The 50,222-nt window shown below is 38.0% G+C and carries 30 protein-coding genes (1 of these 30 only partly in view); 6 read left to right on the forward strand and 24 right to left on the reverse strand.

Features of this window, described 5'->3' with window-relative positions; translation table 11 throughout:
* On the forward strand, window positions 1-640 hold the 3' portion of the coding sequence (locus A3EM_RS0119645) for a GntR family transcriptional regulator (RefSeq protein ID WP_020529952.1). 65 nt of this gene lie to the left of the window's left edge; the window shows 640 of its 705 coding nt (coding positions 66-705); the start codon falls outside the window, past its left edge; it ends in the stop codon at window positions 638-640.
* A 95-nt stretch (window positions 641-735) separates the two neighbouring features.
* On the opposite strand, the gene A3EM_RS0119650 is transcribed toward A3EM_RS0119645, so the two are convergent.
* Window positions 736-1,095 carry a winged helix-turn-helix transcriptional regulator gene (locus tag A3EM_RS0119650; protein ID WP_020529953.1) on the reverse strand — a complete coding sequence of 120 codons (360 nt, stop codon included), beginning with the start codon at window positions 1,093-1,095 and terminating at the stop codon, window positions 736-738.
* Between the two features lie 108 nt (window positions 1,096-1,203).
* On the opposite strand from A3EM_RS0119650, the gene A3EM_RS0119655 reads away from it, so the two are divergent.
* The 4 genes from A3EM_RS0119655 to A3EM_RS0119670 all read left to right on the forward strand — a co-directional run bounded on the left by A3EM_RS0119655 (window position 1,204) and on the right by A3EM_RS0119670 (window position 4,458).
* A complete protein-coding gene (locus A3EM_RS0119655; protein WP_020529954.1) occupies window positions 1,204-1,797 on the forward strand; it encodes an NAD(P)H-dependent oxidoreductase in 594 nt (197 codons plus the stop codon).
* A gap of 3 nt (window positions 1,798-1,800) precedes the next feature.
* Entirely contained in the window at window positions 1,801-2,448 is a 648-nt protein-coding gene (locus A3EM_RS0119660) for a peroxiredoxin-like family protein (protein WP_020529955.1), read from the forward strand.
* A 4-nt stretch (window positions 2,449-2,452) separates the two neighbouring features.
* Window positions 2,453-3,535 carry a bestrophin family protein gene (locus A3EM_RS0119665; RefSeq protein WP_026210424.1) on the forward strand — a complete coding sequence of 361 codons (1,083 nt, stop codon included), beginning with the start codon at window positions 2,453-2,455 and terminating at the stop codon, window positions 3,533-3,535.
* Between the two features lie 164 nt (window positions 3,536-3,699).
* Window positions 3,700-4,458, forward strand: coding sequence for an MBL fold metallo-hydrolase (locus A3EM_RS0119670; RefSeq protein ID WP_169513391.1), 759 nt, complete (start codon window positions 3,700-3,702; stop codon window positions 4,456-4,458).
* A gap of 108 nt (window positions 4,459-4,566) precedes the next feature.
* On the opposite strand, the gene A3EM_RS0119675 is transcribed toward A3EM_RS0119670, so the two are convergent.
* The 14 genes from A3EM_RS0119675 to A3EM_RS0119740 all read right to left on the reverse strand — a co-directional run bounded on the left by A3EM_RS0119675 (window position 4,567) and on the right by A3EM_RS0119740 (window position 31,399).
* Window positions 4,567-6,399 carry a hypothetical protein gene (locus A3EM_RS0119675; RefSeq protein ID WP_020529959.1) on the reverse strand — a complete coding sequence of 611 codons (1,833 nt, stop codon included), beginning with the start codon at window positions 6,397-6,399 and terminating at the stop codon, window positions 4,567-4,569.
* Window positions 6,400-7,905 carry a glycoside hydrolase family 28 protein gene (locus tag A3EM_RS0119680; protein WP_083925270.1) on the reverse strand — a complete coding sequence of 502 codons (1,506 nt, stop codon included), beginning with the start codon at window positions 7,903-7,905 and terminating at the stop codon, window positions 6,400-6,402.
* Window positions 7,906-7,941: 36 nt separating this feature from the next.
* Window positions 7,942-9,366 (reverse strand): sulfatase family protein, encoded by a 1,425-nt coding sequence (locus A3EM_RS0119685; RefSeq protein WP_052323370.1) that lies wholly within the window; start codon window positions 9,364-9,366, stop codon window positions 7,942-7,944.
* Window positions 9,366-10,766, reverse strand: a complete 1,401-nt coding sequence (locus tag A3EM_RS43015; protein ID WP_044239112.1) for an arylsulfatase — start codon at window positions 10,764-10,766, stop codon at window positions 9,366-9,368. Before A3EM_RS43015 ends, A3EM_RS0119685 begins: the two co-directional genes overlap by 1 nt.
* Before the next feature lie 50 nt (window positions 10,767-10,816).
* On the reverse strand, window positions 10,817-12,319 hold the full coding sequence (locus A3EM_RS43020) for a sulfatase (RefSeq protein ID WP_020529963.1): 1,503 nt from the start codon (window positions 12,317-12,319) through the stop codon (window positions 10,817-10,819).
* Complete coding sequence (locus A3EM_RS43025) at window positions 12,316-14,343, reverse strand: sialate O-acetylesterase (RefSeq protein WP_020529964.1); 2,028 nt, start codon at window positions 14,341-14,343, stop codon at window positions 12,316-12,318. Before A3EM_RS43025 ends, A3EM_RS43020 begins: the two co-directional genes overlap by 4 nt.
* A 54-nt stretch (window positions 14,344-14,397) precedes the next feature.
* Entirely contained in the window at window positions 14,398-15,753 is a 1,356-nt protein-coding gene (locus A3EM_RS43030; protein WP_020529965.1) for an arylsulfatase, read from the reverse strand.
* A gap of 174 nt (window positions 15,754-15,927) precedes the next feature.
* A complete protein-coding gene (locus tag A3EM_RS0119710) occupies window positions 15,928-17,490 on the reverse strand; it encodes a hypothetical protein (RefSeq protein ID WP_020529966.1) in 1,563 nt (520 codons plus the stop codon).
* Complete coding sequence (locus A3EM_RS0119715) at window positions 17,490-18,539, reverse strand: hypothetical protein (RefSeq protein WP_026210427.1); 1,050 nt, start codon at window positions 18,537-18,539, stop codon at window positions 17,490-17,492. The genes A3EM_RS0119710 and A3EM_RS0119715 overlap by 1 nt, the downstream gene beginning before the upstream one ends.
* Window positions 18,540-18,584: 45 nt before the next feature.
* On the reverse strand, window positions 18,585-20,585 hold the full coding sequence (locus A3EM_RS0119720; RefSeq protein ID WP_026210428.1) for an FAD-dependent oxidoreductase: 2,001 nt from the start codon (window positions 20,583-20,585) through the stop codon (window positions 18,585-18,587).
* Window positions 20,586-21,031: 446 nt separating this feature from the next.
* On the reverse strand, window positions 21,032-23,161 hold the full coding sequence (locus A3EM_RS0119725; RefSeq protein ID WP_020529969.1) for a beta-galactosidase: 2,130 nt from the start codon (window positions 23,159-23,161) through the stop codon (window positions 21,032-21,034).
* 24 nt (window positions 23,162-23,185) lie between these two features.
* Entirely contained in the window at window positions 23,186-26,482 is a 3,297-nt protein-coding gene (locus A3EM_RS43035; RefSeq protein WP_020529970.1) for a VCBS repeat-containing protein, read from the reverse strand.
* A 91-nt stretch (window positions 26,483-26,573) separates the two neighbouring features.
* Window positions 26,574-28,133, reverse strand: a complete 1,560-nt coding sequence (locus tag A3EM_RS0119735) for a RagB/SusD family nutrient uptake outer membrane protein (RefSeq protein WP_020529971.1) — start codon at window positions 28,131-28,133, stop codon at window positions 26,574-26,576.
* Window positions 28,134-28,180: 47 nt separating this feature from the next.
* Window positions 28,181-31,399, reverse strand: coding sequence for a SusC/RagA family TonB-linked outer membrane protein (locus A3EM_RS0119740; protein WP_157637980.1), 3,219 nt, complete (start codon window positions 31,397-31,399; stop codon window positions 28,181-28,183).
* 460 nt (window positions 31,400-31,859) lie between these two features.
* On the opposite strand from A3EM_RS0119740, the gene A3EM_RS0119750 reads away from it, so the two are divergent.
* A complete protein-coding gene (locus tag A3EM_RS0119750) occupies window positions 31,860-35,921 on the forward strand; it encodes a two-component regulator propeller domain-containing protein (protein ID WP_157637981.1) in 4,062 nt (1,353 codons plus the stop codon).
* A 60-nt stretch (window positions 35,922-35,981) separates the two neighbouring features.
* Here A3EM_RS0119750 and A3EM_RS43040 read toward each other — a convergent pair whose 3' ends face one another.
* From A3EM_RS43040 to A3EM_RS0119800, 9 genes are all read right to left on the reverse strand, one after another.
* Entirely contained in the window at window positions 35,982-37,112 is a 1,131-nt protein-coding gene (locus A3EM_RS43040; protein ID WP_020529975.1) for an alpha-L-fucosidase, read from the reverse strand.
* 141 nt (window positions 37,113-37,253) lie between these two features.
* Entirely contained in the window at window positions 37,254-38,900 is a 1,647-nt protein-coding gene (locus A3EM_RS0119760) for a DUF4955 domain-containing protein (RefSeq protein ID WP_020529976.1), read from the reverse strand.
* Window positions 38,900-40,123, reverse strand: coding sequence for a glycoside hydrolase family 88 protein (locus A3EM_RS0119765; RefSeq protein ID WP_026210429.1), 1,224 nt, complete (start codon window positions 40,121-40,123; stop codon window positions 38,900-38,902). Before A3EM_RS0119765 ends, A3EM_RS0119760 begins: the two co-directional genes overlap by 1 nt.
* Window positions 40,124-40,256: 133 nt before the next feature.
* A complete protein-coding gene (locus A3EM_RS0119770) occupies window positions 40,257-42,476 on the reverse strand; it encodes a hypothetical protein (RefSeq protein WP_157637982.1) in 2,220 nt (739 codons plus the stop codon).
* A 201-nt stretch (window positions 42,477-42,677) separates the two neighbouring features.
* Window positions 42,678-44,864 carry a beta-galactosidase trimerization domain-containing protein gene (locus A3EM_RS0119780; RefSeq protein ID WP_044239140.1) on the reverse strand — a complete coding sequence of 729 codons (2,187 nt, stop codon included), beginning with the start codon at window positions 44,862-44,864 and terminating at the stop codon, window positions 42,678-42,680.
* Between the two features lie 424 nt (window positions 44,865-45,288).
* Window positions 45,289-45,657 (reverse strand): helix-turn-helix domain-containing protein, encoded by a 369-nt coding sequence (locus tag A3EM_RS0119785; protein WP_020529982.1) that lies wholly within the window; start codon window positions 45,655-45,657, stop codon window positions 45,289-45,291.
* A gap of 11 nt (window positions 45,658-45,668) precedes the next feature.
* Complete coding sequence (locus A3EM_RS0119790; RefSeq protein WP_020529983.1) at window positions 45,669-45,965, reverse strand: type II toxin-antitoxin system HigB family toxin; 297 nt, start codon at window positions 45,963-45,965, stop codon at window positions 45,669-45,671.
* 320 nt (window positions 45,966-46,285) lie between these two features.
* Window positions 46,286-46,729 carry a hypothetical protein gene (locus A3EM_RS0119795; protein ID WP_020529984.1) on the reverse strand — a complete coding sequence of 148 codons (444 nt, stop codon included), beginning with the start codon at window positions 46,727-46,729 and terminating at the stop codon, window positions 46,286-46,288.
* Between the two features lie 67 nt (window positions 46,730-46,796).
* Window positions 46,797-50,195: a chitobiase/beta-hexosaminidase C-terminal domain-containing protein gene (locus A3EM_RS0119800; protein ID WP_083925272.1), complete on the reverse strand. Its 3,399-nt coding sequence runs from the start codon at window positions 50,193-50,195 to the stop codon at window positions 46,797-46,799.
* Between the last annotated feature and the right edge of the window lie 27 nt (window positions 50,196-50,222).

The following is a 50,222-nucleotide window of genomic DNA, read 5'->3' on the forward strand; positions in this document are numbered from 1 at the left end:
TAAACCCGGAGATTACCTCCCTTCTGAAAACCAGCTTTGTCAATCTTTTGATACGGCCAGACCCACTGTAAGACAAGCTCTGCTTTCCTTGGAGAATGAAGGGCTTATTAAAAGGTATCAGGGAAAAGGAAGTATAGTACAATCCTTAAAAAAAGGAATTGGAATTTTATCTATAGAAGGAACCACTTTAGGATTTCAGGGAAAGGAACTAACCACGGAAATTATCATGAAGCCAACATGGCAACAATTTCCAAAACCATTTTGGTTTTCACTTTCCTCTACCGAAATAGATGCTGGCTGTATAGTACTTGAAAGGTTGAGAAAAGTGGAGGGAAAACCTATTTTATTTGAAACTACTTATCTCCCAAACATCAACCTGCCAGGCTTTACCAGAAGAAATTTGACAAACAAATCTCTTTTCAAGATTTTGACTGAAAATTACAATATTAAAATTTTAGGCGGTGTTCAAAAATTCTGGGCTCAACGTCCAGAACAAAAAACCAGAGATTTATTAGAAGTAAACAAAGAGGTTCCTCTTCTTCATTTAAAAAGGAAAATAGAAACCAACAGATTTGGTTTCTATATTTACTCTTCCCTTTATTGTAATACCCAGGAATTCTTTCTTGAAGGAAGATTTTAAGTAGAATAATTTATCAAGGGTTTAAGAAATAATGTTATTGAACAGCATTACTCCTTTTCACCTTTGGGAAACCTGGTAAACAATCAGGAAAGCCTTTACAAGGTAATTATTCTGCATTTTTCAAATTTAACTTCCTCAAATGACTCAAAAGTCCACTCACTCAGAGCTTTCAATACAGGAAGAAGTGCGATTCCTTTGTCTGACAATGAATATTCCACTCTTGGAGGAATTTCAGCATACTTTTTTCGAATAATTAATCCATCCGCTTCAAGCTCCTTTAACTGATCGGTAAGCACTTTTTTAGAAATTGTAGGCGTAAACATCAAAAGTTTTCCAAAGCGCATACTGCCATTTGCCAACAGGTAAATAATTATAGGTTTCCATTTCCCGCCAATGATGTTCATGGCATGTACTAAGGAACACATATTTGGATTATCAATGACTTTTCTTCCCATAAGTTACTTTTTGGTTACCACTTTTTTGAGTGTTTAAAAGAATAATAGTATCAAATTTAAACTATTATTAGTTTATTTGCTAAACAAATAGACAATAAAAAATAAAGCATGAAAAAAATATTCATTCTAAACGGACATCAGTATTACCCTTTTGCTGAAGGAAAACTAAATAAAGGGTTAGTTGAAAAAGCGACTCAGTTACTTGAAGAATCAGGTTTTGAAGTCAAAACCACTATCACCGAGCAAGATTATGAGGTGGAAGAAGAATTGGAAAAATTTCTATGGAGTGATGTGGTCTTTCTTCAAACACCATTGAACTGGATGGGAGTAACCTGGAGTTTTAAAAAATACCTGGATGAAGTCCTAACTGCCGGAATGATGGGCAAAATGTCGAATGGTGATGGAAGAAATGCTGAATCTCCTAAAAAAAATTATGGTTTGGGAGGATTGCTTAATGGAAATTATATGCTTTCTGTAACTGCTAATGCACCCAAGGAAGCTTTTAATAACCCGGATGAAAAATTCTTTAATGGCAAAAGCGAGGACGATTTATTACTTCCCATGCACATGAATTTTAAATGGTTTGGACTAAACCCTCTCAAAACTTTTTTTGCTTATGATGTGATGAAAAATCCTGAAGTGGAAAATGATTTTATCCGATTTGAAAAACATATTAAAGAAGAATTAATTCAAAAGGTTTAAATAATGAAATTACAACAAAGTCTTGATAAATTAAAAGAGAAGATTGAAGGAAAAATGCCTTCCGAATATGTGGAAATCATGCACCAGTCTACCAGAGATTTGGAAGCTTCGGGCATTGGAGATCAGATATTAAAGGAAGGTGAACCTGCTCCTGAATTTTCTCTGGTAAATCAAAAAGGGGAAGTTATTTCAAGTAAAAATTTATTGAAAGAAGGCTTATTGGTCATTACCTTTTACCGAGGGGTATGGTGTCCTTATTGTAATACAGATTTGGCCAATTTAAAACGCTATACCGCTCAGTTAAATAAGTTGGGGGCAACAATGGTAAGTATATCCCCGCAATTACCAAAATATAACCAGCAAATTGTCGAACAACAGGGATTAAATTTTGATTTACTAAGTGACAGAGGAAATGAAATTGCTTCGAGGTTTGGCTTGCAATGGAAAATGGTTGATCCCCTTAAATCCTTGTACAATGAAAAATTCACCATCAGCCTGCCAAATTATAATGGAGATGATTCATGGACTTTACCCGTTCCGGCTCGCTTTATAATAGGTAAAGATGGGATAATCAAATATGCAGAATATTCTGTTGACTATACTAAAAGACCGGATCCTGAAGTATTAATTGAAGCCATAAAATCACTATAAGCTAATGTATGCTAAGCGGAATTATTCATTAAAAATAATGTTGTTATGGACACGTAGAAACATTTATAAGTTCATCATCATTTCTACCATTCCAACGGTTTTATACGTAGTTTTCGATTGGAAATTCATCCATTTGCCCTGGTTTCCATTAGCCATGGTAGGTAGTGCATTGGCGTTTATTGTAGGCTTTAAAAATAATGCTTCATATGGGCGCTTATGGGAAGCACGAAAAGTTTGGGGAGGCATTGTAAATGCTTCCCGTTCTTTTACTATAATGGTTAATGATTTTATAACCCACGAACACACCATAGTAAGTCGAACTGACCTTGACCTTTCCAGGATCAGAAAAGAAATAATCATGCGCCACATTGCCTGGATGACAGCATTAAGACATGCCTTAAGAGCCCCGAGAGGATGGGAAATGTCTAATGTCAACAGCTCCGACATTGAATACATGAAAGATGTTAAAATTAACGAACGCATATATTCATTGGAAGATGAACTTCAAGGTTATTTGTCACCATCAGAACAAACCTACATTTTAAGCAAAAAAAACAAGCCTGCTGCCTGTTTAAATCTGCAATCCAAACAATTGAGAACCCTGAAAGAGAGTGGATATATTTGGGAATTTTCCTTTTTAGAAATGGAACGGTTAATTACGGAATTTTTCACCCTTCAGGGGAAATTGGAACGGATTAAAAATTTCCCATATCCGAGACAATTTGCCACTTTAAACCTGTTCTTTATTTGGATTTTTATTCTGCTTTTGCCTTTTGGAACTATAAATGTATTTGATGAGATTGGTATGAAAATATTGGAGAGTTATGATACCCCACCATGGTATATTGAAATTATCAGACAGGGATTTGTGTGGCTGGCAATCCCCTTTAGCGTGATCGTTTCATGGATTTTTCATACAATGGAACGTATTGGAGAAGTTTCAGAGAATCCTTTTGAAGGAATTGCCAATGATGTACCGATTACCACTATGTCAAGAGGAATAGAAATTGACATCCGTGAAATGATTGATGATGACCCAACAAAAATTCCACCTCCAATTCCAGAACAAAAAGGTATCCAGATGTAGATCTCTGATTATATATTTGGAGTTCAGAATTAAAGACAAACCGGAGTGGAAAAAGGGTTTGTTTTTCACCAATAAACAAAACACCATTGATCGTAACAGAAAATTTCAAGTATGAAGATATTACAGGTTTTAAATTTGGAAAACTTCCATTTGGTAAACCTAAAATGTTTTCACACATTTACTTTATTGATGGACTGTTGATAGACACCGGGCATAGCAGAATGAGAAAACAGATTGTCGCTAAAACGCAAAACCTGGGAATAGAACAGATATTTATCACTCATCATCACGAAGACCACTCTGGAAATATTCAGGTATTGCGTGAAAATTTCCAATGTGACATCTTTGCTTCAACACTATGCTGCTCAATAATGAAGTCTCCTCCAAAATTGAGCTTTGTGCAATACTTGCTTTGGGGAAACAGAGAATCTCAAAATGACTTGCTGCCCAAGGATGACTATATTGAGACCAATCATTTCAGGTTTAAAATAATTCCTATCCCCGGTCATGCTTCAGATATGGTTGCTCTATATGAAGAAAACAGACAATGGTTATTTTCGGCAGATTTATACGTAAATTCCTACATTGGCTACTTCCTTAAAGACGAAAGCATCGCAACCCAAATTAATTCTATAAAATCAATTCTGGAACTTGAATTTAAAGCGCTACTTTGCAGCCATAACCCGCAGCTAATTAATGGCAAACAAAAATTAAGGGACAAGCTTAGCTTTTTGGAAAATTTCTTTTCTCAGGTTTCCATCTTAAGTGAGAAGGGCTGTTCTGTTGACGAAATTTTTAAAAGACTAAAACTTAAAGAGTACCACATTATTAAATTCTTATCTAATGGAAACTTGTCAAAGACTAATATGATTAAATCTGTAATTAGAGATTTAAAAAATCAAAAACCGACATTTGTGAATTAGAAAAACCCCATTTTTTTACAAAAAAAGGGAAAAATAAAAAACGCCATTGCCTGAAATTTTTCAATACATCGGGGTAAATATTTTTCCCTCTTTTGAGAAAAAACCGGGTTAAGGCTTGGGTACAATTATACCTTCAAGCCCAAATTCTTTCCATCCAGTTTCGGCAATTGCCTTGTAATACACATCGAAAGATTCCCGGTCACGGGTCCAGCGCCATTGCCCCAATGGTGTGTGCACAGGATAATTGTCAATTCTATCCAACATTTCACTACCTAAAGTTAAGCCATCCCAAATGAGCTGCTGCAATGCTGGGGTTTGGTATTCTTTGCCACGGCTCCACAAACGATAACCATAAACGGCTTGTGCCATAGCCATTCTTTCCCTGGTGAAAATAACCGTTCTGTTAATGGTATGGTAAAGATTGTCAGCCACTTTTTTATCTTCAATAAATGGTTTGGCTTTTTCGAATTGCTGCATAGCCTCTTCTGCCAGATTTACTGCATATTGCTTTTCAGTGATAATATCATTTAGAAATTCCTCATTCATTTCTTCTCCCGGATTAAGCCAGCCTGCATCCAGCACCCAGCTAATGTCCTTTCGTAAACCAACAGTATCCGTTTTAAACTTTGGAAAAGCAAGACGGTTTATCACATCTTTATAATTATGAAGATCTTTGTTCACTCCGTGTTTGATAGTACTTATTTGCTGATTAACAGGATACCATTCTCCGGTGGTGTGGGTCTGATAAATATTATCCCTGTGATAATTTAAACGGGAATGATTGGCAGTATGTGTGCCCATGGTATACATAGAGGCCATAATGGTGTTCCATGCCGAGTCGAATAATGGTTTGATAGGTGTTAAAACTTGTTCCCCGTAAGTGTTCCTAATAAAATTACTGGTAATTTCATTGTGGGACATATCCGGATTTTCAGCTAGCTCTGAAAGCAAATAAAGATTTAACTCACCAGGGGTTCCTACCGCAGCTGTTTCTTCAAATCGATCGCTTCTGGCACAAAACCCAGTAACATTTTCGAATTGATGATAATATTTAAAGGCATCCGCAAAATACTCCGGAAAAGTATTTAGAATAACATTTTCACCCGCGTATTCCATACCACAATCGTATTCAATAACAACAGGGAAAGGAATATCTGCCAGATAATCCTGATAAGGGTAAGTCATAAACCAATCATGTGGAACCATCTTAATCATTACAGTAATATCATCCCTTTTAATTTTTTTGAGAGCCTCAATGATATTATCTTTCTCAAATTGGTTGTAAATAAAGGTACGAATGGTAAGTTTCAACCCTTTTTTATCAATGAAATAACCTCCCAGAGAATCTACTAGTGCAGCGATTTTTTCACCCCCTGTTTTCATTTTATCTGAATGCTGATAAAGTACATATGAACCCGTTTCTATAAAAGTCAATACCACCCCATCTAACTCAGGCGCATAAGACAGCAGAGTATCATAATCCTGATATACCCATTCCCAAAATTCAGGGTTATCAAGATCGAGCTGCTTGTTTATTCCCCCTTCGAAATGTTTGGTATGGTGGGTAAGATCCTGTTCCTGATCACTCTCAACCTTAAATCGGTCAGGGTAATAATCCAAATGGTAAAAAGCATGGTCCCATACAAACACATCTTCAATTCCACGTTTATGAGCCTCCTCAATAAAAAAGTTAACATCATTTCGCTTCTTTTCATTTTTCAAATCTTTCAGATCATGGCATAATTGATAATGACTTAATTCGATATGATTGATACCATATTTAGCCGCAGCATCCAAAGTTTTTAATCCATTCTCCCGATGATTAGAAAGGATATTCCAGCCGCGATAAGAATATTTTGAGTCTGGTTTTTCCTGTTTTTGTGATGCACAGCCCAACAAGATCAGACCAACAATAAGTATAAAGAAATTTCTTTGTAACATCTATTCGGTAATTTTAATTGAAGAGTTTTCCAATTTGTAATGCTGAAGGTGATCAGCCGAGGATTTAACCAATGGATTTGAGAGGATTCCCCCATCCATATTTTCGCCATAAACCACCATTAAATCCGTTTGTCTTGGTGATTCATAGTTGTGTCTGAATTTTAAATCAAAGTCTCCATTAATTAATCTCACCGGGATTTGCCAATCTTCCGGAACGTCCTCTTTTGGCCAGTCAATGGTCAGGTCTTTCAGCTGAAAATTGTGTAAGTTTTTCACTACTACAGCAGCCCTTTTCTGAATGAGATGCGGTTGGTTTAGTGGAAACTGTCCACTTTTTATATCTGCTCCCACAGCAACAGGATCTTCAATAAATTGAAAATCCAGATGCATTTTAGAAATGTTTAGATTATCGATACTTGAGCCATCGTCTGCAGTAATGAGTAGCCGACCATCTGTTTTGCAAATCACCTGGTCAATCATTACATTTCTAATATGCCCTAATTTGGAATTTTCATTCCGTTTGGTAATCATAATCTGAATAGGCCGATTAAGTACCAATGGTGCTTTTGTAGTTCCAACAATATTGGATACTACTACCCCGTCAACTGTACAACCATCACGGACATAAATGGCAAATAATCTGGAGGCAGCCTTAACCACACAATTGCTAAATGAAATCCGCCTGTAATCAGCATAAGATTCCGTTCCTAATTTTAAAGCTGCACAAAGGGTTTCTATTGTGCAGTTTGTTACAGTGATATCTTCACAGGGTTTGCCATTTTTCCAGGTTTTCAGTACAATACCATCATCACATGTGGTAATGTCACAATCTGAAACACGTACATCCTGACTTCCTGTAATATCAATTCCATCTGCATTGGGAGCATACAGGCTATTGATAATTCGAATACCCTGAATTAAGATATCCGAGCTATGTAAAACATGACACGTCCAGTTTGGTGAATTAGTCAGGGTAATATCCCTAATGATGATATTTTCTGAATCTGCTATCTCGAGCAAGGCATTTGGCCTTTCTGGTTTGGCCTTAATCCAATGTGGGAGTAAAGGCTGATTTTCCCAGTAATGCAATCCCTGTCCATTCACTGTTCCACTACCACAAATGGTAACTTTTTTGGTGTTTTTTACTGATATGAGGTATTGACGTTTGATGGAATTTCCATGCTGGTCAAATCCTTCGTGCGTTGCATAACTTGATAATTCCTTGCTTCCAAGAATGGTAGCTCCCCCATCTATGTAAAATGTTACATTTTCTTTCAACTCAATACCTCCGGTTAAATAATTCCCTGGAGGAACAACTACACGCCCACCTCCTGCTTTATACGCTTCATCAATAGCTGCCTGCATAGCTTCGCGATTATCCGTAACTCCATCTCCTACAGCATTATAATCCAGAATATTATATTCCATATTGCCAAAGGCAATTATTGGTGATGTAAATAGCAGGAAAATCAATATTACCCCTAAAACCTTACAAATTCTCATCATTCCTATTTTATACTTAAACTATTAACCTTATCTCGTTTATTTATTCTTTTTTATACGTTCGGCCAATTGATCTTTTACAGGAACCACCTTGGCTTTATGTTGTTTTACCATGAGATCAATCGCCTCCACTACTTCAGGAAACTCATCAGCAATATTGTACTTTTCTGAAGGATCAACCTCCACATTATACAGCAATGGTTTTTCATGGACAATTTTGTTATTATCCTTTGTATATTCTGTTTCGGTGATGTAATGTAATTTATATGGACCTTTTCTGGCTGCATAAATACTTGTCCCACGATAGTAGTACAATTCCTCACGTGGTGATTGTACCAAATCTAACAATACAGGGCTCAAATCGTACCCATCCATAATCCTGTCAACCGGCATTTCTATACCTGCCAGATTGCTACAAATGTTAAACAAATCCAAGGTTGAACCCATTTGATCCACAACTGCAGGTTTCACTTTTCCGGGCCACCAGAAAATGGCAGGCACTCTCATCCCCCCTTCCCAGGTAGTTCCTTTTCCATCATGTAACAAACCAGCAGATCCTCCATGATCTTCGTAAGAAAGCCAGGGACCATTGTCAGAAGTAAATACCACCAATGTATTTTCATCTAATCCGGTTTCTTTCAAAGCTTCCATAATTTGACCAACTCCATGATCTATTTCCTGAACCACATCTCCAAATAGCCCTCTTTTGGATTTACCAAGCATTTCCTTTGAGGCAAACAAAGGAACATGTGGGAGGTTATGAGCCAGATACAAAAAGAATGGCTTATCCTTATTTTCTTTTATAAAACTAACTGCAGCCTCATTATATCTTTTTGTTAAGGTTTCCTGGTTTGCCGGACGTTCATATTCTGCTTCATCTTTAAGAAGTGGCACATTAAAATACTCTGATTTTGCTTCCCAGAAAACCTCCTTGCGAGAAATTTCCTTGGGCTTCTTCCGGTCCATATCATTGCTGTATGGAATTCCAAAATAACTATCAAATCCATTGTTAGTGGGTAAAAACTCCTTCCGGTGGCCAAGATGCCATTTTCCAACCGCAGCCGTAGTGTAGCCTGCATTCTTTAGCTGTTCAGCAATAGTAATTTCATTTTGTGGTATTCCTCCTGTGGAGTTTGGAAACAATACCCGGCTTTTGTCACTACACATTCCGCTCCTTACAGGATAACGACCTGTTAACAGACCTGCACGACTGGGTGTACAAACAGAAGCGGCAACATAGAAATTTGTCCATTTTTGACCCTCATATGCCATTTTATCCAGCTGGGGAGTAATAATAGTTGGATGACCATAGCAAGAAAGATCCCCGTACCCAAGATCATCCGCAAATATAATGATGATATTTGGCTGAGATTTCTGACCTTTCACCGGATTTGTGCTGCTCATCAATAAGGTGATAAGTCCTGCAAAAGAGATGATTGATAATTGTAATAAATGTCTATTCATTATTTTAATTGTTTAGGATTCCAATAAGGTGATTTCGTTCTTGCAGTGAGTAAATAATTTTCTATTGTTTTAACAACCTCCGGGTTTTCCGCACTAATGTTGTTTTGTTCTGCTTCATCATTTGCCAAATCGTAGAGCTCTAGTTTGCCTTCCAAACCTTCTCTTACAGCTTTCCAGTTTTTCCATCTCACCGCCTGAAAAAATCCGCCTTCATGAAACTCCCAATACATAAACCTTTCTGTTTCAGGCAAATCCTGTCCTAAAATTTCAGGAAGTACATTGATGCCATCAATACCTTCAGGAGTTGATCCTCCAGTGAATGCAGCAAGTGTGGGCAAAACATCGGGAAAATACCATGGGTAATCGCTAACTACACCGGCAGGAACCTTACCCGGCATACGCACAATCATTGGAGTCCGGATACCACCTTCATACATATCGCGTTTCCTCCCTCTAAGTTTCCCCGAACTATCAAACCTCCCCTCCCATCTTCTGGCAGCACCATTATCGGAGCAAAAGAAAATCATAGTATTTTCATCCAAACCCAAATCTGCTATTTTGGTCATGATATGCCCCATATCACGGTCAATTTTTGCTACCATAGCGGCATATACCTTTTCATTTTCCGTCCAGTCCTTATCCTTAAAATTCACTAAATCTTCATCAGAAATATGGTAATGGTCATGTGGCAGACAATACGGCAGGTACAGGAAAAAGGAAGTATCTTTATTATTCTCAATAAAATCCAGGGCAAAATCAGTAAACAGGTTGTGACTGAAAGTGACATTAGATTTATTAAAAGCAGCATCATTTCCTTCCAGCCATAGGGTATCTTTGTTGTGCCAGAAATAATCTATAAAGTGATCGTGAGCACGTTTCTGATTCAGGTATCCCAACCACTGATCAAAGCCCTGTTCATTTGGCACACCTACAGAGCCTGGCTCTCCAAGTCCCCATTTACCCGTAATTCCGGTAACATATCCTGCATCTTTGAGCACTTCTGCTATGGTGATATCCTCAGGATTAAGCGGTACACGTCCAGGATTACCTGAAAGCTCTGCCGGAACAGGAACCTGTGATTTGTTTCCACGAACTGTTGTGTGTCCTGTATGCATACCAGTCATCAGGGTACTTCTGGCTGGGGCACAAACCGGTGATCCAGAGTAGCAGTTTGTGAAACGGATTCCTTCAGCGGCCATTTCATCGAGATTCGGAGTAGGAACAACCTGCTGGCCAAAACTCCCCAGATCACCATATCCAAGGTCATCTACCATCACAAAAATGACATTCGGTTTGGATACAATTTTTAGAGGCTGTTCTTTTGGAGAGGAACACGCGCTAAGCACTAAAAAAATCCCTGTAAAAAGGTTTAGTAGACTTGTTAGTTTGCTATACTTCATATTAACTAAATTTTATTTTTCTGAAATCTATATTTTACTTCATTTTACAGTCAGTATTGAATCCTTTTATACTTTCCAAATGTGTAGTGCTCATCAAAGATTGGGTTGGTTTCAGTACACACTTCTGCATTTGTTTCTTGAAGCCAGGATTTGAGCTCCTGAAAAAGTTCATCATATTTACCTGGATTTAATGCTTTGAGATTTTGCTTTTCTGAAATGTCATTTTGAAGATCATATAATTCAGCCTCATGCTTATCGAATCTCCATATCAGCTTGAAGGGGCCTTTACGAATTGCGGCTCCGGGTGTATTCCTAAAGGCATAGTCATGTTCACTTCCCGAAAGATATACCGGAGAATACCAGAATAGCGTCCGTTCTTTTGCTTGCTCTCCATTCAGAAGGGACACCACACTTTCTCCATCAAGTTTTTGTTTGGGGTTTGCTTTGACTTCGGCCCAATCCATAAATGTGGGCAATAAATCAGTGCTGAGCATTGGCGATTCAATTTTTCCGGGTTCAGGGTAAATTTGAGGAGAATAGATAAAGGCAGGCACCCTGATACCACCTTCATAAAGCATTCCTTTTGCTCCTTTTAAAGGTGTATTTACTGTTGCTCTGAACGAACCCCCATTGTCTGAATAAAACACGAGAATGGTATTTTCCATTAAATCACTATTATGGAGAAAGTCACTCAACCGCCCAATGTTGGTATCCAGTGTTTCAACCATTCCTGCATAAATGGCATTATCCTGCGTATCTTCTGCCTTCTTCGATTTGTATTTTTGAACCAGGCTGTCTTTTGCCTGAAAAGGAGCATGTACTGCGTAATACGAGAGGTAAAGAAAAAATGGCTGATCTTCCTTTTCCCGGGATTTTAAATAGCGGATTGCTTCAGTGGTTAATCGGTCCGTTAAATGCTCTCCTTCCGGGCCGTCTTTCAGTGCCGGGTTCTTATATGGAGCAAAATACGAAATAGGACTGCCCCTCTCCCAGCCTGCAAGGCTATAATCAAAGCCATGTGCTAAAGGGCTTGTCTCTTTATGATTCCCCAAATGCCATTTCCCAATAAAAGCATTGTGGTATCCGGCCGTTTTTAATACTTCAGCTATGGAAATTGTTCCGGTATTCAATACTTCTTCATTAGGAACTGGTATAAGTTTTTGTGCCTTTTTATCCCCTCTGTCTGATTCCCCTACAGTTAAAATACCATGTCGTTGTGGATACTGGCCTGTTAAAATACAGGCACGCGTTGGTGCACAATTGGGTGCATTGGCATAAGCATTGGTAAATTGAAAACCAACTCCTGCCAGTTTATCCAGATTTGGTGTTTCATAAAATTTGCTGCCATTATAACTCACATCCTTCCAACCCAGATCATCTGCAAGAATAAAAATGATATTGGGTTTTGATTTTGTTTCTGATTTTTCTGATGAACATGCACCAATCAGCAACAGAATTCCCACATACGTTAACAGGTGAATTGATTTTTTTGAAAAATTCACCTTTAATAATTTTTTTAATACTAAATAAAATGGATGGTTTTTCATTTTCATTCAATAGAAAGTTTCTTCACTTGATCAACATAGGAATTATTTTTGGTTTCCCATTCCCATTCATCCGTACGAAAGGGTATTACAGGAAGTCCCTTGTTACTATAAAAGTTGATATTATCAGGGTTATTCCGCCAGGCATAGCGTACATCTTTAGGTAACTTCACTTTGTCATTCCACACCTCAATTGTATTTTCACTTATGATTTTAGCTTTAGCTGGATAAAAAACTCCGGATTCATCAGCCACTTCAAAATGATTTAATAATGGTCCTTCATAATCTTCATTTGTATTGATCAAACTATCAGCTACATCATTGAATGTTAAATAAATTTTATTTCCCTGAATTTCTTTTGCTTGATAAGTAGGAGCTTTAAACTGGATATTTTGATGATACTGAATTCCCAAAGCTGCTAGTGCCAGTCGTTTTCCTACATCCTGTTTATTTTGAGGATGAATATTTTTTGCTTCTCCTAAATCAATTGCTACAGCCATTCCGGTGTTTGGTAATTCCAGTCCTTTGGACTGAGCAAACCGCAATTCCGGCCAGTTGGGAGCCTTGTCATCTAGACCCTGGCTTTTCTTTCCCTGATAATTAGGCAATTGTACAAAAAGGAAAGGCAAATCATCTTGCCTGAATGCCTTACGCCAGCCCTGAATCATGGCAGGAAAAAATTGACTATATTCAAAAGCACGGGATTCATTTGATTCTCCCTGGTACCAAATAACCCCGGTAATGGAAAGTTGAGTGATTGGATAAATCATTTTATTAAATAAACAGGAAGGAATCGTTTGTGTCAATCGAAATAGCCTATCAGGAATTTCTGGTAATATAAGTGGTTGTTGCAAGACCTTTCCCATTTTATACTTCCAGTCACCACTCAAGAGGTAATATCCCTTAGTATCCCCTATAGGATGCATGTTGATGTAAAACGGATTGGTAATCCATCCACCAGTATTACTATAATCAAAAATCCTGACGGTAATCTGGTTCTTCCCTGGTTTCAGGATTTCTTTTTTAACTGTATAATTTCTCCAGTCAGTATTTCTTATTGACTCTCCAACTTCATGTCCGTTTATCCAGACTTTATCATAGTCATTTATTTGTCCTAAATTGAACTTCAAGTCTCTGCCCCGAAATGGAGTAGGAATTTCAAATTCCTTTTTTAACCAAAGGGCACCATCTACAGCCTCGAAAACAGGATTTGTTTTTTCCATTGGAATTACCATCTCTTCCCAGCCTGAAATTTCGTGTTCGGGGAGATACCATTGCTCATCTATGCCAATTCCTGTTTTTGCAATTGTATCAATAAGTCGAGACCTTTCCGCTTCTTTTTCCTCAATATTTTGTGCCAGTAAATCCTTCTTTTTATTCTGAAAGACAGCGTTAAGGGTAGGAAATGCATTTAAAGAAAGCTGGGGCATCCAGGATTCTACATTCGTTCCTCCCCATGAACTAGCAATCAAACCAATAGGAATATCCAGGTTTTGATGCAGGTTCTTTCCAAAAAAATAAGCGGTAGCCGAAAAACCATAAATATCGGTTCCCACAGCTTCAATCCACTTTCCTGTGGTTAGTTCCTTTTCTTCAATTACTGAAAACTCCTTCTCTACCGTAATCATCCTGAGCAAAGGGAAATTGGCACTTTTTGCTTCCTTTTCAGCGTATGAGAAGCGCTCAATGATATAGTTCATATTAGATTGCCCACTACAAATCCATAGGTCACCAATCAAAATATTTTTGATGGTGATTTCATTTTTGCCTGAAACCTTCATTTCCAAAGGCTCGGAAGAGGCAGGCATGGCATTAAGGACCACCTGCCATTTCCCTTCTTTATCAGCTTTGGTTTTCCGCGTTTGACCGTTGAAAGAAACGGTAACCTTTTCATCCTTGTCGGCCCAACCCCATATTATCAGCTCCTGATTACGTTGGAGTACCATCTTATCCTGGAACAAATCTGGTAACTTGATTTCAGCCTGAATCTGAGAGGTGATCAAAACCAATAAAAGCAGAAGATTTATTTTCATAGTCTTTATTCTGTTTTAAATATGTATTTTCTCCAAGTTTATAGTTATGGGTTCTTACTCATTTCTCAGTGGCCAGTACTTCGATGGCTCATGTTCTTTTTTCATGATTGCCTCAAATTCTTCTACCAAATCCTGACGTTCATAATGCCAGTTATATAATTCTTCCGGATCTTCTTCCAGGTTATAGATTTGCAAAGGAGCACCCATCCACTCTTTTACACCCTTCCATTTCCCCTTTCTGACAGCAAATTTGCTATTGGGAGATGCTATATCCGGGAATTCCCAGTAAAGGTATTCCCTGTTCAGCTTGTTAGATATACCTGTAAATAATTTCACCAGGCTTTCACCATCCGTATTTTGAGGAATATTCCCAGCCAGTTCTCCCAAGGTCGACATAAGGTCGTAATAAGCAACAGGTTCATCAGAAATGCCTTTCTTGATTGTCCCTTCCCACTGAATAATGAACGGAACACGAATTCCGCCCTCAAACAGGTCACGTTTCATTCCACGGAAATTGGCATTGGATTTAAAAAACCGGACATCGTGATAATAAATCCGCTGTCCGTTTCCTCCGCCATTGTCACTTAAAAACAGGATTATGGTATTTTCAGAAATGCCCAGTGAGTCTATGAGCTCAACCAGCTCACCCATTTGTTGATCTATAGTCGAAATCATGGTTGCCCACCGTTTGTCCCCTTCAGGCCAGGGCTTATCCTTATAGCAATCCATGGGACGATAAGGCATGTACAAATGCGGGAGTTGAGTAGGGATATAGGCAAAGAATGGCCCGTCTTTTTCTTTTTTGATAAAATCCTTTGCTTTATCAAGGTACCAGTCGGCCGAACTGTATTGCTTTTCTTCTGATAATGGGACATCAATTAATTCTTCATTGTGCCAAAGCGAATCAGGATAGTAGTAATGAGCTTTTCGCTGATCAAGAAACCCATAAAATTCATCAAAGCCTTGTTTAGTAGGAATTCCATCCGTTCCGGCATCAGCCAAACCCCATTTTCCAAACAAACCTGTGCTATATCCGGCCTCTTTTAGCATTTCGGCCATGGTATAATTCTCTTTGCTGAAGCTCACATTTTTACCTTCGCGTGATTTATTATTTCGGACTAGTGTATGCCCCGAGTGCAAACCTTCAATCAAACCAGATCGGGCCGGTGCACAAACCGGAGAGACGGTATATGCATTGGTAAATCGCAAACCATTTTTAGCCATTTTATCCAGGTTTGGAGTTTTTATTTTTTCCTGTCCATAGCAACCCGCATCGCCCCAACCCATGTCGTCAGCCAGAAACAATATGATGTTTGGTTTAGAATCGAACTGTTTTTCCTGTTTTTGTCCGAATGAAGCATTTACCTGAATCAGGAAAAGTATAATTAAGAATGTATTTTTCAATTTCATTTACTTAGAATTAATTAAATAAGACTTCAGATGAATCAATGACAGGTGGAAAACTATTTTGACTGCTGAGTTTCATATCTAGTTTAAAACCATATTATCGCTAAAGAAAAGGGGCAGGCGAACATCAGCATTAACCTGAAATCCCCATATCAGCAACAGTATATTTTTCTTTCCTTAGTCTAATTGATTGAGTTGATTCTCGATGCGCTTTGCCACCTTCTCCACTACAAGTGGATCCAGCAACCAATTGTTTTTCTTGTTTCGGATGAATTCAGGGATAGCAGACCCATAAGCCCGAAAAACTTTCAGTTCATCCACCACATATGGAATATATTTCTTGTCAACTCGTGCCATTTTCACCCCAAAATGCAATTTGACATTCGACTTGGCCAGGAGCGTAAAATGCAGCTGAAAAAGTAATCTCTCATTCAAATCTTGGAAGTCTTCCTTTTTGAATAAGTCTTGTGACTCATGTAATTTCCAAAGGCTTTGTTGAGTTAGAAGCAGGGCGGAATCTTTTTCTGTCACAAGTTCCCTCAGCACTTCCTCTGTCGGATTCATCAATTTATCAACTACAGGTTGCCAGGATTCATCCCAGTGGGCAATGTATGGAATTCGATTTTCTCCATATTCAAAATGAGTGAGCTTAGAATGATTACCAAACCATACTCCTTGCGGAAAATAGACCTTGTTTACCATATCATAGGTAGGTTTTAAAATCTCAATAGCAGCTTTGGCTGCATTTGCCCCATATTTTTTGTGTGCCCAATCCCGCCAAAGTTTTTCCATATCGTAGTCAGGATTTTCGGCAAGTTTTGCAAGTGCATAGATATTAATTTCATTGGGGGTAAAAAGCGCATCATAAGCAGAATGATCCAGCCGGACATTGTAGCCAATCACCTGAGGATATTGAACCGCATACTTCCACCGATATTGAAAGTAATGAGGTGCAGCCCAAACGATGAAATTCCTTCCCATATATTCAGCAGAAGCATCATACTCAATGATCTGTTTTTTGTTGGGAAATGCTCCTATCATGGCATTGTGGGGGAAAAACGGTTGCCAATCATTTGGAGCACACTTCGTTTGAATAATGATATCATTGTCTGATTTTAACAACCCTTCTTTTACCCAATCATATTCCTCCGACTCATACAAAAAGGTCCTTACAATGAGTTTTTTATCATACTTCTTGCAGACATCGAACACCGTTTTAATCAACTTGGCAAAACGTTCTGGCTGGGACATTTTTGAAACTACCTCTGCATCATCAAAAATCTTAAATTCCGTTTCGTGAAAAGTGATTTGCATCCCCGCAAATTCAGGATAATCTTTAAAGACAGCCTCGTATCTTTGCGTTAAGTATTTCCAGAGCTTTTTATCATCCAAATTTACCCGCTTCCCTACCTTGAATTTTTCGGGAATATCTGCCAGTTCATGTATCCAGATGTGGGTTTCTATTTCCTTCTTCCGGGCATAATTTGCTATTGCTTTCAATTGCGCACCCTGATTGCTTATGGTATTAGGTTCGAACTTTTCCTGATACAGCTCCATCGCGTTACTCAATGCTCCATGCGACATCACAATAGAGGTGATATTATATTCTGGAGCAAGGTCAATGGCTTTTCGCATATAGGAGGTGTCAAGCGCATGAAATTGCCAGGCTCTAAAATCGATTTGTTGGGCAAAAAGACCAATATGAACCGGAAAAAATAGTAGAAATAATAACCGTTTCATTAATTTACTTGCTTAAATTTTTTGATGTTTTTCTTGATGATATCCATATTTCGTTCCGTGTCATCCTTGTAAAATCCATAATAATAATATATCAACATGTCCAAATCATAGTTAATAATTTCCGGTAAAGTTTCTTCCATATGATCCAGTTGCACTCCTGTGAGATAATGATTCTCTACCAGCATCATGGTTTTTAAACCGTTCTTTCTTCCGGCCTTTAGAAATCTTTCTCCCCAGACTGGTAATACCTTTAAAGCCCGGTTCCCGGTATGTTCAGATTTTTCTGTAGGATAAGGATGCCCATCAGCACCATAAAAATCCAGATTTTGTATTTTGGCACATTCCTGCACAACAGTATCATTTCTACAAGCTTCATCAAAAAATACGATTTGCAATTCAGGTTTAACTTTTTTTAGTTGGGCATTTACATCAGAAAAGAAGCGAGCAAAATCCTCCATATACACCACATAGCTGGAATCCGGGTTGTGTTGAAGCGCAAGGGGAGAAAAATCCTGCCAGCCAATAAAGGTAGATTTGGGTTCATCCCAGATTACACCATCAAGATTGAATTCTGTAACCATTTTTGACGTGAGTGAAATAAAGTAATCCTTTACTTCAGGATGATAAAAACTGCTCAGAATACCATGTGATTTTCGAAAAATGGGAGAATCATCTTTCTTAATAGTTACCGTATGAGGATGATGATATCCGAATAATGGTGGCTCTACTGGCTGGCCAGCAGTAATACCTGCCATTCTTGAAGGAACCACATACACCTGCATTCCCCTTTGATGGGCCTCCTCCACAATGAATTTTATATTGGCATCATTATATTTAATGTCATTTTCAGTGATGCCAATGCAAACTATATCAGTACCCAGCTGTTTCATCTCATCCAGATCATGCCTGATATTGGCTGGTACAAGGGTAAAATAACCAGCTCCAAAATAATATGCAGCCAATAGTTTATCACTAGTGCTTTGTTCAAATTTTCTTGAATCACAAGCAATCATAAAACCTAATATCGCAAGCATTAAAATTGTTCTCATATCTGATCTATCTATTTTAATTGAAAAAAAATACTATTGCCAGAGCTATCTTTTTTGCAGAATAACTGCATCGGCAATAACTTCTTCCTCTATCCCTGAAGCATCAATTGTCATAGAAACCTTTCCTTTCTCAAAATTGTAATTTCCCAAACTCACCCAATTTTCTTGGTTGGATGACATATCTATAAAGAATTCTCGGGTTTCTGTCCCATTTGTAATGGTAACAGGTACATTAGCCGCTCTTTTTTTGATATCACTTCTTCCTACACCAGTGACATAAAAGAAAACTTCATAAGCACCTTTTTGAGGTACTTTAGTGTTTAGAATAGCTTTGGCAACCTTATCCTGGTTGCCTGAGGTAACCCAATAATTTAACAGGTAATGGTCGGTATATTTTTTAGAGGAAATTTCCCAATTCCCAACGGTTTCATTTCCTGTATCTTCATTGTTTAGGGTAATTTCCGGAAATGTATTATTTACCAGAGGGTTAGATTTAATAATTCTTTCAATATCATTTCCTTCCAGCTCCTGAGCCGACTTTCCTTTTGTTACCATTTCAATTGCAGCTACACCACCAGCCTGTCCCAGCATCATAAAAACGGGTTCCATTCGAATACTTCCATAGGCTACATGGCTGGATGAGATACAGGCTGATACCAGTAAATTTGAACATTCATTTGCTTTCGGTACAAGGGTTTTAAAAGAGATAGGGTAAGGATTTACAGAGACCTGGAATTCGCCCTCATTTTTCACCATTCCATTCACTACATAGCGTCCTGAATGGTGAGAATCTAAATTGTAGGCTCCCATGGCAATTGTATCCTCAATAGGCTTTTTACCTCTTACATGGTCCTCTGTCATTACAAAGTCTCCAACCATTCTTCTTGCTTCACGCACATAAATCTGGTGAGGAAATCCTCCATTGTCCTGGAATTCATCTTTTGGCCATCCATGCTCCCTCATCTGACCTTTAATATGTTGAGGAATTTCAGGATCATTTGCAAGGAAATACAGCAAACCCTCAATATATGCCCTATGCTCCTGTTCAATTTCCTTCCGCCTTTCATAAGAGGCTTCAGGATAATCCCAGTTCTCCCCAATCATATCGGTGGAAAAACCTCCCTTATTATTAATATCAGTTTTTTGATTAGGAATAGGCATTACCCTTAAGTAAAGCTGAAAAATACGCTGTACCCATTTTGCTTCTTCCCTTTTTTTGATAATTCTTCTTAGTAACTCGTATTTTTCCGGATCGTAATTATTTGGTTTTGAAAAAGGGATCATATTAGTGGTATCCGTAGTAAGGCAAAGTCGGTAATTATAAGCCTGCAATTTTTTATCAGCAACCCCCGTATTACCCATTCGCTCATCACTGACACCCCATATCAACCCACTTGTAGAATCACCAGAAATGATATATGGGTCAATCCCGTCAGGAATCTGGTTGGTTTTTACTAATTCAACAACCCCGTTTAATTGTTCCCCATACTTTGCATTTCCTTCCCTTCCAATATGATAAGAAACTCCGGCTTTGGCCATTAAATCTCCTTCATAGGAAGCATCAATAAAAACACGGGCACTAAATGTTTTTAATGCTGATTCCGGGTTAAGGCTATTCTCCAGGGAAATTGTAATGATCTCAGTCCCTTCCTTCTGCAAATCATTCAGCCGATGGTCGTAAAGCAATTCCACCTTTGCTTCTTTTATAAAATCGTTAAAAACCTTTTCAGCAACATGTGGTTCAAACCGCCAAGCTTCAAAGCTGCCATAATGCTTACCCAACCGCCTGTAAAAATCACGTGATAATCCTGTTACGGTATATTTATTTCCTATATCAGTTTCGCCCAATCCCGAAGCACTCAGCCCACCCAAATGCTTCCCTGGTTCAACTAATAAAACCTTAAGGCCCTCCATAGAGCCTGTGTATGCAGCAATAACCCCACTGGAAGTGCCCCCATACACGATAAGGTCATAGTCATACTCCTTTTGCTGACAGGAACTAAAAAGGAGTATGGGGAAAAAGACTAAAAATGATATTTTTAACATTATAAGTTTCCTCATATTATGGTATATATTCAATGGGATTTTAATATAAATTGATTTTTAAGCACCAGTGGTCCACACGAGGTACTCCATACCGGGTGCTCCACACTGGGTACTATTATTTCCGAGAAATAGTAATCTCGCTATCAGTCTTTTAAGGAAAAATTATACACGATTAATTTTGAGTTACTACTTAATATTGGAAAGTTGCATTATCCCATTAGGTTCAAATCTGGTCCCAAGAAATGGTTTTACCATTTTCCCGGATAATTACGGGTCATTCGCAATTACAATAAATCGGATTAACGCTCAGGAATCTTCAGCCCCCAACTCTTATTCCTGTGTCATAAGCGTAAAGTCGAACTCAAAGTAAGGCGGGGAAGGAAATTGTTGGGAAAGAAAGATTTAAAAATATATTTCCATCTAAATTTCCCATCAATACCTTATCATCACCTGGTTTTTTCTAAAATTTGTCTGTTTTTCAATAAACACATCACTTCAAAAGGCTTAAGGGTTAACTTTCCCGATTGATATTTGGCTTCTGTAAATTCATCTGAAAATTGCTGGAATGGCAGAATTACCTCCTGTTCTTCATTTTTCAGGTTAATCACAAAATAATATTCGTTATCCTGATTTCCTCTGGGAACAATTAAGACATCCGGGTCTCCCTCTCCTAATGGAGAAATATTTTGATCTTTGGCCAAGTCTAATACCAGAGCTTTCATGGCAGACTTTCCTGGAAATGAACCTATTAACACTACTTTCCCCTTCCCAACTTTGTTTTCAATAATGGCATTTTTCCCGTCATGCATACCATTAAGGTAAGTGGCCAGAACTTCTCCTTTTTTAGAAGTTAATGCCTCACTCCACAATGCTGCATTTTCAGGTTCAACACCATAAGACTGATTTAATTTTACCTTTAAATTAATATCTGACTCATCTGCAAATTTATCTATTGGTAGTCTGGTAGCTACATTTATACCCATCCATGGTTCTAAATTTCCCAGTGCAAAATCAGTATTAGCCCCAAAGTATTGATTTCTATATCCACTCATAGGCCCAAGTACAAGGGTTCCTCCTTGTTCCACCCATTTCTTTAGTTTTTCTTTTCCGGCTTCCGGAATAATAGGTGAAAGTGGCAAGAAAATAAGTTTATATTGGGAAATATCACTATACCAGTTAATGACATCTCTATGTATATAAGCATCACTTATCGGGCGATAAAAGTAGTTAGTCCATTGGTTGTAATACCTTATGCCATTTGCACTTTCCTCTATTCTTAATACTTTGTCGTTGTCATGGTCATAGTATATGGCTACTTCAGCACCTTTTACCGGATGTTCCATCAGCAATTCTCCTAAATCTTTTATTTCTTTGCCCAGGTTTTTTAATTCATCATAATTAGCTACAGGTTGTCCCCAGGCTGATAAAATGGCTCCATGAGGCATTTCCTGTCCTGCCCCCTGTTGTCTCCAAAGCCAAAACAGTGAGCCCTGGCCTCCCATAGCATAATTCATCCAGATGGCGGCTCTCATTGATCCCTCAGGCTGATGAATAAACCAGGCATTTCCTTTTTTTCCTCCACCAGAATGGTTAGGTGCAGTTTCGAAAAGCCAATGCATGCCTTTTCCATAACCTCTGATTCTGTCATAGTTGCTTTGCACTCTGTTATATACCTGAAAACTATGGTACACATTGGTGGTTGAAAAATCCAAATCTTTAAATAATTTAGGATAATTCAACTGTTGGCCTGGCATACCATCGTGGGTAATGGGCAAATCAGAGTATTTCCTAATGGCTTCAAGCTGCAGATTCTGATAAATAATTACCTGTTCCTCCGAAAACAGTATCCAATCCAGCCTAAGGGCAGGATGATGCCAAATTCTGCTATGTGGCATAGGTATCTGACTAAATTTCTCGTATCGTTGTGACCACAAATTAGTAAACCAAACTTTATTCAGATGGTCTATGGTTCCATACTTTTGTTCAAGCCATTGGTGCCATAGTTTTTGAGTTTCCGGAGTAAAGTCTTCCGCTAAATTGAACTCATTATCTGTTTGCCAGCCAATCACACCAGGTTTTTTTCCAAACTCCTTTGCCAATGCCTCACAAATTTTCACCGAATATTCCTGATAAATTTTATTACTATAATTGCAGTTTCTTCGCGCTCCATGTTGCCTTCGATTTCCATCTTCATCGATCAGAAAGATTTCAGGGTGTTTGGTAGCCAGCCAAATTGGTGGAGTGGCTGTTGGGGTTCCCAAAATTACCTCAATATCATTTTTATACAATTCATCGATAATTTTATGAAGCCAGCCAAATTCATATTTACCTTCTTCAGGCTCCATCAGTGCCCAGGAAAATTCGGCCATTCGCATTACATTCATATTCAGGGCTTTCATATGTGCAATGTCTTTCCGGATATCCACTCCGGTCCAGGCTTCGGGATAATAAGCAGCTCCATAGTACAACTGCTTTTTGGCTATATGTTTCCGATTCACAGCTTCGCTGGTTTGAGCAAAAAGCTGGTTGAATAATAATATAGAAAATAGGGTAAAGCTAAAAATTATTTTAATCATCTATCTCAAATTTGTCCGTTCTCCTTAGTTAATTTTACTGTTAATTTCTACCATTTGTATCTTGTCAGAATTTTTCGATACCAAAAGGATTATGCTCCCTTTTACTTTTATGGCTTTCATGTCTTTAACATCGCCATCCAAAAAAAGTCCTGAATCTTTATAGTCGATGGCTTCAAATCCTCCTTTACCATCTCCTTGTAAAAACAATCCATATCCGGCATCATTTCTTGGAGTTTCTATTTCCGATCCATACATATTCCCGGCCAGCACCAAATCCTGATGTCCATCCTGATTTACATCGTATGGAATGATGGCATTTACCGAAGATAACTGAGCCAGATTAGGTAGTTTTTTCTCTTTAAAATTTCCTTTACCATCATTTTCGAAATATGTAGTAGCAAAATTGTAAGCCTTATAATTTAAAGCCATTTTCAATTCATTTCCACCATATATATCTGCTAATGAGGCTGATGCGAATGCTTTATAAGTAGGGAATTTCTTTTTTATTTCTGGTATTTGCGATGAGGAACACGATCTTCCACGCAATGGGTATAATGAGGTTTTTTCATAATAAGCCAATACGATATCGTTCTCCCCATTCATGTCAAAATCCTTACTGTATACCTGAAAAGGTTTCTCATTGCTGGCTTTGTACTTATAATTCAAGCCTACATTTCCTGCAATTAAATCTTCATCTCCATCTCCATCCATATCTTTTGCCACCAGGCTAAACCACCAGCCGTCAGAGTTTTCCAAACCATTTTTTTGGTTTGCCTTTTTATTGAGTTGCCCATTTTTATTCTCAAAAACAGTTACAGGCATCCATTCTCCGGCAACAATTAAATCCATATCTTCATCCTGATCTATATCCGTCCATACAGCTGAAGTAACCATGCCCAGCTCTTCCAACTCAACACAAAAATCCTTAGTCGCATCTATAAATCTACCCTCTTCATTCAGTAAAATATGACTGTTAGCAGGGTAAGGATATAACCCTGGTGTTTGCCTGCCTCCAACAAATAAATCCAAATCCCCATCCTCATCGATATCATGTGGGACCACTACTGATCCACTTGTAAAATTTTCGGGCAAAGCAGACTGGATGTAGGTGAAATTTCCCAAGCCGTCATTCAGGTATATTCTGTCCAGGTAACTCTTATCATTTCTGGGCAATTCATTTCCTCCACTTACTACATATAAATCCAAATCTCCATCGGTGTCGGCATCAAAAAATACATTACCTATATCTTCATAAAATGCATGATCTATAAACACGCCTGTATTTTGTTTTTCAAAACTCCCCAAAGCATTTTGGAAATAAACTGTTCCCGGAAATCCCTTTGCTCCACCAATAAAAATATCTTCCAGTCCATCGCCATTTACATCTCCGGAGGACATAAATGGTCCCAAAGCTGACATTTTATGAGGTAGTAATTCTTCTTTTATAAAATCATCATAATCCTCTTCTCTGGAAATATGATTGATCTGTTTTTTAGTTGAAACTTCACTAAAAAATGAAGAATTACCCAAGGTTTTCTGAGGAGAAAGGCTATGATTTTCGGAATCCTGAATATCCAAAGTGATGAGTTGATTACCTGCAACTCCCGCTTTTACCTCAACAGATCCATCTGGCCACATGACTTTTAGGCTATCCACCTTTAGCAATTCCCCTATTCCAAAATGTAGCGGTACGGCCATTGATGACCTAAACCCGTGATTGTAGGTATATTGTTGGTATTGAACCTGACCTGGATGATAAAGCCATACTTTCGCTCCAATACCATTTCTGTTTTGCGTGGATCCTTTGAAATCTATTTTTAAATAATTCCCCTTTTTCAGGCGATTACTTTGGTTTTCGAAAATAAATGCCGGGTCATTCACATTATTCACCACTATATCCAAATCCCCATCATTATCCAAATCAGTATAGACAGCTCCATTGGAAAAAGAGGGAATATTCAATCCGCTATTTTCCGTATGATTTGAAAAAGTAAGGTCTCGATTATTGAGAAAAAAGTAGTTTTTAAGTTTTACAGAAGGCATTGCCTCAAGAGCCCGCTCCCATTCCTCTTTGGTAAGAGCAGTTCTACCTTCTTTAGCTGCTTTTTTTAATAAATTTTCAAAAAATATTTTGGCATCGGAATTCCGGGCATCTCTTTTTATTCCATTGGTAATATACAAATCCTTCCAGCCATCATTATTAAAATCGGCCAATAAAGGTGCCCAACTCCAATCCGTGTTTGAAATTCCTGCAATTTGCCCTACTTCACTAAAATGACCATTCCCAATATTCTTTTGCAGGCAATTAAACATATATTGATGCTGGAATCCATTTTCCAGGAAAAAATCGAATGCTTCTTTTTGCATTCCACCCATATTTTCCTTTAGCCTTTTATTATCCGCAGCTACCATATCCAGGGTGATGATATCTGGTAAACCGTCATTATTGTAATCTCCAAGATCATTCCCCATCGAATAATTTGACATATGCCTAAAGGCTTTTTCAGAAGATTCTGTGAAGGTTTTGTCCCCATTATTCAGGTACAAATAATCATATTCAAAAAAATCATTACTCACGAAAATATCGTCCCAGCCATCCTGGTTAACATCCCCAACAGACACTGCATGAGCAAAACCAAAGGCATGATCGATAATGCCAGATTTTGAAGTGACATCACTAAAATATCCACCCAGATTTTCAAAAAGTTTATCTCCATTAAAAGGGCTGCTAAATTCCCTCATTTTAAATGCCTTATCATTATCCTGATTAGCATCTACTATCCCGTAATTTGCCTGGAACAAATCCAGGTCACCATCTTTATCATAATCGAAAAAAGTTGCCTGAGTGGAATATCCGGCACGGTCAAGTCCATACATCAAGGCCGACTCGGTAAAGGTGAGATTACCGTTATTAATATAAAGTTTATTTTTTCGATTTTCAGTTTTCAGGTTTCCCGATTGGCAAAGATAAATATCCATCCAGCCATCCTGGTTAATATCTACCACAGTTACACCAGTTGTCCATTTTATGGTAGTGCTTTGAATGCCCGCTGCGGAGGAGATATCCTGAAACTGTAAATTTCCTTTATTTACATATAGTTTATTGGCTGATAAATTTCCGGTAAAAAACAAGTCTGTTAAACCATCATTATTAAAATCTGCGGCTGCTACTCCTCCACCATCATAATAGGACTGGTATTGTATTATATTTTTGTGTTGATCATCTTCTATTTCATTTACAAAATCAACCCCTGACTGGCTTGGCAGAATTTGTTTGAAAAGAGGTGTTTGTCCATAAATTAAGGTTGGGTGCAATTTCATGAAGAAAAACAAAATGCAGAAGAGGTACAATCTTTTGCAAGATTGTAACCTCATCTTAAGTGCATTCAATATGAAATGAATGGTTATCATTTTAATTTGTATAACCTTGATTCAATTCCACTTCATAATCAGGTACTTCTGAATAAAAATTACCATTGTATGGTACGGACCCGGCACCTCTGTCACCATTAGGGATATCTTTTTTCAAACCTTGCAGGTAATACAAACGATCTCCTTCAAAGGCCAATTCTACCATTCTTTCCATTTCGATAGCCTCCAAAAGGTCTCCATCGGTTCCGGCAAAGTCCCCTAATCCTGCTCTGTTTCTCACCATATTCAAATCCGTTCTTGCCTGGCCAGTATTTCCATTCAAAGCATTTACGGTGGCTCTTAATAAATACATATCAGCCAGTCTAAGAATAGGTAAGTTGGTTGATCTTCTTACCCCGCTTCTATAATACTTATTACTCCAGACATATGGTTTTGTAGTATTAAACTGCTCTCTTGGATCTGCTCCCGATTCAAATCTGGAAAAAAGTTGAGTATATCTTTTATCATTTAGCGCATCAGGATTTTCAGAACCATCAGCATTCATCCAACCAGCTTGTTTCAGGAAGCTTTCACTGGCTGTCACAAATCTGGCCCCATTTTTTGAAGGATCATCACTATCTCTGTTCCCCGCTGAGTACCAGCTAAATCTGGTTGGGTGTTTCCAGTTACTTGAACCTCCCAGGCCATCACCAGCCCAAAGGGTGTAATACCAGATAACTTCTCTTCCGCGCTCAATACCACTCTTATTCCAGGCCTCAATCGGCTCCTCCGACAAGTCATATTCCCCACCATTCTGATCAATTACAAAATTAAGTTCAGAAAGTGCCTCCGTCTGATTTCCCATGTGGAAATGAACTTTGGCTAAAAGCGCAGCAGCTCCAAATTTATTCACTCTTCCATCTTCATATGGTGCAGGATGCAAAGCAGGATCAAACTTTTCTGGCAATAATTCTTTGGCTGCTTTTAAATCTTCTACAATTAGAGGATAAATGTCATTTGCCGAAGCTAAAGGTGAGGCAATAGCTTCATCAAAATTAGTAGCCTGATTTACCCTGAATGGAATTTTCTTTTCATCACTTGGATAAACTGGCAGGTATAACCTGGCAATCCAGTAATAAGCATAGGCCCTAACAAACAATAATTCGCCTTTTATTCTGGCCACCTCATCAGGACGATTGGCCTCTGGAAAGGGATCATTATTCGCATTTTCAATAAAATCCAAAGCTCCATTGGCAAAACCAACCGCAAAATATCCACTGTTGAATATACTATTGTCAAAAAGACCAACCTGATTTCCTGCTTGTGTCCTGTTATAAAGATCTTCTGTGTCATTATCCACACTAAAACCATCTGCGGCAGGAGCAATGTTAACTCCATCAGCAAAGGCTTCACCTGCTAACCGGCCAACTCCAAATATGGTCCGTGAGCCCCCGTTTCCAGTTAATCCATAATAAGCCCCAATGGGTGCTTTTTCCAAATCGTTTAAACTTTGCCAGGGAGCCTGAGGTGGATTTTCCAACTCAAAATACTCTTCATTGTCACAACTGGTAAAAAATAGCATTACCAGTGCTGAAAGTCCTATTTTAATATATAAATTCATGTTAAATTTCTTTAAGTTTTAAAAATGATGTAAAATTTTGGGTCTAATTAAAAACCTAAATTCACTCCGAAACTGAAAGTTTTTACCTGAGGAATCTGGACACCAACCCAACCTTGATTAATATTTCTGGATTGAGCATCTCCATCAGTTGAAACTACTTCAGGATCATATCCATCATATCCGGTAATAGTCCATAAGTTATTGGCCATTACATACACTCTTAGCTTTTGCACATGAATACTTTCAAGGACGCTTTTAGGTAAAGAATAACCTAATGAAAGCGTTCTCAACCTGATATAATCTCCTTTTTGCAGATATTTGTCATGTCTCTGTCCCGATCTTTGTGGATCAAATCTTTCATTTTCACTGATCGTCCCGTCTTCATTAATTACATCATGTCTGGCATTCCAAACCAATTTAGGATAAGTTGCATTTTTATTTTGGTCTGTCCAGGTATTATTTACCATGTCACTTCTTAGGATGTTTCCAGCATTACCAATATAGGTTTGACTAAATTGTGCATTATCGAAAATGTAGTTACCTCCTGAGAAAGAAAAATAAGCTCCAAGATCAAAACCTTTATAAGTAAAATTACTGTTAAATCCACCGAAATAAGTTGGGAGAGCTGTCTTTTCGGTATTATCAAAAAGATGGTTTTGAAGATTCGACCTGGTAGCTGGAATTAAATTACCAGTAGCCACTCTTTCCCCGGTTTCATTGAATAAATCCAGGTCCATTTCCTCAATTAACTCGTATCCTCCTTCAGTATGAATTCCGGCATATCTGGCTAACCTAAAGAAGGATAGTCGATCACCTTCCCTTGTTACCATTCCATTGCTTCTTACATCGTACAACTCGGCATCTTCACCAGTTAATTTTACTACTTTATTTTTATTGGTGGTGAAATTAAAACCTAAGTCCCATTTAAAGTCATTTTTATTCATGACAATGGCATTTATTGAAAATTCAATACCTGAATTTTTCATGTCACCAATATTATCCCAAATAGTTGGTGTATTACTGAAAATACCAGATGAAACCGGAATCGGAACCTGATACAACATATCAGTGACATTCTGATGATAGTAACCAATTGATCCACTGATTCTATTTTCCAATACTTCAAAATCAACCCCTACATCAGTTGCACTGGTGGTTTCCCAGGTTACATCTTTATTTCCAATGGTAGTAAGCAAATCTCCTGCGCCTACATCACCATATCTACCCCAGGTAGCGTAAGAAGTTAACTTAGCCGTAGCACTGATATTCGAATTTCCGGTTTGTCCATAACTTCCTCTTAATTTCAGAAGATTAAAAAATGAACTACCACTCATGAATGCTTCTTCAGAAATAATCCATCCTGCAGAAACTGCTGGGAAACTACCCCATCTTTTTGACTCATCAAATACTGATGAACCATCATATCTATAGCTTAATCCGAATAAATACTTGTCTTTCAACTTATAATTTAACCGTCCAAAATAGCCTCTGAAATAAATTTCACCTCCTAAGCCGTTGGAAACTCTTTGTACGTTACCAGGCGACCCAACTTCTTTGGCTGTTCCTATCAACTGATCAGCTTCTGTATTTCTTCTTCTATTGTTTTCGGCTGTAGATTCTGTACCAGCAGTAATGCTTATGTTATGGTCAGTACCGAAATCTTTATTATAGTTAAAATAAACATTGTAATTAGTTCTCTGGAAGGTAGATGAAAAATCAAATGCATAATTGGAACCTTCCCTGATTACTGTATTTCCCCATTCTATATTACTAGTCTGGTAAAAATCATGAGCAAATTCAGTATGAAGTTTTAAACCCTCCACACCTGGAATTTGATAATCAGCAAAAACACCAGCAATTGCTCTGAAAGAAGTTACATCATTGATGTAATTATTCTTATTCATAGAAGCTGCGGGGTTTCTACCTGACAATGGATCAAAAAGAATAGGGTTTCCGGATAAATCAGTTGCTGTAGGGTGATAAACAGGCAACCATGGGAAAACAAAATCATTTACAGCATTGTAGCCAGGAGTAGCCATATTACTGTTTCCTCCTGGAGCACCTCCATTTGGAGCTCTTTCATTATCTGCGTATGAAAATGTAGCTCTTAATCCTAAATCAAGGTTATTTACTGGAGAAAAATCAAGGTTTGTCCTTAAACTGAGTCTCTCGAAAGTGTTTGCATTTAAAACACTTTCATCTTTTCTGTACTGACCAGAGATATAGTAACTGCTTTTTTCAGCACCTTTAGAAGTAGAAATATTAATATCCTGGAAACTTCCGTCTCTTAAAACCTGGTCGAACCAATTTGTATTTGTAGTCTGGCTTCTGTCAAGCACTGCATTTGGATCTCTCCCATTATTTAAAATAGAATTGGGATCATATGGATCCAATCCACTATTTGCTCTTGCCTGGTCTATTAAAGACAACCATTGGTCACCATTGGTAAAACCGATTTCATTTGGACCTCTCACTACTTTAGAAACACCTTGTTGGTAATTTACATTAAATGTTCCGGTTTTTGATTTCCCGGTTTTGGTAGTGACAATGATTACACCATTGGCTCCCCTTGAACCATAGATGGCAGTAGCAGCCGCATCCTTTAATACTTCTACCGACTCTATATCACCTGGATTAATCATGGCTAAAGGGTTCTGGCCTGATGTAGAAGAGTTTCTGGAAAAACCATTAAGTTCTCCCGGAGTACTTAATACCATTCCATCAATAATCCAAAGTGGTTCTGTACCAGTGGAAATAGAGTTTGTTCCTCTAACCATTACCCTGGTAGGAGCACCTGGCACCCCATTTACAGAAGATACCTGCACCCCTGAGGCCAATCCTTGCAAATTCTGGTCAACACTTATCGCTGGGAAAGTACTTAAATCTTTGCTTTTAACTTTGGAAATGGATCCTGTTACTTCACGCTTCATTTGCGATCCATAACCTGTCACAATGATCTCATCCAGCTGGGTGATATCCTCTTCAAGGGACACATCAATTACAGACTGACTTCCTACAGGAACTATTTTATTGTGGAATCCTACAAAACTGAATTCCAACTCTGCTTCCTGGGAGACAGAAAGTTTATATTGACCATCAATATCGGTAACGGTACCGGTAGTTGTTCCTTTAACAACCACACTCACACCTGGTAAAGGGTTTCCATCTGATTTGGAAATTACTGTACCAGTAACAATCCCTTCCTGTCCAAAGGATACAGAGAAGGTTACAAGAAAGGCTACTATTGAAAGTAGTATTTTTCCCATTTTCATATTAAATTGTTTAAGTAAAAAATTGATTTGGAGAAACAAATAAATTGGGATTTCATTTGAAAAACATGGAATAAGGTGTCAGGAAAGAGGAATTCTGTACCATGTTACCTCATTACTCTTTTAAGTATTTAAATTAGAGTGAATGGCTGGCTCTGAATAAAAGCTTCCTTACGATTACACAGAAAGCCTGATAGTATTAAAAATGACATTAAGGGAAATTGGGTTAATTTTTTTTGAACTTGAAGCCATGAAAATTTGTAAATAATCCAATCTTGCAGACCATGATTGGGCAATCATATAAGGGTAATATTAGAACACAAAGGAGGAGAATCGTTTCACGGATTATAATCTTTAATCTATTTTTTTCTGAATTAAGTAATTAATTACTTATGTTGTATATATACAATTTGAGGTTTTTAGAACTGTGGGTAAAGATTTAAACAGGGTAGGTTTTATGAGTCGTCTTTTTTTTAAAATAATAGCTTGTATTTGGTTAATTCACAGCCAGGTTGATGCTCAAAATTTGGATCATTTCAATGAAGAGCAGACTAAAATCTTATCCCAAATTTCAGGATTAACTTCTCCAAAAGTTTACTGTATTTTAAAGGATAAAAAAGGATTTGTGTGGTTGGGAACCAGTGATGGTTTAAATCGATATGATGGCAATTCAATCACAGTATTCAAACATGATCTTTCTAATCCAAAATCCATTGGGAGTAATGCCATCAACTGCCTGTTTCAGGATCAGGAAGGAGGCTTATGGATCGGCACCAACAATGGCTTATACACCTTTAATTACCATGATCAGTCCTTTACCAACCATTATGGTCCCAAAATTAAAGTTTATTCCATTTGTGAAGATAAAGATGGCAAAATATGGCTTGGTAGTAGAAAAGGGTTAATTTCTTATAACCAAACCACCAAAAAATTTCAACACGTTCCATTCCTGGAAGAGGTGGTCATGAATGCTACAAAAAGTAATTTCAGTCTGGAAATTTTGACGGACAGGCATGGAGAAATTTGGATTGGGACCTGGAACCATGGGATTTATCGGATGAACCCAATCACAGGAGAATATGTACGGTTTACTCCAGAGGGATTTGAAAATTATGACATTCTGAAAACGGGGCATATCTCTTCAATAGAAGAAGGCCCAGATGGAAGCCTGTGGTTTGGAAGCTGGAATTATGGGTTACTAAAGGTAGCCACAAACCGACAAAAAATTACTAATTTTCTGCACCATCATGATAATCCCAATTCCCTGAATGGAAATGAAATAAAGGCCCTCAAATTTGATGAAAAGGGATTTCTCTGGATTGGCATGGAGGAAAGCGGATTGGATAGATTTGCTCCGGAAAAAGAAGAGTTTATACATTATTTCAATGCATTCCAAACTTCTGATTTATTTGAAGGCCCAAGTATTTATAGTATAATGGTGGATGATCAGTCTCAATTATGGCTGGGCTTCCGAAATGATGGGGTAAAAATTGTCCCTCTTCAGAAATCACCTTTCAAACTCTATAAGAACGAATCTGTTGAAACCACCCGGGTTTTCAGTGTTTGTGAAACGCCACAAAAGATTTTTTCGGGAATAAAAGGAGGAATAGAATTATGGGATTTAAAGAATAATTCCCTTAAATATTTTGAACTTCCCACCAAAGAAACCCCTATAAGTTTCTATTATGATGGAAAAGACTTATTGTACCTGGGTACCTACAAGGGGAGTCTTTTCACTTTTCATATCGAAAAACATCAGTTTAATAAAATTCCATTACCGGCTTTCCAACATATTAATAAAGACAACAAAATTGAATGTTTTTATCCTCTATCAGATCGGCAGCTTTTAATAGGATGTAAAAGGGGGTTAGTGAAATTCGATCCGGAAACCGGGAAACAAAAACTAGTACTGAATAATTGGGTACATTCTATTTTGGAAGGTGAAAATGAAAGTTTATGGTTAATGGGCTGGTCAAACATCCAACAATATTATCCTCAAACCGGAAAAGTAACGCACTATGAAAGTAAAGCCAAAGGAGATACAAAATCTCAATATTTAAGTAACGATAAGACGATTTATCTGGGAACTGATCTCGGGTTTTACAAACAAGATTTGTTAACAGATAGCATTTCACTTTTTAAGGATATCTTTCCATATGTCAATAACCAGGTAAATTCTATAGTTCCGGATAATCAGGGGAATTTATGGTTTACCGCAGATCACGGGCTAGTTTTTTTCGATTTGACTAATCAAAAATTTAGGACATTTGACAAAACGGATGGATTACCCGAAATCCGTTTTCAGGATGGGGTTGGGATGAAATTAAAAAACGGCAATATCCTTTTTGGTGGAGAGGGAGGCATGATAACCTTTGATCCTTTAAAAATAGAAGATACTGGAAACCAGGCCAATCTGACCTTTACAAATATCAGTATTTTGAACAAAACCTTAAATCCTAACGATCCTTCCTATCCATTTGATGGTGATATTTCGGAAATCGATCAAATTGAAATTGATTATGCTCAGAATATTGTAAAAATTGATTTCTCCCTTTTAAGTTACATTAATCCGGATAAACATCGTTTCCAGTATCTTCTGGAAGGATTTAATAATAATTGGTTTGATTTGGGCAACCAAAACTTTGTCACCTTTACCAATTTAGATGCCGGTGATTACATTCTGAAAATAAAAGCAGCCAATGAAAATAACAATTGGGGACCGGTAAAAGAACTAAAAATCAAAGTTAATCCGCCCTGGTATAATACCTGGTTAGCCTACTTCTTTTATGCCTTGAGTTTTGTCCTTATTATACTGTGGATCAAACAGTTCTACAAAAATAGGGAAGTATTGAAAAGTAAAATTAAGGACGAACATCTGAAGTTTGAAAAAGTAAAGGCCAAAGCCAAAAACGAATCGGTTTTTTCACAAATGCGATTGAAATTTTTCACGAATATTTCTCACGAATTCCGGACACCACTTACCCTGATTTTGGGCCCTCTGGATAATTTTGTGAAAAATAATAAAGCTCCTGAAGAAGAACATTTGAGGTTAATGCACCGAAATGCAGAAAGACTGCAAAGATTAATCAATCAAATTCTTGATTTTAGAAGCCTTGAAGGAAATAATCTTAAATTGGAACCTTCCTGGGGCGATGTGATTAGGTTTGTAAAAGAAACGGCTCAGCTTTTTGTGCCCATGGCCCAACAAAAAGAGCTCACCTTTAATATATATCAAAATACGGAAAGTCTTCATGCCTGGTTCGATCAGGATAAACTGGAGAAGGTAATTTACAACTTGTTGTCTAATGCTTTTAAACATACTAAAACCGGGGAAATAAATATCAGTATAAGCACCCTTTCCAAGGACGAGCTTACCAAAGAAAGTACCCTAATTAATACGCCATATGATACCCTGTTAGAATTAGTAATCTCTGACACTGGTGAAGGAATTGAGGCTGATAAAATTCCCCATATTTTTGATAGATTTTACCATTTGCAGTCTCATACCAGCTCCACAACTCAGGGAACAGGAATTGGCCTTACACTGACCAAAGAACTGGTAGAAATTCATGGAGGGCAAATCCATGTGGAAAGTCAACTTCAAAAAGGAAGTAAATTTAAAGTTGTAATTCCTATTAATACAGCACAAAAAGAAGGTACAGATTTGTTAGTGCCTGAGGAACAAGGTGCTCCCGAAAGTCTGACTATTGATACAGAAGAACCTCAGGAGGAACCAACACTGGCAGAGCACAAAGTGCCTACAATATTGGTGGTAGAGGATAATGAAGATTTGAGGGATTATATGCATGTGGAGTTTTCTAAAAAATACCAGTTAGAGGATGCGGAGAATGGAAAAGAAGGGCTGGAAAAGGCATTAAAAATTATTCCAGATTTAATCATTTCCGATCTGATGATGCCGGTAATGGATGGTATAGAATTTTGTAAAGCCATCAAAAAAGATGAAAGAACAAGTCATATTCCGATAATCATCCTTACAGCTCATGGTTCGCATATTAATAAAATACAGGGTTATGAAATCGGAGCAGATGATTACATTACCAAACCTTTTGCTTCCGATTTACTGACTTTAAGGGTAGAAAATTTACTGAGAAGCCGACAGGAATTACAATCCAAATTTAGCAGAGAAGTCCGGTTGCAACCCCGGGATTTACAAATATCGAATATGGATGAACGCTTCCTCAACAAAGCTATGGAAGTAGTGGAAGCCAACCTGAATAATTCTGATTTTAATGCGGATTCATTTGCTTCGGAAATGTGTATGAGTAGGGTTCACTTGTACCGTAAGCTCAAAGCCCTGACGAATCAATCTGTATCAGATTTTGTGAAAACGGCACGCCTGAAGCTGGCTGCAAAACTGGTGGGGGAAAATAAACTCACCATAAAAGAAGCTGCTTTTACTGTTGGATTTAAAGATCCGAAATATTTTTCGAAATGCTTCCGCCAACAGTTTGGCGTAAATCCATCGGATTATCAGGAAACAAATATTCAGGATAATTAATGGCCTTATGTTCTGGTGTAAAATCAATTCATTCAGAAATTTACACCAGAACAAGAGAAGTTATAAACTCAGCAAAGTAGCTTCATCCTCTTTCCTTAATTTTCCTTCATTGGTAATACCCACATTTAAAAGCAAGTTGGCTTTCATTGATTTGGCCACGCTAAGGTAGTTTTTAATTTCTTCTTTTGAGAGAACAGAATGATCCCAATCGTGCCAAAACCAGTTGCCCGAGGGAAATTTTTCATTTCCCTTTACAGACATAGTTGTTTCAATTTGCAAAGGTAAATAAATGGCTTCCCCCAGCCAGTTCCAAACTTTTCTATCAGCTTCTACACTCGTATATTTTTCACCACTTCTGATATCCACAGGATGTAGTGGTACTCCGGGATAAGCGGATGTAGAGTTATTCATAACCAGGCAATTAGGCTGAATAGATTTGATAAACTGATAGATATGATCCATTTGCCATTTGAATGCACCTTCACTTCGCCAAGCCTGAATAAATGCCAGGTCTCTTTCCAGACTTTTTTCTTCGAAATCAGCTTCTCCTTCCAAATTTTCATTTTTCTTTGTCCAGCCACTTCTTTGTTGTTTCCAAAAACCATCAAACCAGAGTTCCACCACTTCACCATATCCGGTAAGTAACTCTTCCAATTGAAATTTCATAAAGTCAATAAATGCCCACCAGTCTTCCTTAAATTTTGGTTCATGTGCATCCCAGATGGAATAATATAAACCAAGCTTTAATCCATGCTTCTGGGCTGAATTCGCCAGTTCAGCCAGGACATCCTTTTTGAAAGGACTCGAAGAAATCCCATAACTGGTTTGCTTGGATGGCCATAAACAAAAACCATCATGATGCTTAGTAGTGAGTACGATGTATTTCATTCCCGCTGCCTTAGCTACCCTACACCATTGGTCGGTATCCAACTTTTTTGGATTAAAAGCTGAAGGATCCAGACTACCATCGCTCCACTCTTTGTCATAGAATGTGTTAATTCCAAAATGCACAAACATCCCAAAATGTAGATCCATCCAAGTTTTCTGGGCTGCTGTAGGCAAAATCTCATTACCCTGGACTTCAATTTTACTTTTATTAAAAAAAGATTGCTCTTTGGTCAGTCCATTTAGTAAACCAGTTCCACCAAAGGCCGCAATTGAAGTTCTGTTTATAAAATTTCGTCTATTCATATCAGTTATTATCCAATTTAAGTACCCGTACCCTTTTTAATATTGAGATACTTCAATATCAATCAATGATGTTCTACTCCGGGAATTCCATTCCGGATAGCAAATTAAAAGGTTGTTATTTCTGTGTAATTACTTACTACCCTACTTCAAATCAATCACCGTATGTATTTCTTTTCCTAATCTTTTCTCCAATTGATATCGAAATAATGAACCCGGTTTCGGAGCCTCTTTCCAATATTCTATTTGCCCCCATTCTCCATCATAATTTCCGTCATACCTGTTTTTTTCAGGATCTTTCATGTAAATATCCTGTCCTTTTCCGGGTTGAATTCCTACCAGTACAAAACCGGGAATTTCCTTAAAATTGGCAATAGAATTCTTGATAATCCCCTTATAAGGTTCAGTCAGGCCTACCTTATAATTCCAAATGGTAACCCCATTTCCCATGGCAGGGGGAAGTGCATTTCTGGATCCTCCATGTCTAAATTGAGGCCCAATAATATTATCAAATAAATTATGTACACCTACTCCCCCGTGTAAATCAATCCCGGATGGCTCATCCGAATAGGAATTAAAATATACATTGCCTGAAGAGTATGCACTAATTGCAAAAGTGTGATAGGCCTTACCTGCATGTAAATTATACAGCAGGTTTCTGGTAGAAAAACCCGCAATATTGAAACCGTTATGTCCAATATTCCCTTTAATTCGGGCATGCCAAACGGAGCAGTTTTTACTGTTGCCCAGGCCTACCGCTGCGGTAGCATTTTCATGAATGGTATTCTGAACCCAGCTATCTTCACAATAACTCATTCTGATATGGCTCCAGCCTCCATCGTGGATAGCATCTTTATGATGGATAAAATCCTCCTGCCAGTCAGTTGTCATTTTTATACCGGCTATTCCTACATTTTTCACCATAATTGGAATCTCCCAAAGCTTTGGCTTAAATGATTCTGACAATTCCCATAACAGAGGGGCATCAAGTGTAACATTTTCTCCCGACACTTCTTCCACAGTTACCATTTGTCTAACCTTATATTTGGCATCTCCTTCATTGCTCCACCAATAATTTCCTGACTTTTTTAATGGATAGATCAGTTGTTGAGTAAGGGTGCTGTCTTCATTTTCCATTGTCAGCAAATATGTTTTACCTGCCTCCACTTTGATGTCTTTAGTGATCGGAACCTGAAATGAGCCTTTCCGCGCATTTCCCAAATGGGCTGCAAGGTTATTATCATCCTGAAACGGAAAGAAAACGGAATCTGCTTCAAGTTGATAAACCAGAAAAAAAGATGGCCACATGGCGCCCAACCACTTTTTACTAGGATCGGGATAATCTGAAGGTGTATGGTCGTGCAAAACTGTGCCACCGTTTCCTTCCCCAGCACCAATAATAGTGATATTTGAATGCCTGATGTGTACAAAACGCTTTTTGGTATTCACATCAAAATCAAACGTACCTTTACCAATAACTACAATTCCTCCTCCAGCAGCAGCTGCTGCATCCACAGCTCTTTGTATGGCATCAATATCATCTTTGCCATCATTGGGAATAGCCCCATAATCTTCCACTCGGAATTTCTGGAATTCTTCGGGGGTTAAATCCGGTTTTTCTTTATGTTTTTTATAGCCGGCATAGCTAAAATCAATTAACCTGGATTCCTCTGGATGATTTTCCCATTTATCTAAAATCAATGATCTGTTTTGCAATTGTTTTTCCTCACAGGATATCACAATACAAGCCAGTAAAATATAAATCGCGATTCGGTAATTAAAGATATTCATTAATTGGTGTTTACAAGTTGCTCATTATTTTGAATTTCCTTCAGCTTTAACAATGCCTCCAAGTAATAATAATCTGCATATATTATAGGAATTCCTACCTCCTGTTTACCGGCATGGCTACCCACACTTTTCTCTAAAAAAGCATCACTATTTTCGGATAGATAATTTGCAGAAGATAAATTCTTTAATATTTCTTTTCCTGCCTTAAAATATCTTTCACTTTGCTCTGAATCTGATACCATTTGGCTGAGGTCGAATAAAGCAGAGGCGGTGATAGAAGCTGCTGAAGCATCCTTTTCTTCATTTGGAATATTAGGTGCATTAAAATCCCAGTAGGGTATTAAATCGGCTGGAAGATTATCTAAATAATAATCAGCCAGTTTTTGGGAAGTTTCCAGAAACTCCTGTTTCCCGGAGTATTGATAAGCTTTTGCAAAACCATAAATACCCCATGCCTGTCCTCTTGACCAGGTAGAATAATCACTATACCCCTGATCTGTCACTTTTTTAATCACTTTAGAAGAGATGCTATCATAAACCACTACATGAACTGTGCTGTTATCTTCTCTTATAAAATCTTTCCTTGTGCGAAGGGCATGTGCAATGGCTATTTCCTTTAATATTTGTTTTCCTCCATTCTCGGCTGCCCAAAACAGTAATTCCAGATTCATCATATTATCGATGATGGTCGTATGGGGCCAGCCTTTTTTCCTTTTCATCCAGGGCCAGCTTTCCATGATTCCTACTTCAGGTTTATACAGGGTGGCCAGGGAATCTGCTACTTCCAATAAAACTGCTTTGTAATGCTGATTTTTAGTGATTTCATAACCCAGTCCATAACTATAATACATCATGAATCCTAGGTCATGGGTTTTCCAGGGAAGACTTTTAATGGGTTCCAGCATTTGCGTATAAAATTGGGCATTAAGTAGAAATTCCTGTTCTTTGGAATAGTCATACATTTTCCAAAGTATTCCCGGATAAAACCCTACAGTCCAACTATTGATGCTACTTCCCGACCAGTGTTGCTCTCCTTTTTTTATATGCCGTGGCAGGCGTTTTTCATCCTGAAAGTTTTTTATGGAATAATAAAGTTTAACTTTACAATGTTCAAGGGCTTCCTCTACATCAAATTCTTCAGAAGAATTTTCCTGTTTTTCCATACCAGAACATGCCAATACCATCCATGTTAAGGCCAATAAAAAAATATAATGTTGTTTCATTTTTATCTATTAAATAAGAGCTTAAATCGTAAGCCAAGCTTTGAAAACTACGATTTTCCAGAGCTGCTTTAAGTAAAATGTCCATATGGTTTTTCTAAAATTTTTTGCTTTTAGAAATCCAGAAGTCTGTGTGTTAATTCAATTCTTTCCAAATTGGATTATCTCCAGTAAAATCTACCTGATAGCTTTTATTTCCATCGGAAACGCGCATGATTCCATTTCCAACATTTATGTAAGGACTCTGGTAAATTGCACCTCCGGTAAAATCATCCCAATTCTGAATTTTTCCATTGATCTTTCCCTTACATCTCAAACCCTGGGGCTGGTAATCCATTTCAAGGCGATCTCCATAAATAGATTTATAATTTAAGCTTACCCCATCATTCTCGGATAATTCTAATTTTCTTTTTTGTGCTAATTTTTGAGCAAAATCCTCCAATGACCTGAATTCGTTTTTAGCCACCACTTCCACCACATAACCACTGATTTCTCCGGGAAAAGAAATGAGTCCATAGGTTCTGAAAAATGTCTTTTCCTCCTTCGATTTAAGTTTATTTATCACTTCCGTATCCGGCTTTACAACAAAATGCTTTTCAGATAAAGGTTTAACTGCCAGGTATACCTCATTGGCTTCAAAATAATATGTATTATCAATTAACTGGGGAGAGAGGGAATTGGGAAAATAAAACCAGGAAGCGGCACCCCCTTTACTTTCCTGCCAAAATCTGGAAATTTCTGAAACAGATTGATTTGCCGGTGGCTCTACAACATGGAGTGGAGCTGCACCATATTTTTGCCTGTGCCCGGTTTCATAATTTTTTGGCTGTTCACTTTCTGGTAAAATCCATAGATTTTCCCGGTTTTGAGTAGCATATTTTGGGGCAATTAAAGTATCTGCCTGAATTTTTTGGGTTGGGGCAGATAACAACAACAAAGTTCCCTTCGATTGCAAAGTCTGGGTGTAAGGACTATGCCCGGAAGTACTTCCACGCATAGGATGTCCTCCACTAAAACAAAGCGGCTTATCCGTTCCCTTAGCCACCACCGACCAGATCATCTGCTGATTTGGGTTATCGACAATAGTCATTTGGATATTGCCAATGGCAAAATTTTCATCTGCATAAAATGTTTCGGCAAAAGCATGAGCTTTGTCCATGTGATAAAAAGGCCTGCTCATTTTAGCTTCAAAAGGAAGTTTCAGTTCCTTTCTGGTTATATTCCAAATGATTTCATTGGGCCGATAGGTTGTCGTTGTCTGGTGTAATGAAGCCGTAGAATTTTCCATTTTACGGGAAGTATCATCAAAAAAGCCCCATTGTAATTGTTCCATTTTATCGGGGTTTTTATTAGTGAGGTATCCCCTTTTTTGAGCGCCTGCGATAGCTCCATCTACCAATTTCAATCCATAGGTGGCAAAGTAATAATCAAGGGCTGCTTTAGCGAGTGCTTTTATTTCTGCGTCAGTGGAAAAGTCATATAAATTTAGAAATCCTTCTATACTGTAAGGGTAATAAACATTGGAATCATATTCTCCATTTCCTACATATAATAACTTCTTCACATAATCACGCAACATTTCCTTAGTCAGTTCTCTAGCTTCCTCCACAGCGTAACCGGAAATTTTTGCTGAGTCTGGTAAAAGCTGGCTATACAATAGCGCAGAAGTTCTCCACATAGTTTTGTGGTTTTCCGTTCCTCCATCAAAGGCGTTTCCTCCTAAAAGCTCTCCTTTTTCGCCTACCAGATCATGAGGTTTAGATAAACCTAACAATTCTCTGTGCCCATCAGAAGGCTTTCTGTTTTCTGTATAAATGGAGATCCAATAGAAAAAATCAGCTTCCCATTCCTCTCCCATTTCATTTTTAATTAATGGATAGGCTCTGGCCCAGTTGTTACAGGCAAAATGAAATTGTTGTCTTAAATTTCCGGGAATAGATAAAAATGCTTTAGTAAGCTTAAGCTCCTTATTTAATAATATTGAAGCTGCAGCTGGTGGTAATTCATATTTCATGGGATCACCACCAAACGCAGTAATTTTTCCTTTTTCATTTCTTGCTTTCGGACCGAAATATCCGGTATCTCCCTGTACATATGCTCTGCCAGTATATGGGGAAATTACGGTTTCACCTTTAAGGGCATAGGTTTTTACAGGCAATCCGGTATCAGGACAACGGGAGTTTGCCAATGACCTCATACCAAAACCCTGAGCAGCAATCCTTTCCATCATAGGAGCCATTCTTTGTTGGAATCCTTCCTCATCAGGATAGGTACTTACCTCCCAGGAATTTTGGGAAAAACCTTTCAGTATTTGAAAGATTAAAATGATAACAAATCCTGCTCTTTTCATTAACATATGTATTCTTTTCCTGTTTGGTTCAGGCATCCATCCAGACCCTTTTTAATTGTAAGCTGTTATTTAAAATTTTCTTTGTTTGCAACAAGTGCCCGTTGATAACTTATTTAAAAACAGTTTTTCTTTAGAAAAATCAATCTGGTAGTTCCTCCTCATTAGGCTCAGCCAAAAAGGAAGGAACTACCCGAATAAATTCAATTTCTACTTCTCCAACCGAATCCATTTGGCACTGTATGCCTCCAATTCAATATTATCCAAATCTATTTCAGCTCCGGTTAGTGCATCAGTTCCTTTTTTATAATTAAAATTAGTCGACAATTTCACTGCTTTCGTTTCATCATCATTGATGAAAAAATAATGATCTGCATCAGGAGCTGCTAACCGATATACGATGGCATCCTTACAGGAATAGGGTGATTTTAAGTTTCCAAGTGTATGTTTTAGGGTCCATTCTTCCATAAATGTATTTCCTGGTGCACGCATGGCGTAACTGGCATCTGCTGCTAAAACGACCGCTGTTCCTTTTCCATATTGGTATTCAGTGGCCGCTACTTTCCCTGAGTGGAATTTTTCTATTACACTGGCGGTTGATGGAGTAATATCGAAAACAAATCCATCCAATTTATGGTCTCCCAATTTCTGAGGTACATTATTGGAATATTGCATATCGGCAATAGAAGCGCCAAAGATTTTTTCAAAAGCAGTGCCTTTTCCGGTTTTCAATACTCTTCCCTGCTCATCCCACCAGCCTCCCGGGGCATCTAATACCAATCTTCCTCCATTTTTTACATATTCCTCCAGGATGGGAAATAAATCCTCATTAATGGCTGCCTGAGCAGGCATGTAAATTACTTTATACCTTTTTGAAAGTCCTTTTTTAAGGTCAATTGGCGTTACATGCTCCCATGGTATATTATTATTGATAAGTGTTCGGCTAATACCAATTCTGGCTTTTATAGGATAATGCTTAAAGTGTGTTCTTCCCGGACCAGCTACAGCTGACCAGATGGCTTCATTATCCCAATTCACCAAAACCCCTACAACAGGCTCTTTATGAGCCGCCCAAATTTCATCACGATACTTATTAGCAGCTTTGGCAATTTCTCCTGCTCGGATTGCTCTTGGTCCAGGCTCCAGTTGTCTATTCAAAAGGGCATATTCCCCAGATTCCCAACCCGCATTTCGGTAATTCCAGGACCATAACCCAACTCCTTTGAATCCACCAGCCAGATAAGACATTAACAATTGGGAAATTGTACCTTTATCTACAGTGAAACCGGCTGTTTCAAACTGAGACTGTATATTCCAGCCCTTTCCTCCTGAAAGTTGTTGAGGCCCCCCAGTGCTTTCCCATGTTGAAGCCCAACCACCTTTAAACCAGTCATTGGCTAATGAAGACTGCATATAAATACAAGGAGCCACTTCATATTGCACTTCCTCAAAGTGCCAGGCCAGGTGTATTGAAGGATAAAAGGAACCTCTCTCAGTCATCATTTCGGCTATACCCTCCATATCTGTTGCTCTTGAGGCAAATGGAAGAAATAAACCCATTTCACCACCAGCTCTTTGGGGTTGTTCCGGATATACATTTTGCTTGTAAAACTTTACATTCTCCAAATACATATCTGCCTTGAAGCGTAAAATATCTCTTACCTGTCCATATTCCCTCCCAGATTTAGGAACAATTACATATTCGTTTGCCGGATCAAATACCACCAATGGATCATTATCAAAATCCTCCCAGGATTTATAAGGTTCAGTTCTGATACCCACTTCATAAAGGTTCCAGGCATTAGTAAGTTCTTCTATGGTTTTATACTTTTCCTTTATCCATTTTCTGAATAAAGGTATATCATCTTTTCTCAAATACTGATCTGGTTCATGCTTGTAGTGTTTGAAATCTTCTTGTCCCGGCAATGGGTCTCTCCAGGTTGAAAGATGTTTTTCTAAAACTGTTTTCTGATAGGCCAACATTTTAGGATGTTCCCGGGCTTCTTTTACAGACATCTTCTTTGGCAGTCCCAATTTTTTTAACAATTCGGGAGTAATGTCTTCCCAACCCCCTTCTCCATACCAAAAAGGAATAATCCCTTCCTCCAAAGCAATTCTCAATGTTTCTTTAGTAGGCCATTCAGGGGTAGACATTGTTTGTTTTAGGTTGGTAAACCCCAGTTCTTTCATCATCCGGAAGTGCCTTCTCATATCTTCTTCCGTACAACCGGCCCAGGGCAAAAAAACTACTCCAAAAGGCATTGGGGCCAATTTTCTGAATTTTTGCTGCATGGGACTGTCATGCATTTGATCATAAAGATCGTGGTAAAACTCATCCTCCTGAGCTTTAATATTATAGGTGAGGAATAATAGGCAAATAACAAAGATTTGTTTCAACAGTAGAGTTATTTTTTTCACGTTAGTAAATTTTTTCACAATCAATTCACATCCAATTTTTTCTTTATAAAAAATATTTTACAAGTCAAGGAAAAAATTGCGGGGAATTCAAATTACCAACCGGAATCTGGTTTCCCCGGTGGGGAATTTGAGTTCCATGTTACCATTTTACCCCTATAAAGTATTGATAATCGCTTTTTCGAGTAATGAATGGGGGTTTCTTAAGTGAAAATTCAAAATTAACCGGGTATTATTTTGCCATAAATTCTGATAGATAGGATACTATATCTCGGAAATAAAAGCACAAGTGCTTAAAATATTTTTTGTGGGGTTGGGGGAAACTTGGTGGGCTCTTCGGGATTTGAAATCCCGAAGCTGTATCGTAGGATTTTTAATTCGAATACTATCAAAATAGCAGAGTGCACTATTTTAAAAGTTGATAATCACGAATTAAAATTTGTGCAGATAAGTTCAACTTTTCTGCCAATGACCGAATCATATCAACGGTAAGTTTTTTTCGTTTATTCAAAATTTCTGAAACTCTACTTTTTCCACCAATGATTCCAATAAGGTCTTTTTGTTTCAGGTCTAATTCTTCCATTCTTATTTTGATGGCCTCAATAGGATCTGGAGCTTCTATAGGAAAGTGTTTATTTTCATATTCATCAATCAAAAGAGCAAGAATATCGGCTTCATCACTTTCTGGTGAGCCTATTTTTGCATCGAATATTTCATCAAGTCTTAAAAGTGCAGCCTGATAGTCTTTTTCTGATTTAATTAATTTTAGAGTCATGACTTTATAAATTAAATTGTATTAGCATCTATTTTGTCATATTCAGCATGTGTGCCAATGAAACGTATAAAAATCCAGCTTTTTTCAAAATTAAACTTTACTATTAGCCGATAATCATTTCCTTTTACATTAAATACCACTCGTTCATTTTTAAGGATACTTGCATTAGCATAAGTATTTTTAATATCATTGGGTGTTTTCCAATCACTGTTGCTAGCCGTATCATACCAGGTTTTTAAGTATTGCTCAGTTTCAGGGTGCTTTTCCCAGAACTCCCTAAGTGTCCTTTTAGCAATTATTCGTTCCATGCAATAATATTATACAGTAAAAATAGACAAGAAGTTCGTTAATAGAGAACTTTTACCGTGTTTTTTGAATTGATGTCCAGTTTTTCTCTTCGGGATTACCAAATCCCGAAGCCCTATCGTAGGATTTTCAATCCGAATATAATCAAAATCCCTAAAACAACATCACTTGGAACCGGATTACAAATCCTGCGATTGAAATCCGACATTGCAAATGTCGGATAGCTGGCTAGCGGATACCCAATAAACAAAAAAAAGACAAACCACTCAGGCATGCCTTTTTTTAAGTTTTACAATTGTTTCTATAAAAAAATGACCTCTACTTATTTTGCCATTTGATAGACATAAGTGCCTTCTTCCTCAGAGGTTACGCCATCATCTATTTTTGTGAGTTCCCATTGTAAATCTGCAGTGGTTGTTCCTGAACCTATTGTGCCTTGTGCCACTGTCACTGATCGGCTTTCTCCACCACTGGTGAAGGTGACCATATTTCCTGAAATACTGAAAGTACCGGAAGTACCTATACTAGGCTTAATAGTAGCTGATCCTGATGAAGAATAACCGTTTGGATTACCGTCCTTATCGAAATTTAAGGTCAGTTTGTAATCCGGTACCGGAGTGATGGCATTTCCATCCAAAGTGGCTGCCTGTGTTGTAAGCACTACCGTAGTAGGCTGGGGTTCGGGATTTTCATCCTCCTTACAGGAAGCTAATGCAGTAATGAAAAGCAGGATAACTGCCCAATATTTAAAATTATATTTATGCATTTTGATATTTTTTAATTTTTTGGAATTATACCGGACTGGCCTTTCACAACCAGCCCGGTAAGCTTTTTTATTGTTTGATGATATGTTTCACTGCTCTTTGAGTTCCCTGAATAATTTCAACGAAATAAAGTCCATTGGTCAATTTATTCATTGGAAGGGTAAACTCTAATACTTCAGTTTGTTTTTCAGCTTTAGACTGCATTAAAGTTTTACCGCTGTAGTCCATCAATCTCAGTTGCACTGCACCCAAATCCTTGTTTTCAAAATGAATTTTCACCAGTTCACTCGCAGGGTTTGGATAAACGATCAATGCATTGGAAATATCATTGTAATCAAATCCTGTTGCACCTATTGTATAAGTTGCCACTGTCACACCAGAGCTTTCTCCATCCAGAATGGCTACAGCTTTAAGCTCAGTAGTTTCTGAAATGGTAATCGCTCCGGTGTATTCTGTTGATTCGCTTGTTGGTGTAGAACCATCCGTAGTGTAGAAGATTTTAGCGCCATCGGTAGTAGTCGTCATTTCAACAGTTTGCTCGGTGTCATACTCTCCACCAGGTATACTGAATTTAGGTGCTGCAATAGCTGAAGGCTTACTTTTGCCAATACCATAAACTCCCGCACTTATGCCTTCTACCGAGAAAGAAATTACATTACCATCCAGTGTTCCGGTCAATCCTGTATCCTCAAAACCATCTCCGGTATCTTTCCAAAGTTTGTAACCATCTGCAGAAGTTGGCGCTGTTAAACCTACAGCTTCAAAATCGAAACCTAGTTTCACATTTAATCCCTCTGCTGAAGGATCAACATTCCAGATTCTTTCCCAAGCCTCGGCATTGGTAACTCCTACTCCATTATGTCCGGCAAATACAAAGTTTCCAGCTGCAAAAGTATTGGTCATTTCAAGCATCAAGCCACCACCTGAAGCAGACTTGTGTTCCTGCTCTGTTGTACCATCAATATACGTTTCTTTACCAACTCCAACTATATCGCTGGTATAGGTAGAATCATTATAAACGATTCCTTCAGCCAATTCAAGTCCCCATTTTGAGGCAAGATAGTTATGTACAATTTTATTCTGAGCGGCATTCAAGCCTTTTTTATACATGATTACCTCAGCAATATTCATCGGTTGGAAACCTCCAAGAATTGCAGGTGCATCTACCGACTGGATGATGTTCTTATAAGTTTGTGTACTAAGCAATTCACCATTGGTTCTAAATAAAGCCTGTTGGAAATCACTCTGTACTTCCACATTTATAATATAATAATCCTGGTCATTTACCTCATCCACATTTTGCTTTAGAAATAAATCTCTGGCTAATACAAATTGTAATCTATGTGGATTACTTCCTCCATCAAATTCAACTACAAATGCCTGTTGATCTGCTCCACTTGAAAGATTCCTCTTTTGGAAAATTGCAGCGAAATCTGCCAGCATTTCATTTCGTTTGAATACCATGAAAATTGAAATGCCTGCTCCTCCATCCAGGTTATCTGAATCATCTATCATTAATGTTCTCAATCTGGCGTCACCATCTTCAGTCTTACCAAAATCAAGGATAGGCAATCCATTTAAACCATTAGTTACAAAAGTTGGAGCCGGTTTCTGACTCTCAATTGTATTTGGGATTGTATTATCCCCTCCTTCCTCAAATGTATTGTAAGCGTGATTTTCATTCCCTGAAGCATCCTCCCAGTTCAAAACTTCATCACCATCATTAGCTGTAATTCCGTCTGCTTTCAACCAAAGTGTATTTTCTGGTTGTCCGGAAATCGTATTATCTGCAGCACCCACACCTCCAGGTCCGGTTCCAGTTCCTGCAACTGTATTTACAACTTTATAAGTTGCTTCTGCTGCTGCACTGGTAAATTTACCACTTGTATTTACCGCAACTGCCTTTATGGTAGTGGTTGAGGAAACAATAATTCCTTCTGCAGGGTATGGAGTGGTTGGTTCTTCTCCTTCTACATCCGAATAGAATATCAAAGCTGAAGATGGCTCTGCAGACAATGTTACGGTTACCTCATCGGTGTATTCAACTAAAGGATTAGGGCTAAATATTGGTACACTTACAGGAGAAAGATTAAAATTCTTAGTCACTACAAGGCTTGGATTTAATCCGTCTGCCATACCAAGGGCCTTAAGCGTAAACGTTGAATCAAAATCAGTAACCATTAATGGAATACCCATCTCCGGGTCATACATCATTGAAGTATCAGAAGGCTCTGTTCCATCCAGCGTGTAATAAATCATGGCACCATCAGTAGTGGAGCTCAATTTCACATTGATACTATCAATATAATCTCCTTCTTCAGGTGTAACCTTTGGAGTAGCCACTACCGGATCATAACTCAATACCAGACTAGCTGAATTTTTCCATTCTTTTCCTGCGGTCCATAATCTGTTACCAGGAGTTTCATCAGAACCTCTTACCACAAGACTCAGGTAATTTGACTTATTCTTGATCGCATTGTTTACGTAAGAAGTAAATGCTTCAGAAGTCCACAATCTATATTCTCCTCCACCAAAATTCTTAACGTTTCCCATCACCAATGGATCAGTATCAGTTTCAGGTTTGTTATTCCATGTCAATGAATCTTCAGACCATGTATTTTTCACCCCAACAACATCCACATAATAATTTTCTAGGCCTGCACCAGAATTATGTTGACCGATATAAATATCCAGACTTGCATTTACAGCCTCACCTGCTCTTACCTCACTCAGATCAAATCTCAAATAAACTTCTTTTTCTGCATCTGCCTCTTTGATAATATGCATATCCGCTTCAGCTCCAAAGTTATCATCAGGAGTGGCCTCAGCTACATAAGCATCATCAATCACTCCGATTTTTTGGATAGGAGCCGGAGTTGAATACTTAAAGATCAACCAGCTTTCATTTTTCCATTCCTTTCCTGCCGACCATAATCTTCCTGTTTTGGCATCTCTTGCCCTTACCAGAAAAGTTAAAGAATCCTGATTTCCTTCAAGAATGGCTGTATTTACATAATAAGTCAACTCATCACTACTGAGGTAATGGTACATTCCGGAATTGAAATTGTCTACGTTGGCTTCCAAAAGCACATTTTCTTCTGGTAAAGTTCTGTTATTCCAGTTTAAAGTATCTTCCGTCCAGGCATTTCCAGCAGGTAAAATTTCGATAAAATATTCTTCTTCCTCAACTCCTGAATTATGTTGAGCAATGTACAATTTCAATTCTACATCACCGGCAAGCTTATTCTTATCAGAAATGTCAAATTTCAAATACATTTCCCTGTTGTCTCCTTCTTTCTTTAACACATGCATGTCTGCTGCTGTTCCGTTCACAGAATCAGGAAAAGCTTCCATTACAAAAGCATCAGCAATTACATGTAATGAATCATCAGCCGGTGTGAAAATACTTCCTTTTGAAAATTCCAGAATGGGTCCGTAGTTACCATTTTCTGCTCCNCCCATCCACATGTTGGTGGTAGAATCTTTGCCTGATGA

The sequence above is a fragment of the Flexithrix dorotheae DSM 6795 genome (assembly GCF_000379765.1).
In the GTDB taxonomy this organism is placed as follows: Bacteria; Bacteroidota; Bacteroidia; order Cytophagales; family Flammeovirgaceae; genus Flexithrix; species Flexithrix dorotheae.

What these genes read in the sequence shown, in the direction of transcription:
- A3EM_RS0119720 (WP_026210428.1), bottom strand. Translation starts at nt 20,585, where the DNA reads ATGTTAAAAATATCATTTTTAGTCTTTTTCCCCATACTCCTTTTTAGT.
- A3EM_RS0119765 (WP_026210429.1), bottom strand. Translation starts at nt 40,123, where the DNA reads ATGAAACAACATTATATTTTTTTATTGGCCTTAACATGGATGGTATTG.
- A3EM_RS0119710 (WP_020529966.1), bottom strand. Translation starts at nt 17,490, where the DNA reads ATGAAACGGTTATTATTTCTACTATTTTTTCCGGTTCATATTGGTCTT.
- A3EM_RS0119770 (WP_157637982.1), bottom strand. Translation starts at nt 42,476, where the DNA reads ATGTTAATGAAAAGAGCAGGATTTGTTATCATTTTAATCTTTCAAATA.
- A3EM_RS0119675 (WP_020529959.1), bottom strand. Translation starts at nt 6,399, where the DNA reads ATGTTACAAAGAAATTTCTTTATACTTATTGTTGGTCTGATCTTGTTG.
- A3EM_RS0119660 (WP_020529955.1), top strand. Translation starts at nt 1,801, where the DNA reads ATGAAATTACAACAAAGTCTTGATAAATTAAAAGAGAAGATTGAAGGA.
- A3EM_RS0119655 (WP_020529954.1), top strand. Translation starts at nt 1,204, where the DNA reads ATGAAAAAAATATTCATTCTAAACGGACATCAGTATTACCCTTTTGCT.
- A3EM_RS0119685 (WP_052323370.1), bottom strand. Translation starts at nt 9,366, where the DNA reads ATGAATAGACATTTATTACAATTATCAATCATCTCTTTTGCAGGACTT.
- A3EM_RS0119670 (WP_169513391.1), top strand. Translation starts at nt 3,700, where the DNA reads ATGTTTTCACACATTTACTTTATTGATGGACTGTTGATAGACACCGGG.
- A3EM_RS43040 (WP_020529975.1), bottom strand. Translation starts at nt 37,112, where the DNA reads ATGAATAGACGAAATTTTATAAACAGAACTTCAATTGCGGCCTTTGGT.
- A3EM_RS43035 (WP_020529970.1), bottom strand. Translation starts at nt 26,482, where the DNA reads ATGAAATTGCACCCAACCTTAATTTATGGACAAACACCTCTTTTCAAA.
- A3EM_RS0119785 (WP_020529982.1), bottom strand. Translation starts at nt 45,657, where the DNA reads ATGACTCTAAAATTAATTAAATCAGAAAAAGACTATCAGGCTGCACTT.
- A3EM_RS0119650 (WP_020529953.1), bottom strand. Translation starts at nt 1,095, where the DNA reads ATGGGAAGAAAAGTCATTGATAATCCAAATATGTGTTCCTTAGTACAT.
- A3EM_RS0119725 (WP_020529969.1), bottom strand. Translation starts at nt 23,161, where the DNA reads ATGATTAAAATAATTTTTAGCTTTACCCTATTTTCTATATTATTATTC.
- A3EM_RS0119735 (WP_020529971.1), bottom strand. Translation starts at nt 28,133, where the DNA reads ATGAATTTATATATTAAAATAGGACTTTCAGCACTGGTAATGCTATTT.
- A3EM_RS0119665 (WP_026210424.1), top strand. Translation starts at nt 2,453, where the DNA reads ATGTATGCTAAGCGGAATTATTCATTAAAAATAATGTTGTTATGGACA.
- A3EM_RS0119795 (WP_020529984.1), bottom strand. Translation starts at nt 46,729, where the DNA reads ATGCATAAATATAATTTTAAATATTGGGCAGTTATCCTGCTTTTCATT.
- A3EM_RS43025 (WP_020529964.1), bottom strand. Translation starts at nt 14,343, where the DNA reads ATGAAAATAAATCTTCTGCTTTTATTGGTTTTGATCACCTCTCAGATT.
- A3EM_RS0119790 (WP_020529983.1), bottom strand. Translation starts at nt 45,965, where the DNA reads ATGGAACGAATAATTGCTAAAAGGACACTTAGGGAGTTCTGGGAAAAG.
- A3EM_RS0119750 (WP_157637981.1), top strand. Translation starts at nt 31,860, where the DNA reads ATGAGTCGTCTTTTTTTTAAAATAATAGCTTGTATTTGGTTAATTCAC.
- A3EM_RS43015 (WP_044239112.1), bottom strand. Translation starts at nt 10,766, where the DNA reads ATGAAGTATAGCAAACTAACAAGTCTACTAAACCTTTTTACAGGGATT.
- A3EM_RS0119740 (WP_157637980.1), bottom strand. Translation starts at nt 31,399, where the DNA reads ATGGGAAAAATACTACTTTCAATAGTAGCCTTTCTTGTAACCTTCTCT.
- A3EM_RS43020 (WP_020529963.1), bottom strand. Translation starts at nt 12,319, where the DNA reads ATGAAAATGAAAAACCATCCATTTTATTTAGTATTAAAAAAATTATTA.
- A3EM_RS0119715 (WP_026210427.1), bottom strand. Translation starts at nt 18,539, where the DNA reads ATGAGAACAATTTTAATGCTTGCGATATTAGGTTTTATGATTGCTTGT.
- A3EM_RS43030 (WP_020529965.1), bottom strand. Translation starts at nt 15,753, where the DNA reads ATGAAATTGAAAAATACATTCTTAATTATACTTTTCCTGATTCAGGTA.
- A3EM_RS0119680 (WP_083925270.1), bottom strand. Translation starts at nt 7,905, where the DNA reads ATGATGAGAATTTGTAAGGTTTTAGGGGTAATATTGATTTTCCTGCTA.
- A3EM_RS0119760 (WP_020529976.1), bottom strand. Translation starts at nt 38,900, where the DNA reads ATGAATATCTTTAATTACCGAATCGCGATTTATATTTTACTGGCTTGT.